The organism is uncultured Psychrobacter sp. (assembly GCF_947500265.1).
Classification (GTDB): domain Bacteria; phylum Pseudomonadota; class Gammaproteobacteria; order Pseudomonadales; family Moraxellaceae; genus Psychrobacter.
The window spans coordinates 57,672-115,342 of sequence record NZ_CANMRN010000002.1 but is presented as its reverse complement, the minus strand read 5'-3'; the positions used below and the strand labels follow the sequence as shown (position 1 = coordinate 115,342).

The window sequence follows — 57,671 nt, the reverse complement described above, 5'->3', positions numbered from 1 at the left end:
ATCACGCTCAAGCGGCATGCCAGTTGCACGTTCAAACTTAGCTAATACACGAGCCGCTTTAAAGCGCCAAAGGTTGCCGCGGCAGCTGGCGACCACTTTGCCATCGTTATCTTTTTCTGCCAGTTCAAAGTAGTAATGACCACCTTTACTCGACAGATTACGAATTTCAGCTTTTACCCAGACACGGTGGTCAAAAGTTTGTTTGATGACCATTTCAACCGCTGATAAGTAATCACTCAGGCGTAGGACCGTATCCTCTAAATGATCTTCCTGCTCAGCGAGTTCCGCCTCTAGAGTGGCCAAATCTTTGGCAGGTGCTAATACTTTGGCCTGTTTAATATTTGAAAGATTGGGTTTGCGCATAATATTAGACCAAAGATAATGAAAATATAAAGACTGACGAGGATGTGCTGAATACGATAGCGGATAGTTTAACTTAAAAAGGAGAGCACAAAAAGCGAAGCCAACAAGCTTTGATTGATATATTATCTATATCGCAGTTTGTTGGCTGTTTAATCAGAGAACAATTGTATGTCACTTCATGTTAGCGGTTAGATCGTAAACCTGTTTGCGTCTAAAAGAGATTGTCGTGTAGAGAAAAGTAGATATATATTTTTAGCTAGATATAGTCGGTTCGAGATAATTTAGATACAAGGAAGGCAAGCGAAAGTGATACAAATAATAGACTGAGTGAGCCTGACACTGTATCTGATTTATATGGTATTGACGATATTTATTGGCAACGGAAGTTAATGGTGTATTCATAATCATCGCTACGTGACAAATCTGGTGTACCTGTGCCAAATATCGAGCCAACGACAGCACCTACTTGACCAACCATACGGCCAGTACGCTCGTTTAAGATGCCATTATATTTTACATTATCATCAACGATAATTACTTGCTTGCTTCGACAGGTTTTTTGAGCACTATCAATTGCGTTTTGCTGTGCCTTGACTTTGGTATCAGCGATACCTGTTGTCTCATAGATAGAGTTGGCACGCTGAATCACGGGTGAAGAAGGCGTACTTTGACAGGCGCTCAAAGCAAGTACAGCCGCTAACGTTGCCGTCAAGCTGGCAGTTTTATTAAAAGTATTCATAAGTAATTCCTGATTTATATAAACAGAACGTCTTAGCTATAGGCAAAGCTTTATGAATGTAGCTTATCTAGATATTACCTGTCTAGACAGTTATTGTGTGCTGTATTACGGGTATATTGCCGATGAACCATGCACTAGATATAAACCAGTTTAAAACTTCAAGAACAGCAATATTGCGAAACTGTAGACAACCGTTATTGACAAAAAATAAAACAAGTCGCATCCGTACACAGCAAATCACTTGAAATATAAATTGTATCTAGGATAATTGAGCCATTCATTTTTTATTAATAAGTAATACTATGCAATTGATTCCTGCTCCTGCTGGCGTGCTCGAGGTTGACGCACTGTGGCAAAATGACAATCCTAATGATCCAACTACAGACATGGTGGCGCTGCTGTGTCATCCTAATCCGTTGTTTGATGGTACGATGAATAACAAGGTGGTCACCACCATGTATCGCTTTGCCCGTGATAATGGTATGCATGTGGTGCGCTTTAACTTTCGCGGCGTTGGCCAATCGACAGGCGAGCATGATTATGCGGAAGGTGAAGTGGTCGATGCAATGACCGTGCTACAATGGATTGCTGAACAAACCAATGCTCGAAAGCTATGGCTGGGTGGCTTTTCTTTTGGTGGTTATGTCACGGCACGCGTGGCTGAGCAAGTGCTTGAAGCCGCGCATATATGGGGATTGGGTGACTTTGAAGTAACGAAAATCGCCCTTATCGCACCATCAGTCGAAAAAAACGACAGTACTGATATTAATTTGCCTGCAGATAGAACTTTTGAGATTTATGGTAATGCGGATGAAGTGATTGAACCTGATAATATGCAGGCATTTGCAGACCGATTAGGCATTGAAGTCAGCGTGGTTGATGGCGCGGGTCATTTCTTCCATGGTCGCTTATCAGAGCTCAAAGGTTTATTAGACAAGCATAGCTTTGGGCAGGACAGCTAAGTTTATTCATAGCTAATTCAGCTTAATAGCTTCTGCTTTGATATGGTTTAGCATGGCTTGCTTGGTAGCACCAGCGTTATGCTAAATTAACCTATTATTTTGATATTTATTTAATCCAACGATGAGTCGAATTATGAGTTTATCTCCATTGCAACGTTACGAGAAAGCCGTCAGTACAGATGAGTTTACTCGGGATGAACAGCAATTTCAGGCCATGAGCTATCTTGATGAGATATACCATCAGCTCATCAATAGCGCACCGCAAAAGAAAGGTTTTTTTGGCTTTTTAAAATCCAAGCCTGTCGCGCCAACGGGTCTTTATATGTGGGGCGGTGTTGGCCGTGGTAAAACGTGGATGATGGACATGTTTTATGACTCGTTGACCATCGAGCGCAAGATGCGTCTGCATTTCCATCATTTTATGCAGCGTGTCCATAGAGAGCTTAACAAACTACAAGGTGAGAGTGATCCACTCGAAAAAGTTGCCGATATTATTTATAAAGAAGCGGTCATCATCTGTTTTGATGAGTTTTTTGTTTCTAATGTCTCTGATGCTATGATACTAGGCGATTTGTTCACTATGCTGTTCAATCGTGGCATTACTTTGGTTGCTACTTCAAACATTGAGCCAGCTGGACTGTATAAAGATGGCTTACATCGTGACCGTTTTATGCCTGCCATTGCGGAAGTTGAGCGTCATACGACGGTAATGAATATTGACTCTGGGATTGATTATCGTCTGCGCGTATTGCAACAAGCTGAGCTATACGAAGCGCCGCTTACTAAGGCGAACTATCATTGGTTAGCCAACCGTTTTGCGAGCTTGTCGAATAATCAGAAAATCAGTAAAGAGCCCATTACTATCAATGGACGAGAAGTAAAAATCAACGCTTGTACCGAAGATATCTTATTCTGTGACTTCCGTCATCTCTGTATGGCGCCGCGTTCAGCCGCTGATTTTATCGAGCTTGCCAAACGATTTAGTACCGTCCTAGTTGACTCTGTACCAGCACTAGATGACGACTTGCGTGATCCAACGCGCCGCTTTATTTATCTCGTCGATGAATTTTATGATCGCCGTGTAAAATTATTGGTACGGGCAGAGCAGCCGATTCTAGACTTGTACCAAGGAGAGAAGTTGGCGTTTGAGATTGAGCGTACTCGTTCACGTCTGCTTGAAATGCAGTCGGAGGACTATCTACGCATGGACCACCGAGTCGAAGATGTTGCGTAGTTTATTGCTGAGTTGAGACTGCCTATGTGTAGCTCTCAACTGCTCTATAGCTGTTAAAAAATAAGAAAATGATATTATAAATAATAAGTAGTGATAGATAATAATAAATTAAGGATAAAACAATGACTACAACTGACAATGCTGATAATGAAAGCCAAGAAATAGAAGACAAAAAACTGTCTGTGAAGAACGTAGCAGCGAATGATATCTCATCTACCAGTGACGAGCTGATAGGTTGGATCAATTCAAGACGCAGTATGGGCAATCTAGATGAGCCAGCCCCGACGCGTGCGCAGATTGAGTCTGCCATTGAGTGTGCGGCAACTGCGCCAGATCATAAAAAATTGCGTCCGTGGCGCTTTATCGTGACGCAAGGTGAGGCGCGCCATGAATTAGGCCGTGCCTTGCTCGAAGCTGCCCAAGCAAAAGCGCTACAAGATGGCGAAGAGTTGTCTGAAAAAACCATCACTAAAACTAAAAATATGCCGCTGCGAGCGCCGCTAATCATAACGGCCGTGACTCAAATGCAAGAACACAAAAAAGTGCCACCTTTTGAGCAGATGCTCAGTGCGGGTGCTGCTGTACAAAATCTAATTTTGGCATTAAAAGCCCAAGGATTTAGTACCGTTTGGCGCACTGGGCTGCTGTGCAATGAGCCTGCAGTAAAAGCGTATTTTAGCGTCGGTCCAGATGATTATGTGACCGCTTTTGTTTATACTGGCACAAGTCCCAAGGATGAGTCCAAACGCAAACCTATTGATATCGAGCCGCTAGTTCGCTTCGAGTCGTAATGTAGCTCAGTGCTGTCTATTAATAAGATTATAATTTCACAAAGTTATAATTCAAAGATAATAAGGCCAGTAGCTGAGCACGATAGATTCTATTGATAATACGTTAGTCAACACGGATAAAAGAACATGACAAGCCCTAACAATAGTAATAAAAACAACACCAGTGCTAATAATGAAACGGACAAAGAATCGTCTGAAAAGCAGAACGGTATGCTTGCAGGTATTCTTGAGCGAGCAACCAAGTCAGGTCTCGGCCGTAAAAAGTCAAATCCTAGTCCTGTTGAATCAGCTGTGGCAAAGGATATGGCCGACATTCATAGCAATCCAACCAAGCTGCGTTTGGCGTTTTTAGGTGGTGGTAGCTTCGGTACGGCAATGGCAAATTTAGCCGCACGTAATGGCTGTGATACCACGCTGTGGGTACGTAACAAACGTACCGTAAAAGCGATGGCCAAAACACAGACCAATAAAAAGTATCTACCAGGCTATAAGCTTGATGATCGATTGAAATACAGCCATGATTTGGCGGCAAGCGTCAAAGACAAAGACATTATTTTTATTGCTGTGCCAGGTTTAGCCTTTCGCGAAACGCTAAAAAACATCGCGCCTTTTATCAGCGGTCAGTCTATTGTATCGTTGACCAAAGGTATGGAAAAAGACACCTTTGCGATGATGAGTGATATCATTAAAGAAGTGCTGCCAGAAGTGAATTTTGGCGTTATGTCAGGGCCGAACCTCGCTATAGAAATCATGAAAAACATGCCGTCTGCTACGGTTATCGCAAGTGAGTCGGAACCGTTGCGTCATGCCGTGCAAGCAGCATTGCACAGTGCCTTCTTTAGAGTGTTTGCTAGTGATGATGTACGCGGCGTCGAGCTTGGCGGTGCGCTTAAAAACATCTACGCAATTGCTATGGGTATGGCGGCCGCTTATGAAGTAGGTGAGAATACTAAAGCGATGATTCTTACTCGCGCTTTGGCAGAAATGAGTCGTTTTGGTGTTGAGGAAGGCGCCAATCCGCTCACTTTCTTGGGTTTATCTGGTGTAGGCGACTTATACGCCACTTGTAGCTCAGAGCTAAGTCGTAACTATCGTATCGGTAATATGCTCGGTCGCGGTATGAGTATTGATGCCGCGGTCAAAAAGCTTGGACAGACTGCTGAAGGGGTAAATACCATTCAGCAAGTACATGAAAAGGCGACCAAAGCGGGTATCTATATGCCAATTACCCATGCGCTCTATGCAGTCATTTATGAAGACAAAGCTGCTTTAGGCGTTGCGCTACATCTAATGGAAGCTGGGTTCCGTAGCGATGTTGAGTTTGTCATGGCGCATGATCATAGCAATGCAGCACTTACCGCTCATATGAAAACCTCTGGTAGCAATACTAAAAGCAAAGACAGCGATGCTGATAAGTAAGACACACCATTAAAAATCAGTATCAAGAGAGTCGAACTTAGCGCTCCAAGGAAGGTTATGAAAATTATATTAGTACGTCATGGTCAAGCAGAAGACGAAACACGTCCAGATAGCGCGCGTCAGCTGACGGACTTTGGTCAGCAGCAGGCAGCGCAAACGGCAGAGTATGTGACCATTCACTATAGCCCAGATCGTTTTGTGGTTAGCCCTTATATTAGAGCGCAGCAAACTTTATCTGCGTTCCAGTCGCGAGCGCCGCAAGTAGTCTCATCTGTACAGGACAATATCACGCCCTCGGATGATGCACGCCAAGCTCTGATAGATATTGCCAATATTGAAGCCGAGTGTTTGGTCGTTGTTTGTCATATGTCTATCGTCGCCTATATCGCTGGATTGCTGACAGGCGATTATCCAGAATCGTTCTCTTTAGCGGAAGCCAGAGTGTTTGATATGGAATTTGTGATGACTGGCATGGCAACGGAAGTTGATCGTTTTGTTCCTGACCAACCATACTAGGCTGACCTAGCCATTTCTTAGATAGGATGAATTCAGAGTGAGGCCATCATGCCAATTAAGCGACTGGCTCAGCAGATAAAATGACTCAATCCTTTCTAAATAGTATCACTGCTTCATCACAGTACTTTTATAACCGCAGCAATAATTGAGGACACGTTTAGTGTTACATGTTTGGTTACGAGCGCAGCATAGCCCGCTAGCTGTCTGGCATGAAGATGTACAGCAATGGCAAATGGTTGACGGTTGGCAACAGCTGCAAACAGTCTATGGTAACTATAAGTCCAATAGCCAAAAGGCGCTTTGTCTATATTTTCCCTCAAGTCATGCATTGCAAGTGGACACGTCGCTCAATGCTACTCAGCTCAAACAGCTTGGTAATAGCGGCAAGCAGTACTTATTTGAAGAAACCTCATTAACGCCTATTGAGCAATTAAACATCCGTCAATTGAGCCATGCTGATACGACGCAATTGTATGCACTGGCACAAAACGATATTGAGTCGTGGCAACAAAGCGCGCAGCTAGCCGATATGAATATAGTAGCGTTACTGCCAGATTTTTTATTGTTACCACCGCCAGATGAGGGCGCAGGTCAACAAGTAACCCTTTATCAAGATTCGCAGACTATGCTGCTGCGCCAATCATTGCGTCAGGGTATGGCCGTCAGCTATTTACCGCTAATGTTTGAGCGTTTCCCGCATTTGAGTGAGGTAATGGTACTGCCGTCTATTGAGGCACCTATTGACGCATCACTTGACTCACTAGATTCATCATCACCCATGGATTTAGCGGCGCAAACTAAAGCGCTGATCACCGATCATCAGCTGCTACTGACGACCCTGCCTACAGTACCTAAGCCAATTGACAGTCCCGAACGTCACGCGCTCAATTTCTTTATGAAATCTACTGACTCACAGCTATCACCATATTTGCGAGTGGCAATGATGGTTGCGCTATCAGCGTTAGTGCTGCAAATGGCAACCGATGGTGTGCAGTGGTATAAGTATAATGAAGCAACCGCAGCAACCAAGACTACAATTGCGGCACAATATCAGTCTTGGTTCGCCGATGAGCCACTGAGTATGCGCACCAAACTGCAAGTACAGCTGCAACCAAAACTGCGTAGCGATAGCCAAGCGCCTGCATCGCATATGGCCGCACTGTCACGCATATCACCATTGATTAAACAGTCCTCATTGCATGCACAGTCACTGGTCATGCAGCCATCAGCGCTCAGCTTTACCTTGATTGCCCCAGATCGGAGTAGTCTTGATAAATTTACGAGCACACTGGTAGCACAAGGCTTAAATGCCAAACTTGCGCAAGTGAATAGTAATGAGCAAGGTCAATTTAGTGGTCAAGTCACCGTCAATGTGATAGAAAACAATCTTGCAGACAACAGCGACATGGCAAATAATGCGGCAGCGTCGTAACTCATCAAGGTATTGGTAATAAAGGTCAAAACATGAAACGATTACAACGCCGTACCAAACGTAATGCAGCTGTTTCTGCAACCAGTACTAAGGCTCATGTATTCTCAGAGCGTATGAACAATTATCAAAATGTACTCACGACGCGCTGGCAAGCATTACCTCCCCGTGATCAACTAGCATTGGCTATATTGTCTGTATTTCTGCTGTTGTTTATTGGCGGCTATGGTGGCTATAGCGTTCATCAAGCAGCGAGCGATAGTAAAAACGACTATCAGGAACAAGTGGCGGATTATTTTTGGTTGCGTGCTCAAGCAGGTAATATTGATAGTAGTGCATTGAATACTGGTAATAATGCTACTGGAGAGGCTGATATGCCACCTGCTAGTCGTGTCAATGCGCTGCTCAATAACTCAGGTATAGCAGGTGCTCAGGTGGTTTCGACGGGCGATGCAGTGCGATTGAGCTTTACGCATCCTAGTCAAGCAGTCGTCAGTACTGCACTAGGTAAGCTTGAACAGCAAGGTTGGCAGTTTACACAGCTGTCCATGCAGCAAGACCTGACCAATAAATCTATTCAGGTACAAGCAACGGTCACTTCTTAAAACGCATCATTTTGTGATAAATATTTTAGATACTTATATCACTGTGTGCTTTTTACTCGACACTCGATATTAGACAGCAGAATACTGCTTTATCGTTGGTATCATTGAAAAGCCATTTATCCGGCTCCATTAAATAGTTAATCATATGACTATTGAACAAAAATATTACCAGTAAGGAAAACCTCACATAATGCGGGACAGTATGAGCAACGATAAGCGCCGTTCGTTAATTACTTATAACCACATCACTTATTTCTTATATGTGATCAGCTACTTTACTGCGGGTTTACTGTGGATTGTGCCGATTGTCATGAACTATGCTAAGCGCCATGATGCTAGTGGGTCATGGTTGGCCACGCATTTTGACTGGCAAATCAAGACCTTTTGGTACAGTATCGTTTGGTTCGTCATTGGCATTATTTTGATTACCTTTGCATTAGGCGGCTTTGGCGTTAGCGTATTGGCGGATAGTGGCAATATCGCTATTGGCTCAATATTATTGGCTGGGCTTGGTTTGCTGATTATGACCTTTACCTTTATCTGGCATTTATATCGCATTATACGTGGTTGGATTGCGTTGACTGATGGACGTCCAGTACCGTAGATGTTTAAGAGTACCTTTGTGCTATGTCTTTAGCTTAGAAAACGGCAATTTATTGTTATTTAGTAGAGATTCATCAGTATTGGTTACTGCTTAAATGTAGAAATTTAGCGACTGAAACTTTGCTCTTATTTCTGTTAAGCTGATATAATCGCTGCGCCCGATTTCATTCGCATTTTTTATTCACTATTTCTTCCAAGCAGGGTCTGCCATCACTATGTCTTATGCCTTACTTCGTCCTTTTTTGTTTAATATGGATCCCGAACACGCCCATGAGATGACGCTATTTTTATTGGATAAAGCGCATAAAGCGCGTGTTTTAGGCTTGGCGTACGGTCAGTCAATGCAACCAACAGACTGTATGGGTTTGCAGTTTTCTAACCCAGTTGGTCTGGCAGCAGGCTTGGACAAAAACGGCGATTATATTGACGCGCTGGCTGAGTTAGGGTTTGGTTTTATAGAGGTAGGAACCGTCACGCCAAGACCGCAAGTAGGCAACGACAAGCCAAGACTGTTTAGAATCAAGCAAGCAGACGCGATTATCAATCGTATGGGCTTTAACAATGAAGGCGTTGATTATCTAATCGACAATGTTAAACGTTGCAAATATAAAGGCAATATCGGTATCAATATTGGTAAAAATGCCGATACGCCGGTAGAGCAAGCCGCCGATGATTATGTGTATTGCTTAGAGCGTGTGTATCCGCATGCCTCATATATTACGGTCAACATCTCATCGCCAAACACCAAAAACTTACGTGATTTGCAAAGTGGTGAAGCGCTGACTCAGCTGATGGATACGATTAAAAACCGTCACAGTCAGTTGGCTACTGAATATGGTTTCTATGTCCCATTAGTGCTTAAGGTTGCTCCAGATTTAGAGCCATTACAAGTTGATTATATCTCGCAGCAATTAATAGACTTTGAGATTGATGGTTTGATTGCGACCAATACGACATTGAGCCGCGTCGGTGTCGAAGACTTGCGTGATGGCGACCAAATGGGCGGCTTATCTGGTCGTCCTGTGAGTCATATTAGTACTCAGATTTTGCAACAGTTCTCTGATCAGTTAGATGGTAAAGTCGCTTTGATAGGCGTAGGCGGTATCGATAGTGGTGCTAAAGCCGTCAAAAAAATCGAAGCAGGCGCAGACATGGTACAGCTCTATACGGGGCTTATTTATCGTGGTCCTGGGCTGGTGCAGTCTTGCATTCAGGCAATCGGTGGCTATTACGATGCCATGGAAAGCTAATCCAATAAATAAGGTAATAAGGCGTAAAGCATGAGTGGTTTAGATATTGTGATTGCTATTGTTGTCTTGATTGGCTTATGGCGCGGCTTTCAAGTAGGACTGATTAAAACAGCAATAGGCTTGGTAGGTTGGTTTATCGCCCTTATCGCTGCTACTAGGCTGGCAGGAGTAGTGTCGCCCCAATTGACGGGTATCGTACAAAACCCTGTGTTACAGATGGCTATGGCTTTTTTATTGGTAGTGATTGCGATATTAGCAGTCATGCATCTGATGGCGTTTGTGTTCTCAGGCGTACTCAAAACCTTACGTTTGGGCGTCTTGGACAAAATGGCAGGCGGCGTACTGGGTGCTGCCAAAAACGTATTAATGGTTTTGGTTGTACTGAGCGTCAGTGCGCCATTGCTAGTACAGATGCCGCAGTGGCAAACCTCCGTACTAGCGCCTGAGCTAATGCCATATGCACCGATGGGCAAGGCGTTGGTATCAGACGTATTGGGCATGGCGTGGGATCAGGTCAATCAGTCGTAATTGTTGAATTGCCTATTATTTTATCTAACTGTCCATTATTTTACTTCTTTTTATACTTCTAAATGTTTGCACGTGTCACTGATAATCAAACATAGATTATCGAAAAATCTCGTTAAGTTTCTTACAATATCATCAGGTTAGCGGCGTGCGACAGTGAATGATTTTAGCAATATACTGTCGTTAATTTTGCCGTTATTGTCGTACTAATGTATGAGTCAAAATAGGATATAGCTATTATGTGTGGAGTCATTGGAGTTGCAGCTCACGAACCAGTCAATCAGATTCTTTATGACGGTTTGACGATGCTACAGCATCGCGGGCAAGATGCAGCAGGTATTGTCACTTTGCAAGATGGGCGACTCTATCTACGTAAAGAAAATGGCATGGTACGTGACGTATTTATGAATCGTCATATGATGAAACTGGTTGGTAAGTTCGGTATCGGTCACGTTCGTTACCCGACAGCTGGTACTTCTAGCAGCGCTGAAGCTCAGCCATTTTATGTCAACTCACCATATGGTATTACCCTTGCGCACAATGGTAACTTGACCAATGCTGAGAGTTTGGCCAAATCTTTGTACATCGAAGATCGTCGCCACCTTAATACTGACTCAGATTCTGAAGTACTGTTAAACGTACTGGCACATGAGATGCAGAATCTAGGTAAAACACATCCAACGGCTGATGATATCTTTGAAGCAGTAAAAGCCGTCTATAAACGCTGTGAAGGCGCTTATGGCGTTGTCGCTCTGATCACTGGTCATGGCTTACTTGCATTCCGTGATCCAAACGGTATCCGTCCACTTATCTTTGGTAAGCGTATGGCACCGAATGGCGGCACTGAGTATATGGTTGCCTCTGAATCAGTTGCATTGACAGGTTCTGGCTTTACTATCGTTCGTGATGTAAAACCAGGCGAAGCAATTTTCATTGATTTGAACCATAAGCTGCATACGCATCAGTGCGTCGAGCAAAAAGAATACACGCCTTGTATCTTTGAATATGTTTACTTTGCTCGTCCAGATTCAATTATGGACAATATCTCAGTTTATAAATCGCGTCTACGTATGGGTGAAAAACTGGCAGACAAAATCCTTGCTGAATGGGGTGAGGACCACGATATCGATGTGGTCATTCCAATTCCAGATACATCGCGTACTTCAGCGATGGAGCTAGCGCTAAAAATGAACGTCAAGTACCGTGAAGGGTTTATGAAAAACCGATACATCGGTCGTACGTTTATTATGCCAGGTCAGCAGCAGCGCAAAAAATCAGTTCGCCAAAAGCTGAGCGCTGTGCCGCTAGAGTTCAAAGGCAAAAACGTACTGTTGGTTGATGACTCTATCGTTCGTGGTACGACTTGTCATGAAATCATTCAAATGGCACGAGATGCTGGTGCTAACAAGGTGTTTTTTGCCAGTGCTGCGCCACCAGTGAAATTTCCAAACGTATACGGCATTGATATGCCAGTACGTAGCGAGCTTATTGCTTCGGGTAATAGCGTTGAAGAAGTACGTGATATCATTGGCGCCGATCGCTTAATTTTCCAAGATTTGGATGATTTGATTGACGCAGTAAAAGATACTAAGCATAGCCGAGTGGAAGGTTTTGATTGTGCGGTATTTAACGGCTGCTACATCACTGGTCAGATCAATGAAGCGTATCTTGATCACCTGCAAGAGCAGCGTAATGATACTGCCAAAACTGGTAAAAAAGGCGTACAAATAGTAGCTGATACTCCAGTTGATATGATGGGTGTGGAAGAGCTTTAAGCTAAGCTAAAGCCATTGTTTCCAGATAACAAAAAGCTAGATTCTAAATAGAATCTAGCTTTTTTATGTTTAAAATATAGCTAAGGGTACTGACGTTTACGTAAATGGGCGAAACAGTTTTAGCCTAAAAAACTGTTAAATAACCAAAATAGACCATTAATTGCTGCGATACCGACAACCATACTGACCAAAAGTTGACGGCTGATATGATAAATAAACAATACCAAAATAAGTGCGCCGATTTGTGCCATTAATAGATGTAATTCGGTATCGCTGAAAGCAACAGTCGTCGATAGGTCTTGATAGGAGAGGCTAGTCAAAATAAGCAGCACCATCACTGATAATGGCAAACTCTCATTTAATCGATGTAGCCAAGGTGTATCGAGCAGCTTTCTAGGTATCAGTGCGGGTAGCGCACGAGTGATAAAGGTCACTGCTGCCATAGCAAGCGTAGCAAAAATAAGATAACTACTGGTCATAAGAGTCTCCCGTCTTTTGACGCTCTATCCAAAACCCACGTACCAAGATCATAAACATACAGATAGTGATGGCTACTAGTAGCAACCAGTCACTGGTAAATAGCGAAGCAATGATTAAGCCAAGGACGGCAATACCAATCGGGAAGTAGCGTTTGATACTTTGAAATTGCTCATACGCGAGAATTGCAAACAGACAAACCAACGCAAAATCTAAATTTGGCACTAAGTCACTGAGCGTACTGCCAATCATTACGCCAACCGTACTCGCGAGTACCCACCAGCTTTGGTTAAATAGGCTGATAGGAAGTATCAGCGCTCGTCGCGACTCATTTGGCAAGCTGGTCATGATTGAAAAAGTCTCGTCGGTCAAGGCAAACAGACAATACGTCTTGGCCAGCTTATTTTTTGGTAGATACTGTAATAACGGCATACCGTAGAATACATGACGTAGATTAATCGCGGCAATATTGGTGGCGATATTGCCAATCGGTAGGCCCGCGCTCAGCATTGGCAGACAAGCGTACTGAGCTGCACCAGCATAGAGAACGATACTGAGCATAATCGTTCCCCATATCGGGATACCTGCTACCTGTGCGAGTACACCAAAGGCAATACCGGCAGGCAGATATCCCATAGCAACTGGCAAGCTTTTCTTAAAGCCCTCAGCCCATTGATAGCGGTTTTCATGTTGATGGCTTAATTCATTTGAATGAGTATTCACACGATATCCTAAATTTTTCTTATGATATTTTTATAAATCTATCGATATAAAAATTATTAATTCAAACTGTATTGCTGCAAAATTAAAAAATGAAAAACGAGCTTAATAAAAATGATTTATCGAAAATTGATAGAGTAAACATAGTATAAAATTAACTAAGCTTCAGGTTGTAGTTTTTCATAACTGCCAGTCTGATTGGCACGGTATAAAAACCCACCTAGAATAACTAGTCTCAATAATAATAGACACCACACGCTAAGCCAAATACCAGTCATATCCCATTGCTGATAGAGCAACCAGCTTAACGGGAAGAAAATAGCAGCCAGTATCAGCGCCGCATTACGGATCACGCTACCAGCCGTTAAACCAAAAAATATCCCATCTAGCCAGTAGGCACCAACACCGACAAGAGGCAATAATACAGCATATAAATGGTAGTTATAGGCGAGGGCAAACACCGACTCAATATTTGTCATAAATACTAAATACGTAGGCATCGCAAGCCACCAGATGGCGCTCAACATGATAGCAAGACCATAACTAACTATGCCTGTACGCTTCACAATAATACGAAAACGTGGCCAGTCACGTCGCCCTGCAGCTTGCCCACTCAGCGTTTCAGCAGAGACAGCAACGCCATCTAAAGCGAAGGCAGATATGCTTAATACTTGCAATAAAATAGCGTTAGCAGCCAGTATGACGTCACCGCTTTGGGCAGATAGTCGAGTAATCCAAGCAAAGCTCAGCGTTAAAATAAGAGTACGTACAAAAATATCTTTGTTTAAAGAAAATAGCCTAAGCATCTTTTCTTTCGTAAAATACTGACGATCCGCTTTGAATAATACAGGCCACGATATTTTTAAATGTTTGAGGCTCAACCATAATGCCATCAGTATTCCAAACCAAAATGCAATAGTCGTTCCTAGTGCGACACCAGCTAATCCCATCTGCATTGCAAATACAAAAAACAGAGTCAGTACGATATTAAGTACGGCAATAAAACCCTGCTGGTAAAGCATATAACGTGTCTTACCTTGTCCTGCAAACCAACCAATAAATGCAAAATTCATCAGCTCCGCGATCACGCCCCAAAAGCGTACGTCTAAGTAGGTTTTTGCTGCGCGTCCACTTTCAGGATTGGCTGACAGTGCTTTTAAGCCAAAATCAATCAGCCATGGTTTTGCGAGTAGCAATATTGCTCCAATAACAAACGCCAATAGTAACGCGCGTTGTAAGATAGACAGCAAAGGCATGGGCACTGATAAGGTTGGTGTATTGCTAGTATTATTAGCCAGTTGTCCCAATGCCTGCGCAGCAAGTCCAGATGATGCATACTGCAAAAAGTTAAAGCTAACAAGCAATAGCGATAGCAGCTGTATGGCCAAACCCATGCCAGCAAGTTTCGCTGTGTCATTCATATTGCCGACAATGGCCGTATCAATAACGCTCTGCAATGGCATAGCCAAATTGGCGAGTAGCACAGGCAATGCAATCGCGACAATACGCTTATAGCTTGTGTCAATAGGTGGCATCGCTTGAGAAGTTGCTGAATTAGCTGACATGGGTGACTCGTTTATACGTGAACGATAAAGAGGTGTGTTCGTTAAATGATAATAGACTCGTAAGGCAGTACATTTAATATAAGAGACAAAATAGCTATAAAGACAAAAGCACCTAGACTCATTATTCATGAGTCAGGTGCTCTTATTTAAACGTTGTAGCTGTGCAATCAGTAATTATATAGAATGTGATAACACGCTAGTTCAACGTATTAATTTATCTAATATACCTTACTAAACGTTGTCTTGCTCAAACATTTTTGGATCGTTGAAAGTAACGATTTCTTCTTCAAACTCTGGTTTCACTTTTACGATAAAGTCATCACGCGATAGACCCATGCGCAGCGGAATCGAACTGGCAATATAAGTCGATGAGTAAGTACCCGCAAGCAAACCAATAAACAGAGCTACTGAGAACCAGTATAATCCATCACCGCCCAAGAAGAGCATGGCTAGTACGACCAATAGAACAGTTGAGATGGTCATAATCGTACGGCGTAGCGTCTCGGTCAATGACAAATCAATCGTCTGTTCTGGCGTAATTCCGCGAACACGGCGGAAGTTTTCACGAATACGGTCATAGACAACGATGGTATCGTTCAATGAATAACCAATCAATGCCAATACCGCAGCCAATACCGTTAAGTCAAATGGGAAGCCGAATAGTGCAAATACACCGATGGTTACGACAGCATCATGAAATAGTGACAGTACAGCACCTAGAGACAATTTGAACTGGAAGCGTAGGGCAACATAGCCAAGCATACATACCAGTGCCAATACCAATGCCATGACTGAGTTTAGATAAACCTCATTACCAACTTGGCTACCAATGATATTGACGTTGCTAATCGTAGCGGTATTGCTAGGTAGTGCCAATGCTTGCGTCAGATTTGCGCTTAGCCCATCAACGTTATCAGACTGAGGAGGCAAACGTACTAATAGCTCTTCACGAGTACCTAGATACTGTACAACCGCATCATCAAAGCCATTATCTGCCAGTGCTTGTACAACAGCAACTTGCTCAACAGGCTGCTCATAACGCACGTCTGCTGAGACACCACCAGTAAAATCAAGACCTAAGTTCAGACCATTTACCGCGATAGCAATGATACTACCGATTACCATAAATAAAGATAGTAGTGCCATCGGCTTTTCTATCTTCATAAATGGAATGATACGCTGGTTACCAACCGCTTTGATGCCACCTTCAGCGACAGCTGCGGCATCATCAGCAGCGTCACCTGATATTACGTCAGAATCAACAGCGGTAGACAGTGCTTGACTGTCTTTGGCATTTTGACCTTTACCACCGCGATGACTAGAGCTTTTGCCTGACTTTGCGGTAGTAGGGTTATTGGTTTTAGTATTGCTACCTTTACCATCACGACGCGGTTTGTTACGGCGACGCGTACTTGCATTGGTCATGTCACCGTTTGAGCCATTTCGATCAGGATTATTCTGCTGTTCTAAAGGGTTGTTATTATCGATCGCCATAATATTCTCCTAACCGATGCTCAGACTTTTGATGGATTTACGCTTACCATAAGCAATTTGTACCAGTGCACGTGTCACCAAGATTGCAGTGAATAGCGAGCTGACAATACCAATAGCTAGCGTAATCGCAAAGCCTTTAATCGGACCAGTACCAATCGCAAATAGGATAAACGCGACCAATAAGGTTGTAATGTTGGCATCAAAAATACTGCTAAATGCGCGATCGAAACCTGCCACAATGGCTGATTTTGGCCGGACACCGTTGGTAATCTCTTCTCGTATTCGCTCAAAAATCAGTACGTTGGCATCAACTGCCATACCGATGGTCAAAACGATACCTGCGATACCCGGTAAGGTAAGTGATGAACCCAAAATTGACATAATCGCAATGATAATAATAACGTTAACGGCTAGCGCAACGTTAGCAATCACACCGAACAGACGATAGAAGATAATCATGAACGCGAAGACTAATAGATAGCCGACCTGCGTAGAGAATAACCCTTTATCAATGTTTTCTTGACCGAGTGAAGGACCAATAGTGCGCTCTTCTACGAAGTACATCGGTGCAGCAAGTGCGCCCGAGCGTAGCAATAGCGCAAGCTCAGCTGCTTCAGCACTACTATCTAGACCAGTAATACGGAATGATGAACCCAGTACCGCTTGAATGTTGGCGCGGTTGATGACTTTGGTTTCAGCGTAAGGTGTGCGTACTTCAGTCGTCTCACCAGTGGCTGGATCTTCTTCGTAAGTGATTCTTTGCTTGTTTTCAATGAACAATACAGCCATCTGTTGACCAACCGCTGTACGTGTGGCGTTCTGCATGAGCTTGCCGCCAGCACTGTCCAAGGTAATACTTACTTCAGGTAGACCACTTTCATCCAAGCCAGTTTGCGCATTGGTTACTTTGTCCCCTGTGACGATCGCTTGACGATCTAACAATACAGGCGGGCCATCGAGTGTTTCGAATGGGAATGCTTCTGTGCCTGCTGGTGGTATGCCACCAGTATAGGTATCGGCATCTTCTGCCACCATACGAAACTCAAGGTTTGCAGTACGACCAAGTACACGTTTCGCTTCAGCAGTATCTTGTACACCAGGTAGCTCAACGACGATACGGCTAGCACCTTGCGACTGTACCAAAGCTTCGGTAACACCCAGCTCAGCAATACGGTTACGTAGAGTCGTTAAGTTCTGGTTGACCGCGTAGCTATTGATTTCGTCAAGTGTCGCATCGTTATACGATAAGACCAATGCAGGACCTTGATCATCAATAGAAGACTGCAAGTTAAACGTATTGCTCATTGAGCCTTGTAATACGTTTTGGGCACGGTTACGAGTATCAGTATCAGCAAAATGCAATACCACGCCGCGATCTTCGGTTTTGATACCTTTGATTGCTACTCGCTCAGCACGTAGCTCACGTCGCATATCACGACTGGCACTGGTCAAACGCTGTTCAAGCGCCTTGTCCATATCGACTTCGAGTACAAAGCGTACACCACCACGTAAATCGAGACCAAGCTTCATCGGTCTTGCACCGATATCGCGTAGCCACTGCGGGGTCGTCTGTGCTAGGTTAAGGGCAACAACATAGTCTTCGCCCAAGTTTTGACGTAGCACTTCTTGCGCTTTTAGCTGATCGACTGGGTTGTTGAGGCGTACCAGCGCGCTGTTGCCCTCAAACGTACCATCGTGGTTATCTAGATCTGCCTCTTCGAGTAAGCTTTGAGACTCAGTTAAGATGCCTTCAGATAGCTGAGTTCCTGCGGCTGCGCTCGTAATCTGCACAGCAGGTTCGTCAGGGTAAAGGTTGGGGGCAGCATATAGACCGGCAACGAGTAGCACGACGGCAATTAGTAAGTATTTCCAAGCGGGATATTGCATAATCACTTCTTTAAGTTGATAAACGACTGGCGACGTAGGCCACAAGTTAGCAGATGGGAAGTTAGCGATAGCAACGGTCGAGTGCTATGTTCAGCAGCCGTCATCATGCACCATTGCGATCATCCGCGATGATAGTAACGCATAAAACAGTAAAGCAAATAATACAGATGTCTGTTTATCTGGTCACCAAAAATCATATGGCTAGATTGGATAAAGATAGGACATCTAAACGGTAAGCCTAATTTATATAGCAATTTTACCTTACTGTGTTAATAGCGAAAAATGACCGTAAATCATATACGGTCATTTTTTAGTCATTACATTCGTTAATGTGACGACTATCGAATGTTCACTAATAAATTTTCACTAATAAAAGCTAGTGAACATTCTAATTAGACGCTTTCGATCGTACCAGCAGGCAATACTGAAATAACAGAAGCACGTTGTACTTTTACGTCAGTATTGTTGTTTAGGCTCACAACGGCATAATCGCCTTCGATTGCTTTGATACGACCCATTAAACCACCAGCGAAAATAATTTCACTACCAACGGTCAATGCGTTAACCATGGCACGATGTTCTTTGGTACGCTTAGACTGCGGGCGAATGACCAAGAAGTAAAAAATCGCAAAAAACGCAACAGGCAGTAAAATCTGACCAAATAGACCTGCAGCACCTGCAGTCTCTGGTGCAGCATGGGCAGCTTGAATAAATAAGCTCATAATATCTCTCAGTAAGTCATAGACAATAATAAAATTAGACGCATAGTAACAAAAAATCCCAGACTTGGTAACTGTTAATCATAGGCTGAGCGTGTTTTTCTTAACGTAAGGCATACTACCAGCCAACGGGTAGGACAACAATGTTTTTACTATATTCAGATAATCTATATAAAGCCTCAGGCTAAATAACTGTCATGAATTGGCTGGTAAAGATGTCGTCATACAACTGTTAATAGTAGGGTAATAAAAGTCATCAAAAAACAAAAACTTAAAAATGGTGACTTATTGTGAAATGGTATCATCAATGCTACTATCAAATGGCAATGATTGCCTGTATTTAGTATGCTACATATTGAACCATATTACGGCTTATTGAAGCATAGTATGGCTTTGAAATAGCGATTAAATCAGCTTTGAGTAACTATTTATACGATAGACAGATGTCTTTTATTACTTTATTGATAGCAATCTGAAAATCGATATAAATTACTCATAATATTATCTTCCTTTTTCTCTTTTTAGGTTACCTAACTTGTTCACCACTTTTATGTTTGTACCTCGTTTATGTCGTCCGCGCGCTCATCGTAAAGACGCATCTGCAGAACCTCCCCCGAGAATGACTACTAGTTCTCGATTTGGTTATACTTCTTTTTCGGCACTATCTGTATTAGCAATTCTTATGCTACCGCAGGCAGTGTGGGCAGCTGGTGCTGTATCAACATCCAGCGAGGCGGCAGCACCAACTGCGCTTAGCGTTTCTTTATTGATATTTTTTGTCTTACTCGCTATTGGTGTCTCTTTCGTCTGTTCATTAGCAGAATCTGTTCTGCTGAGCATGACGCCATCGTTTATTGCGGATGTGCAAGAAACCAGTCCAAAAAAAGCAGAAATGCTTAAAAGCCTTAAAGTGGATAATATTGATCAGTCGCTAGCTGCTATTTTAACGTTAAATACCGTTGCCCATACACTTGGCTCTATCGGTGCAGGTGCACAGGCCACGATCGTCTTTGGTAGTGCGTGGTTTGGTCTGTTTTCGGCCCTCATGACGCTTGCCATTTTATTCTTATCTGAAATTATCCCAAAAACACTAGGTACAGTTTACTGGCGTCAGCTAAGTGGCTTGGTTGCTTATTTCGTTCGTGGCATCATCCTGCTGCTATACCCGTTAATCTGGTTCTCAGAGCGTCTGACGAAACTATTGGTACGCGGTAAAGAGCCGCAAACATTTAGTCGCCGTGAGTTTGCTGCTCTTGCTAGTATCGGTGAAGAATCAGGTCAAATTGACCCACTAGAGTCACGTATCATTCGTAACTTGCTCGCGTTTGGCGCGATTAAAGTCGAAGACATCATGACACCGCGCTCAGTGATGCTCGCATTCGAAGAGAATAAAACTGTTGCTGAGCTATTGGTTGATCGTCCAAAGCTGACGTTTTCTCGCTTGCCGATCTACGATGGTGACTTGGATAACATTACTGGCTTTGTCCTAAAAACCGACATGCTACTGGCTAAAGTTAACCATGCTATGCATAAGCCGTTGACGCAATTTCAGCGTGACATCACCTTTGTTTTCTCTAAAATGAAGCTGTTTGACTTGTTAGAGTTGATGCTAAAAAACCGTATTCATATTGCCATTACAGTCGGCGAATATGGTGAAGTTAAAGGCTTGGTCACGTTAGAAGATGTGTTTGAGACATTGTTGGGTCTCGAGATTGTCGATGAGATAGACCGCGTCGAAGACATGCAAGCCTTGGCTCGTCAGATGATGGACAGACGGGTAGAGCGTTTAGGTATGAAGCTCAGCGATGATGAGCAGTATGAAGATAGTAACAGCGAACCTAAGTCCTAACGAAGCCTTAACTATGCCTTAATGAAGCCAAACTCTAACGTTGATAGCTTAACCATAAGTGTTGACGGTTCTAAAGATTGATGGTTTAAAAATGGTCAGCTCATTATGGGCTGACTATCAAACTAGACCTACAAAGCATCTAACTGTTTGGGCTAGGATTTACAGCATAAAATGTTAAGAACATTTGATTTGATAGCTTGGGTTTTTATTCGCAATAATTACACAGGGTGTCACATGGCTGTGAGAATTCGATGATAGGCTCGGCATATGATATGAGTATACTTATATAGATATATCTATACAGATACACTGCCAAGATAAATGATAAAAGAGCGTTAATCGTCACTATATGACACTAACGAAAAAAATATCGCTAAGGATTATCATGAAAAAATTATTGGGAAATAGGCTATTAGCTCTATTGGTGAAAAGCGCCAGCATCACTGCAATCGTAGCAGTAGCCAGCACCATCAGTATCAATGCACAAGCAGCAACTATGACCGAAGATTTGGTACAGAACTATGCCGCCGCAATGAAAGCATCAGCGAATGGCCAAAGTATCAATCAGGTATCGCGCCTTGTGTCAGATGACGCGCTTATTTCTTTATCTAGAAAAGGTAAATCTACCAGTTTAGATAAAGATGCCTACTTAAAGCTGCTTCAAAACAGTTGGAATGATACGTCTAATTATCGCTATGATATTTCGGTAGATAATGTGGTGATTACTGGTTCACAAGCTAAAGCTAATGTGACGACCAATGAGAGTTGGGTAAAAAATGGTCAGCAAGTATCATTTGTCACTACATCTCGTGTGACCTTGACCTTATCTACTGGTAACGCAGTGCTCTTACGTGCAGTATCTCAGGTAGCTATTAATTAAGTCGCCATTGACCAAGCAAGACTCAAAAATACAATAAGCCATATAACCAATAGCTAGTCTAACTGATTGAGATTCTAACTTATAAAGGGTTTTGGTTGGTTCAACAGTTATTACTTAGTTTTATAGGCTACTTGAGCGTCTATTATTATCTTTTATATTAGGCTAGTCTTTGCTTTACATTGCATACTATACTATCCATCAACTTTATCTTATTAATTTCTGTCGTTAGGAAACCTCCAATATCATGTCTACTGTGCTATCACACTCTCGCTCATTTATTGCGTTGCCATTGACGCTTGCGGTATCCACTTTACTGATTAGTGCGTGTAGCAATACATCAGCGGTAAAAAACAAAGGTGCGACCAATAGCTCATCTGTCATCACCAAAAGTCCTGCCAATCAAGGGGCTAATACGGGTAGTGCAGACTACTCAACTGCGTTTTTAGATGCAGAGAGTTTGGATGAGTTGGCTGACTTGTTAGAAGCCACTGACATGACCATGGTAGAAGGTAACCAGCTTGCTATTCAGCAATATGGTGATTTGTGGAATCGTCTACGCGCAGGCTACCGCATGAATGGTGGTAAGCCAATCTATAATCAGCGTATTGAAGGTCAAAAAAGCTGGTTTACCAGTAGACAGGATTATCTAAATCGTCTAACTGCACGTGCCAGTCGTTATATCTATCATACGGTACGAGAGGCAGAGCGTCGCAATATCCCAACAGAGCTTGCCTTGTTACCAGTTATCGAAAGCTCTTATGATCCAAGTGGTACGAGTAGTGCGGCAGCCGCGGGTTTGTGGCAGTTTATCCCGAGTACAGGCCGTATTTATGGCTTGAATCAAAGCAGTACTTATGATGGTCGCCGTGATGTTATTGAGTCGACACGTGCTGCCTATGACTTTTTGACAGCATTGCACAACCAGTTTGGTAGTTGGGAGCTAGCATTGGCTGCTTACAACGCGGGCCCTGGCCGTGTACAGAAAGCAATCGATGCCAACGCAGCGCGCGGACTACCAACAGACTATTGGTCACTTCAATTACCGACTGAAACGATGAACTATGTGCCGCGTTTCTTGGCTGTAGCCGAAATCGTTGCTAAGCCTGAGCAGTATGGTGTGTATCTACCAGCTATCGCTAATCGTCAGCATTTCCGTAGTGTACCTGTTAACTATGGTGTGAGCTTGGCAGAAGTATCGCAGTTAACTGGCGTTAGCTATGATGAGCTAGAGCGTCTAAACACTGCACTGACATCAGGCCGCGTTGATTCTTCAGGTCCACAGCGTGTCATCATTCCAAACGACGTCAGCCTCAATGCTGATGCCAAACTAAGTGGGCTCAGAGGTAATGGTACAGGCAATGTACTCGCTTCAAGCAACGCAGGTAGCTCAAGCACGACAGCGACTACGCCAAGCTATAATAATAAACCATATACTGCCTCATCACTGCCGTCTACTGGTAGTGCATTGGCTGATTATGCCGCTAGCGCAAGTGTACCGCAGCAGACTACCAGCTATATCTCACCGTCTGCGACACCGACTAGCAGCTCGGTATACAGTGGTAATTCCTCAGCTCGCACTGAGCCACCACTGACCACCGCAGAGACTAACAAGATCAATGCTGAGCTTAAGAGCAGTAACAGCTTACCGACCACCTCAGCTCAGATTACTCAGAATAATACGATTGTCCAAGAGCCACCGCTTAGCAAAGAAGAGCGTGATTTTATTGCTAATCAAATCCGTAGAAACACTTCTGAGACCAATGTTATCAATGCTGACGGCAATATTAATCTATCAGCCGTACAGACACAGCAGTCTATCTTAGAAGCGAGTGGTGCAGAGAAAAAACTTAGCTTTGCCAAAACCTCGGTAAGTAAGCTAAAACCACAAGGCGCACGTACCACTTATACGGTAAAACGTGGCGATACGCTCTCGAACATTGCGAGTCGAGCAGGGCTTAGCTGGCGTGATATCGCAGAATGGAACCAGATAGATGCTAGTGCCAATCTGCTCTCTGGCAGCACATTGTATCTATATGATGCCAAGACTATCGAGCCATTGAGTACTGCTAACAACGCAGCCGCTAGTCAGCCTGACAGTTATGTTGTACAAGGTGGTGATACGCTTATCGGTACGGCCAATCGTTTTGGCTTATCGGTCACTCAGCTAGCCAGCTACAATAATCTGAGCAGCCGTGCTGATCTGCTCAGAGGTCAAAAATTATGGCTCATACCGGGTAAAGTGACTGCACCTGCGACAACACCTGCCGCTCCTTCTACCAAGCCGAGTAAATCAAGCACTGCGACCAAGAATTATAAAGTAAAAGCAGGGGACGGATTAATTGCATTGGCACGTCAATTCAATGTGTCGACAGATACTTTAGCCAGCCTCAACGGCATCAACAGCACAAGTTCGCTATATGTTGGTCAGACACTTAAAGTGCCAGCCAGTGTTGATTTCGATGCTGCAAGCACGACAAGTGCGAGCAGTAGTAACAGCTCAAACTCGGTCACGACCACCAATTACAAAGTAAAATCAGGTGATACGCTGATTGGTATTGCGAACAGCATCGGAGTGAGTGCAACGGAGCTGGCTGCAGTAAATAGCAATTTTGATGCGAAAGCTCGCCTGCAACGTGGTCAAACGATTAAAGTTCCTGCTTCTAAAGAATTGGTCGACCGTCAGTTAAATGACAAAGCGGTCAGCTACAAAGTAAAATCAGGTGATACATTAACGGGTGTCGCTAAACGTTACAATATTGGCTTAAGTGATTTGGCATCAGCGAATAACTTGAATACCAATTCGAATCTGATACTGGGCCGTACTATCACCATCCCTGCGAGCGGCAGTGTGGCAAGTGCATCTAGTAGCAGTCAAAGCAGCAGCTCTGCTAGTAGCAACAGTAGTAGTAGCTTAGCAAGCAGTGGTACGAAATTAGGTAATACTGAAAACTACAAAGTTAAATCTGGTGATGGCCTAATTGCTTTAGCACGTCAGTTTGGCATCTCAGTAGAGGACTTGGCGGCGACCAACGATCTAGCGACCAATGCTCAGCTACAACGCGGCCAAACGCTTAAAGTACCAAAAGCGACAGTAAGCTACACGGTTGGCTCTGGCGATAGCTTGATTGGTCTAGCACGTAAATATGGCGTATCAACCCAAGAGTTGGCTGATATGAACAATATCGCCGCTGATACGATGTTGCAGCGTGGTCAGCGTCTGACTGTACCTAATCGTTAATGAATAAAATATTAATGAATACCGTTTACATAAGACGTCATTAATATTAACTATGAAACGTATCGCACAAAAAAGCTGCTCTTTATAAGAGCAGCTTTTTTATTTAATAAGAATAAATTATTGTGAAAATTTAGCTTGCGAACCGTTTAGTAATAGCTACGAATTAGACCGTCTGAGTTTTGATAGTTTCAAGATAGCTTCTGATATTACTGACATAATGCATGGCTTGACCATAGCGGCTATTCGACGCTCTATTATCTGCTAAATAAGCATAGACGTTCGCCCAACTCTTATCATCGATACCTTGAGCTCGCAGTTCGCGTTGGATTCTTTTTACCGCATTGGGACCCATGTTATAACCTGCAAGGGCAAACCAAATACGGTCAGTTTTTGGCACGTCAGAGAAGTCTGCTTTCACTTGCTCTAGATAGCGTGCACCGCCGCCAATACTTTGGTAAGGATCAACGCGGTCTGAGACGCCCATCGCTTTTGCAGTGTTGTTGGTCAGCATCATTAACCCGCGTACGCCAGTCGGCGAGACAGCGTTGGCATCAAGATGTGACTCTTGGTAACCCATCGCGACCAATAGTTCCCAATCATGATTATAATTACGTGCTTGCTCTTCAAACGAAGATTGATAGTCTGGTAACTTTTCCGTCAACGTTCTCTGGAAATGATCCTGACTATAGGCATCTTTAAGCAAGTTTTGATTGTAGAACGCGGCAAGTTTTTGTGTGTTTTGTAGCTTGATACTATCGCACAAAAAGTAACTGGCCTTTCTTGATAGTGGATCATTGGATGAGCTAAACGTCCAACTTACCTTAGGATGTAGACCGTTCTTAGTCAGGCTAGAATCATAACCACAGCTGACATTGATAGACGATAGATTTAGCTGGCTTTTTAGCTTAGTGCTAGCCGTAGTCAACGCCATGTCAGCGTTGCCGGTTCTTAGTGCTTTTAGTGCCGCTTCTTCACTGGCATAGGCTTTTAGATTGATATCGACACCGAGCTCGTCGGCATAAGTGCGCACCAGATCAAACCCAAAACCATGTTGGAAGCCATCGGTAGCAAAGTAAGTGCTATCGCCTGGTACCGCAGCAATGGTCAAGGTGTTTTCCAGCATGACGTTGTCATAGGCTGGTACCGATGTGTTCATGGTCGTCAAACTCTCAGCGGGCAACGAGAGTAGAGCGATGCTAGAGATTTGTGCCAGCTTCTTGGTTCTGGCAAAACGATTAGACGCAATAGGGGTAACGGATGAAACGATGTTACTTTTGGTGTTTAGTAGGCGTTTAGATGGACGCAGTAAATAAGAAATACGGCGTTTGGCCCCTTGCGCAGATACTTTTACACGATAAGTAATACGCTGCATGGATGTCTCCTGATTTTAGCCATCCTTCTTACCGCAAAAACACGTATAAATATATGTGCATAATATTGACATATATCGATATCGTATCTTAAATAGAGTGTCATTTTTAATAGGATAAATGCCGCTCTATCTTGTTTGACTATAGCGCCACTAGCGTACTCTCTCTAAGAGTTAGTGGGATAGTTTGTCGTCAGCCAGCTATCGATATGTCATAAGAGCGTTCTAAAGCAGTGTTTATAAGTACTGGTTTAAAATACTGAACGCACAACAACGCGAAGGATATAAATCAGATGATTCCTTCATCGATAACTAAATATGGCTAGTGGCCAAACAACTATATATCAAACATAGGTAAGGTCATGATTAAGTTATTGAGACAAAGACATAGCTTGAAACATTGAGGTAAGGTTTTGCCAATGAGGCAAATACATTCATCTGTTTTAACTATGCTAACTTTGATGGCTGGCTATACTTTGAATCACTAATATTAAGTTACTAGTAATAGGATAGCTGGCTACTAAAGCTGTTTGTTCAGCGATGAGGGTAAGCAAAATAACCAGAATTGATAGTTTATAGCTGTCTATCAAACTGACTATGTCATACCGTCATCGCGACACCAAAATAAAAAAATACCATGCCGCTAACATATATAGTGCAAACATAGTATCTCAATGGGTAGCGGTTTAAAATCTTATTGATGATATAGCATCATAAAATCTTAAATAACTACCAGCATTATTTTAGTGCCATAACCGGAAGCTGTAATAATGGGAAGTTTCATGACAAAACGTTCTTTCTTACGGGTAGTAATATGCGGTTACTAATTGCATTATTCAAGTGGATTTAAGAAAAAAGCGATAAAACTTAACAATTGAGATATAAACGGTTAATTTTACAGATATTTGGTACATAATAATCAAAAATAGAATAACAAAGTTTAAATAGTAGTCAAACTAGACTTTATGCATACGGTGTGACTATAGCTGTTAGCAAGTCTAGTTTGGCTTTTGAACTATCATTTTCTTTTTCTCTGCAAATTTTTCTCTATAAATGACAACTGTTTAAACGAAATTTCTAAGTGACTAGTTTATGCTGGGTTTCCGATATCGATAAAAGTAACTGGCAGGCCAAATTTTTGAGCAACTATCTCTCCTAACGCCTGAATACCGCCACGCTCCGTTGCATGATGACCACAAGCAAAATAGTCAATTCCAAGCTCACGCGCGCTATGCGTGGTACGCTCAGATATCTCACCAGAGATAAACGCATCACAGCCTATGCTAGCCGCTTGCTCAATCATATCTTGCGCACCGCCCGTACATATACCCACACGTTTGATCAGCCTACCATTTGTCTGAGCAGAAGCGTCTGCATGATATTCAGCTGAAATATGTAATGGCGCGCGACCTAAGGCTTGAGTAATGGTTGCAATGAGATCGTCAGCAGTTTGCGGTGTGCAAGTGGCGATATTGCCCACAGGGTGGGACTCGGTAGGATAGAGTGCACCAGTAATCGTCAGGCCGAGCATGTCAGCAAGTTTTGCGTTGTTGCCAGAGATTGGGTGTGCATCAAGCGGTAGATGATAGCCAATCATAGAGATACCGTGTTGCATCAGCTTGCGCACGCGTCGACCTTTCATGCCAGTAAGCGTAGCAGGTTCGCCTTTCCAGAAGTATCCATGATGCACCATAATCGCATCGGCATTGTCAGCGATCGCAGCATCTATCAAGGCTTCACAAGCAGTGACACCAGTAACGATACGTTGAATCGGGCGTCCACCATCGACCTGCAGACCATTTGGCGCATAGTCTTTAAACGCACTGGTAGATAAGTAGTCGTCACAGAACTGTGTCAATGCCTGAACGCTAATGCTTTGAGTATTTGATTCAGCTATCGTATGATTTGCAGTCATTATGTTTTCCTGTCATCAATAAAATGTAGGTCGTAAGGTGCTGTAGATTAACTAAGCAAAAATTGTGTATTATCTGTCATGTTTGAGAGTGTTTGGTTTTGCTCTTTTGACTTTATATTCAACTCTCAAGATGCTTAAGTGTCGAGTATCGTAAAAGCTATTTTAACATGCCGTTGTAAGCAAGCAGACAAGCTGGATAACTGAAATGGTACACGATACGTTACTATTTACTGGTATTGCGGTTATAATTTATACACGTGAGTCTGCCTAGCTGTATAGCATTTGACCATTCAATTGATGGGTCAAGAATAGCTAAGCGGTCGCTATTATCTCACATCGTTTTTCACTGTCTGTTTGCAATAAATTTATAGAGGTTTTATATGTCGTCATCCCGGAACACCAATAACAAGGCGTCTTTATTAAAATGGTTACCTTGGGTCTTATTGCTGCTAGTGTTGGCAGCGTTTATCTGGTTGTTCACGAGTATGAAGTCGACGTCGGAGGCCACATGGGAGCCGCCGAGAACCCCGCCTGCGGAGCAGCAAGCAGCAGAGCCAGTGTCGGACACGCCAGCGCCTATTTCTTCTTATCATAATGCAGTTGCGCGTGCATCGCAGTCTGTGGTCAATATCTATACGACACAAACGATGACCGAGCATCCTTATATGGATGATCCCGTACTGCGCCGATTTTTTGAATATCATGGTGGCCCATCACAAGAGCAGGGCAATACCAATTTAGGCTCTGGTGTGATCGTATCAGAAGACGGCTATATCGTGACCAATGCCCACGTAATCGAAAAAGCAGATGAGATCACAGTCGCGTTCAATGATGGTCGTAAGAGTCGTGCTAGAATCATCGGTACAGATCCTGATAGCGACTTAGCAGTGATTAAGGTCGATATGACAGGGCTGACACCACTTGGTTTCCGCGAAGATCCAATTCGTGTAGGGGATTTGGCCTTGGCGATTGGTAATCCATTCGGTGTGGGTCAGACAGTGACGCAGGGGATTATCTCAGCGACTGGTCGTACTGGACTGGGCGTCAATAAGTTTGAAGACTTTATCCAGACTGATGCGGCGATTAATCCAGGTAACTCAGGTGGCGCACTGGTCGATGCTCATGGCGAGCTAGTTGGTATCAACACCGTTATATTCTCGCGCTCTGGTGGCTCGATGGGTATTGGCTTTGCGATTCCGACGGCACTGGTTGAGCAGGTGATGAATGCCTTGATTAAAGATGGCCGTGTCAGTCGTGGTTGGTTAGGTATCGAGATTCAGTCACAGCTACGTGACCCGACGCAGCTAGAGACATCAACAGGCGTAGAAGTGCTAAACGTCATTGATAACAGTCCAGCGGCAAAAAGTGGTCTACGCGTCGGTGATATCGTCCTAACCATCGACGATGTCGAGATGACAGATGCCAATACCTTGATTCAGTATGTTGCCCGTAAGCCACCAAATACTGAACTGGATGCGCAAATATTGCGTCAAGGTAAAAACGCCCAAGTAAAAATCACGCTAGAAGAGCGCCCAGCACAAGAACCACTTGAGCGTCCTGTCGTACTACAAAATGAGAGCATGGGCGGAATGGAGCAACCAAACATTCAAGGCGATGAAGAAACGCCGATGATGTCAAAGGCAGAGCGTGATCGTATGCGCGAAGAGCTAATGAAACTGTTTGAACAAGATGCCGCGTCGCAGTAAGTCGTAGTTACTGTTACCACTATGTGCTGACTCATATATACATTATGAGTCAGCATTTTTATTTGGCTGATAACACAAAAAAGCGCGCTCCTTATCTAAAGGAGCGCGCTTTTTGTGGGAGCTAGTTTTTCTGAAACTAGAAGGTTAGGTTCATTTATACGTAACCCTGCTATAACTTTTCAATAGGGTCATGATTGATATAAATAACACCTTGCACACGGCAACAGCAGGGCAGGATTTCATCTTCTTCAATCATCGCCAATGGGTCAAATGGATAATCAACCGTATGTGAGCTAGCAATACGCTTAACTCGGCAACTACCACAATAGCCTTCGCGGCATTGATAGTTTACGTCGTGTCCGGTGCGTAGCAGTCCATCTAGCAGACTCTCGTCATCATGTAGATAGAACTGCTTTTTACTGGTCATTACCCAAGTCATTGTGAATCCTATTGGGATATGTCTGTGCTACTGCTATCCCTACTATTAACCCATAAGACGATTACAGCGGTAGAAATTTTATAGCTTCAAATTTCTACCGCTCAAGTCTTTATCGTTCAAAGTCTTTCTAGCTCAAAGCTCTTATAGTTCAGACTTTTACAGCTCAAAGCTTTTACAATTCAAAGTCATCAAAATCACTGTCTGATAAGTCAGAGTCAATCTGACCAACCAAGTACGAGCTAATCTCAGTCTCTTGCGGTGCTACTTGCACATTGTCAGATGACAACCACGTGTTGATCCACGGGATTGGGTTTGATTTTGAGTTCGGGAACGCCGCTGGCAAGCCGACAGTTTCCATACGTAAATTGGTGATGTACTCGATATATTGGCAAAGGATGTCTTTGTTTAAACCAATCATCGAGCCATCTTTGAACAGGTAGCCTGCCCATTCTTTTTCTTGTTCAGCAGCTTTGCGGAAAATCTCGATACTTTCTTCATAGCACTCTGCGGCAATCTCGACCATTTCAGGATCGTCACGACCGTTACGCATAAGGTTCAGCATGTGCTGCGTACCTGTCAAATGCAGTGCTTCATCACGAGCGATTAGCTTAATGATTTTGGCATTACCTTCCATCAATTTACGCTCAGCAAAGGCAAACGAGCAAGCAAACGACACATAGAAACGAATGGCTTCTAGTACGTTGACTGCCATGATGCATAGGTACATCTGCTTTTTCAGTGATCTCAAATCAACGGTCACTTGCCCGCCATTGATGTTATGCGTACCTGGCCCATACAGGCTATATAGCTGTGAGTTGCGGTACAGCTCATCATAGTACTGGGCGATATCAGAGGCACGGCCTAAGATGTGCTCGTTTTGCATAATGTCATCAAAGATAATATTTGGGTCATTGACGATATTACGAATGATATGCGTATAGCTGCGCGAATGAATGGTCTCAGAGAACGACCATGTCTCAATCCACGTCTCAAGCTCAGGGATAGACACCAGCGGCAGTAGCACCACGTTTGGACTACGACCTTGGATAGAGTCGAGTAGGGTCTGGTATTTGAGGTTGCTCAAAAATATGTGCTGCTCATGCGAGGACAGATTGCTAAAGTCGATACGATCGCGTGATACATCGACTTCTTCTGGACGCCAAAAGAACGATAGCTGCTTTTCAATCAATTGCTCAAAGATAGGGTGCTTTTGTTGGTCATAGCGTGCCACGTTGACAGGCTGACCAAAGAACATCGGCTCTTTTAGCGCATTGTTTGGCGTTTGAGAAAAAATCGAGTAAGTCATGGGACTGCCTTTATAATTGATACGGTTATTAATTTATAGGGGTGTGACTGGTTTTGATCTGATGTTATGACACGTTTTTGGATTATAGCGTTTTAGCTTAGAGGTTCTCTAGTGATATCTGCGACGACTCTTGTCCATCGTTCATATAGGCTTTGAATATCTCGCTAAGTTCACTATCATCGAGTGCTTCTAATTCATCAAGTGCGCTTTTGCGTAGGGTACTCACATCAGACTCTTCTGCTGCTATTTTTAAGTCTTTTTTAGCCGCGCGCGATACTGGTTTTTTGGCTGCTTTTGACACGCTTTTTTTGGCGACAGTTGTCTTTGGTGCTTCATCCACACCTAACTGCTGACGCACCTCTGCAATATCAACCTCGACTTGTACGATATGCGAGCCACCATCGTTTAGGTCTGAAAATACGTTTGGGATAAACAAACCACCGTCTTTGATGATTGCGGTATATTGCACATGACCTCCGTCGTTTTATTCTGTCTGTATGTTTTAATTATAACAGTAGCCAATCCCGCCTACCGCTTGTATCTGCCTTGCCGCTGGCGTGCAGTCTATCGTGTCTGACCGCATTCCTATTGTCTCGATACTACGTTCAGCCACCGACTGCATCGCCATCGTCGTCAGCAGGATACCACTATAGTCGGGGCTAAACGACCGTGTTAAGGCATCTTTCTTTCTTCTTAACGACTCTTCTGTTTGGGCTCACCCTACAACTTTCTATGCTTTAGAGTAGGTTGGTGTCGAGGCACGAGACCCAACAAAGACTCAAACCGTTGGGTTTCCTTCGTCAACCCAACCTACGTGCTATATAAATTGGCCAGATCTATGCTTGTTTATTTTCAATTTTCTGTCTATCTGCAATCTCTTTAATGGCTTTATCAGTAGAGAATAACTCTTCATTTTCTTCATCTAATATAACGGCAGCACAAATTGTATTGTAGCTTTCAATATTTCGCACACCTTTAAAAGCCTTTATTTCGCTAGGGATCTTATAATTGGTATATTCACAGTATAAAAAATATATTTCTTTCAAATCTTCGAAATCTTCACCATCGCAAAGGAGGTCTTTACCTTCATAAAGTTCTTTTATGATCTTTGAATAATATCTTTGAGCTTCTCCTTGAGTTGAAAAGGTAAAACCTCTATTTTTCAAAGTTAATGTTTTAGCGACCATTTTAAACCTCAAATAGTTAGGTGATATATAAAATATAGTCAATCATGAGCTACAAATTTAGTCATATCATAGGCTATGGTATTGGCTCACAAGGTTTCTCAAAGCAAGGTAAAAAACCTAGCTAATAGCACTTGCTCCAATTCTCAAAGTAGAAACGCTTAGTCTATGATAGTTCTTTATTTATTAGCCTTTCATATTCTTTTGTTCTTATCCTTCGACTTATTTCCCGCTTGATTAGGTCACAAGCGTAGCCTTTGTCTCCGCCTTCTATAGATGTAATAATCGTATTGCTACAGTTTTCACACATAAAATCTGTCTTATTTGCTTCCATACGATTATACACAGAGCACGAACTATCATCATAAATCAGCGTAGCATCGCAGTGTGGGCAGTAACACCATAGATTAGAAATTTTGCTATCAGCCCAGCTCCATCTCCATAGGGCGCTACGGATAAAATCTTCAGTGTATAACTTAAATAGCGGTTCTCTAGGTTTAAAGCGGATATACGAGAAAATTAAAATCATGCCAATAAGCGTAATGAAGCAAACTACTAATAAAAGCCAGCCTGATACTAAATATGTTGCTGTTAATGCTGTCCAAATCCAAGTTGCTATATACCCAATCCAAAGTCTAAGTTGCGGGATAGTTAAAAGAATTATTCCTGCTATGACACTTGCAGTTGTTCCAATTGCAATTAACTTAATAGAATTCTCGCTCATAACAACTCTTATGTTAGGTATATCAACAGGTTTCTTTAAAAGAGGAATAAGTTTTAGATTAGGGTAGCTGCCTGAGAACGGAACGTTATTCTATTTTCTTACCATTTTTGAAAGTATATAGTCTCAACTCTCTGATATTAAATACGCCAATATTTAGTATCTCCAATGGCAAAGATGAGAAATCATCTTTGCCATTTTTATTGCCTGATACCTGTAGTACCAAACAAATTTTGAAACCTTTCAACTGTATATTAGTGGTAGATGACGAGCTTAACCCAAAAGCCAAACCCGCCACCCGTCAGAAATTCTATTTAAAGAGCTTCTTTTTCAAACTTAAATCTTACATGCACCGCCAGCACAATCATCTTCCATATCCGCTTGGGCATCGTTCGCACCATCACGAGTGTTATGGTAGTACAACGTCTTCACACCCATTTTATAAGCGTTTAGCAAGTCTTTTAGCAATATCTTCATTGGTACACGGCCACCAGCATAACGAACTGGATCGTAGTTGGTATTGGCAGAGATACTTTGATCGACGAATTTTTGCATGATAGCGACCAGCTTTAGGTAACCGTCATTGTTTGGCATTTGCCATAGTAGCTCGTACTGATCTTTTAGCTTATCAATCTCAGGGACGACTTGCTTTAAGATGCCATCTTTTGACGCTTTGATAGAGACCAGACCACGTGGTGGCTCGATACCGTTGGTCGCGTTGGCGATCTGACTTGAGGTCTCAGACGGCATCAAGGCGGTTAGGGTAGAGTTGCGTAGACCATGCTCAGTGATCTCGCCACGTAGCGTTTCCCAATCGAGATGTAGCGGCTCTTGGCAGATTTTGTCCAAGTCGGCTTTGTACGTATCAATCGGCAAGATGCCTTGCGAGTACGTAGTCTCATTGAACGCAGGGCACGCGCCTTGCTCTTTTGCCAATTTGTTTGACGCTTTCAAGAGATAGAACTGCAAGGCTTCAAATGTCTGATGGGTCAGACCCAATGCTGAGTCGTCTGAGTAGCGTGCGCCATTCTTAGCTAAGTAGTAAGCATAGTTGATTACGCCCACACCAAGCGTGCGACGACGCATGCTGCCGTTTTGAGCGGCTTTTACTGGATAGTCTTGATAGTCGAGCAGGGCATCAAGCGCACGAACGATTAGCTCGGCTGGCTCTTCGATGTCGCTGACGTTTTCGACTTTACCCAAGTTGACCGCTGATAGCGTACAAAGGGCGATTTCGCCTTCTTCGTCATTGATGTTATCCAGTGGCTTGGTTGGTAGTGCAATTTCCATACATAGGTTTGACTGGCGAATCGGGGCAACCGTCGCGTCAAATGGGCTATGGGTGTTGCAATGATCGACGTTTTGGATATAGATACGACCCGTACTGGCGCGCTCTTGCATCATTAGGCTGAACAAATCTGCTGCTGGGATTTGACGGCTACGTACGTTAGGATCATTTTCGTACTTGGTGTATAACTCTTCGAACTTGTCTTGATCTTCAAAGAACGCATCATACAAGCCCGGCGTGTCACCTGGTGAGAATAGTGAGATGTCTTGGCCTTTGATTAGGCGAGTGTACATCGTTTTGTTTAACTGTACGCCGTAATCCATATGACGGACACGGTTGTCTTCGACACCGCGGTTGTTTTTCAGTACCAGTAATGATTCAACTTCTAAATGCCATAGTGGGTAGAACAACGTCGCAGCACCGCCACGGACGCCGCCTTGTGAGCAGCATTTAACAGCTGTCTGGAACAATTTGTAGAACGGGATACAGCCAGTATGCTGTGCTTCACCGCCACGGATAGGGCTACCAAGGGCGCGGATACGACCTGCGTTGATACCGATACCAGCACGCTGTGACACATAGCGTACGATGGCGCTAGTGGTGGCGTTGATAGAGTCTAGGCTATCACCACATTCGATCAGTACGCACGAGCTAAACTGACGCGATGGGGTACGTACGCCTGACATGATCGGCGTCGGTAGTGAGATTTTGAATTCTGAAGTCGCATCATAGAAGCGTTTGACGAAATCAAGACGGTCTGACTTGTCGTATTGGCTAAACAGACACATACCGACCAGCATGTACAAGAACTGCGGGCTCTCATAAACGGTCTTGCTCACGCGGTCTTGCACGAGATATTTGCCTGCCATTTGCTCAACAGCGGCATAAGCAAGATTCATATCGCGCCAGTGATCAAGGTACTCTTCTAACTCATCAAATTCAGCACGGCTATAGTCAGCTAAAATATGTTGATCGTATTTGCCAGCGTCAGTCAAAGTTTTGACATGATCATATAGGTGCGGCGGGGTGAATTTGTTATAAGCAATCTTACGTAGATGGAAGATAGCCAAACGCGCAGCCAGATATTGATAGTCAGGCGTGGTTTCAGAGATTAGGTCGGCGGCAGATTTGATGATGGTTTCGTGAATGTCACGAGTTTTGATACCTTCATAAAACTGGATGTGCGACTTTAGCTCAACTTGAGACACAGACACGTTGTCCAAGCCGTGAGCTGCCCACGCTATTACCTTGTGAATTTTGTCTAAATCAATAGGCTCTAAACGTCCATCACGTTTGGTTACTTGGATTTTGTCAATATGTGTCATGCTGGCCTCTATTTTGATTGCTTATTGTGATGCTGCGCGCCGAGTGGGCGGCAGACATTCTTTATAACGCTATTATGCGGGGTTGTGCTAGCTGGTTTTTTTGGGCAAAAAGCTACCACTACTCATAGTGACGGTTAAAATCACTGAGTACTACATATAGCGTGTTTGTTAATTGGTAGGCACAATATAGCGGGAAAATTTTGAAAATACTATATTGATTTTAGAATAAAACTATGTTGCTACAAGGTTGTAGGCAGTCCAAATTTTGGCAAAGGACGATGGGATAAGGGTTAGACGCAAATGCGGTCAGTAATAAAATTTTTGTAAAAATATCGTGAGATTTACTTTTCATTCTCTCGGTTATTGTCGACTGATAATAGGAGTCATGGCGGCAATAATGCGGGCGCAGATTGTACATCAAACCACAAAAAATCGCCACCCATAACTTATTACTAGCGAGTGACGATTTGGACTAAAAAGGCGTTAAAGTTTTTTATGCGACTTATAAAACAATACGAACCGTTTTTGCATTATCAAGTGAGGCATAAAGCGCATTCACTTGCTCAGCAGCCGTTAGGTACAAATTGACCCGTGCCGAGTGAAAACGACCTGTTTTAGATGGTTTGACTTCGATAGACGCCAAATCAAAATCAGGGAACTGACTACCCAAAATTAGCTTTACTTCATTAAGCAAACTCTCACGCTCGCCTTCATGACCGATGATGCTCAGTGGGTAGTTCATCGGGAACTCCCAAAGCTCTGGGTTTTGGATATCAGTCTTTTTGCCTACCAATGCGCCTTTATTTGGCGTCAGGTCAGTGACTTTAACTGATGGCTGATTGCTGGTTGGGTTATTTGCATTGTTATCATTGTTATCATTGTTATCTTTTGAATCATCACTCATGATATGAGCCTCGCTTATATAGGTAAATAAAAGAATAGGTAAATAATTAAGTAATCGCTGCTATAGACATTTAGTTAGTTAAACATCTGCTCAAATCATGCCAAAATCATAACGCCAAAATCTGAGACAGGCTCAGTGTAGACATTAGTGGCATTTAAATCAGTCAAGCTATAGTCGATTCAATTTAAAAGTAGTACAAGGCAACCGAGTGTAGATGTACATGTGATACTTCAAGCGAGGTTAACGCTGTCATACTTTTATAGTGGAATGGCTATATTAGGCAAAGAATATATGCACTGTTTATAGTGGTCTATGGGTGATTATTCAAGTGAAGTCTGTATTTAGTCCGTTCCATCTTGAAGTAGTAAGCCAAATGGCTTTTATTGAAACTATTATAAAAGCTACTGTAAATAACCATTAATAGGAGTGATATCAGGCGGAATATCCGTCTCTCCCAATGCTTCTCGTAAATTAATCTCTATAGTGCGTGACAAGGCAGTTAGAGGTAACTGGTTAGCCGCCAAGCCAAAAGGCTCTTCTAACTCTTCACTAAGCGCGTCCAAACCAAAAAAGGTATAAGCAATCACCGCACAAATTAATGGGGTCGCCCAACCGAGTGATGCCACCAAGCCAAAAGGCAACATAATGCAATACAAATAGGTCGTGCGATGTACCAGCAGCATGTAAGCAAAGGGCAGTGGTGTGTTATGTATGCGCTCGCACGCTGCCAGTACAATTGTCATAGAGGTCAGGCGCTCGTCCATATTTTGTATGACTTGCTCCGATACCAGTCCTTGACGCCGAATATCGCCAAGCTGCTTACCCATTAGGCGCATTATATAATCAGGTACGTTTTTTGCTTGGCGCATACGGTCATGATGTATCGCTGCGACAAGAGGCTCGATATCCGCCCAAGGTGGCGTACCACGCAATCTGTGGCGCACCGCATGGGCAAACGCAATGGTCAGATATACCATCGTTCGCTGAGTATCGCGTGCAGTTGCATTGTTATCCTCGCTATCATCTATGGCAGTCGCATCGTCCTCATCTATAAAAGACAGTACTTGGCGCGTTAAGCTACGAGAGTCATATACTAGCTGACCCCACAGTCCGCGCGCTTCCCACCAACGCTGATAACTGGCATTGTTCCGAAACCCAAGAAACAACGATAACGCAATCCCGAGCAGGGTAAACGTTGCCATACCATAATAGGGAAACGAGTCAGGAAGCCAGTGCTGGATAATCGTGATAAGCGTACTAAGAATAGTAATCAGCAAAATTTGCGGATAGATTTTTGGAATGATTGATCCACGCAGGGTGAAAAATATCTTAAGGGCATTGGGCGTTTGCCGGACAATCATGTCAGTTTCCTAGCGATGGGGTATATGGAGACACTATTAAATGTCTCGTGTGATTCTAATATAGAATCGAGTTCTGTAAAGCCCAAAAGGCTATAAATTTATTCAAACAGAAGCGTAGGGTAATTACTTAAGCTCGGTAATTGGGATAGCCAAAAAGTTAAATCCTCGCCAAAAGGGCGATGTTTTTATTAATCCACTTTATGTATGTTAAAATGACGCGAAATATTACTCCTTAACTCTATAAAAGCTGCAACTCTATAAAAGCTGCCACCACAAAGATGAATACGCCACCCTAGCTGACCCTCTCCTCAATAATGATTGCTTCCTATAGCAATTACTCTCATAAAGCGTCTAACGCTTTTTCTTGTGCGCACGCACTGCTTTAACGTTTGTACCACTATTCGATATATCTAGTGGATCGTAAAGATTACCCCACTAAAAGTAAGTTATGACGATAACTCGCTAACTATGATCATTCATATTTTTATATTTATCATTTGATAAGCACTGGGCAATGTACCTAGATAGAGATGTGTCAGACTTTTCATGTGAGCTGATTTTTAACTGCTTTTTAGATGCTTTCCAATTAGATGCTTTCCTAAGTAACTATTAGATATTTCGTTTATTGACAGACTAAAGCAGTTCCCCAAAACTGAGTTAAATATGTTAAATACAATTAAAGAGCATTGGCTATCCAATGCGCGCGGCGATGTCTTGGCTGGCATGGTTGTCGCTTTAGCGCTTATCCCTGAAGCGATTGCATTTTCTATCATTGCCGGTGTCGATCCCCAAGTAGGGCTTTATGCCTCGTTTTGTATCGCGGTAGTGATTGCGTTTGTCGGTGGTCGTCCAGCGATGATTTCGGCGGCGACAGGTGCGATGGCGCTACTAATGGTGACGCTGGTCAAGGATTATGGCTTGCAGTATTTGTTAGCAGCCAGTGTGCTGACAGGTGTTATACAGATTATTTTTGGCTTCTTAAAGCTAGGTAATCTGATGAAATATGTATCGCAATCCGTAGTGCTCGGCTTTATCAATGCCTTGGCTATTTTAATTTTTATGTCGCAGGTTCCTGAGCTGTTGCCGCAGGCAGGTTCAAACCTAGTACACGTATACGGTCTTGTAGTGCTAGGTCTCGTCGTTATCTATGGTTATCCATATATTCCAAAGATCGGTAAAGTGATTCCATCGCCATTGGTTAGTATTGTACTAGTTACGGCTATAGCTATCTTATTAGGTACAGAGGCGCGAACCATAAATGATATGGGGCAGCTGCCTGACACTCTGCCGATGTTTTTGATACCTGATATCCCGTTGAACTTAGATACGTTGATTATTATTTTCCCGTATTCTATTAGTCTGGCGATAGTTGGCTTACTTGAGTCTATGATGACCATGACTATCGTAGATGATTTGACTGATACCAAAGGCGACCGTATGCAAGAGTGCAAAGGCCAAGGTATTACCAATGTGGTTAGTAGCTTTTTTGGCGGGATGGCAGGCTGTGCGATGATTGGCCAGTCGATCATCAATGTCAAATCAGGTGGTTATACACGTCTTTCTACCTTAGTTGCAGGCATATTTTTATTACTGATGGTGGTGTTTTTAAGTGATTGGTTAAAGATTATTCCAATGGCCGCATTGGTCGCTGTAATGATTATGGTGTCTATCGGTACTTTTAACTGGGGTTCCTTTAAAGAGCTAAAAACCAAGCCGCTGCAAAGTAATGTGGTCATGATTACGACCGTTGCTGTGGTGGTCGCAACGCATAACTTGGCCTATGGCGTATTGATTGGCGTGCTGCTGTCAGCATTGTTCTTTGCCAATAAGATTGAGCGCTATATGAGTGTGCATAGTCACATGAATGAAGCAGCGCAAACGCGTTATTATCGAGTGGACGGACAAGTGTTTTTTTCATCAGCAGAGCGTATGATTGACTCCTTTGATATTAAAGAATCTGTCTCTAACGTGGTCATTGACGTGTCGCGCGCGCATTTTTGGGACGTGACAGCAGTCGCCGCCATAGATAAAGTGATTATTAAATTTCGCCGTGAAGGCACTGAGGTAGAGCTCATCGGTTTGAACGAGGCGAGCCAGGCGATGATAGACAATTTCGGTGTGCATGATAAGCCAGATGCTGAGCAAAGCTTAGGCGCGCATTAAATTAGCTATGTATCAATAGTGTCATATTGATAAATACAAAAAAGCTGAGTATATCTCGGCTTTTTTTATGCAGATTAAAACCTGATTAGAAGACTATATTCTTTTATGGATAAAGTTTTTACAAGCTAATAGGATGGCAGAAGAGAAGGAATAGCTAGAAGGGAGGAAGTACTGGTTTGGATGATGCGGTATGAAGATAGTTAATCGTTATATTGAAATATCTAGATGTTTTTTAACAAAGAAAAATAGCTCTAAAGATTATGAGAGATTTTTAAAGCTTCAACAGCTCTTTTTCAACTTCATTGAGAAATGCTTCGATGTTAGCTTCATGACGCTGATACAACGTCCATTGCCCATGGCGTTCGGACGTAACCAATCCTGCTTTTTTTAACACACCCATATAGTTTGAAATGGTTGATTGCGACAATCCAGCTTTTTCTTGGATGTAACTGACGCATACACCATCCAGATTAGCATGCTCTGGTAATGACGCTGGGAAATTTGATCTGTCTTTCAACCACTTTATGATTTGGCGACGCATGGGGTTGTTAAGTGCAGATATTATGTTTTCTGTATTCATAAAATGTGTGATATCGATACCTAATTAATAATCAACAACTGTCAGAGTGGAACATTAGATTTTTAGTTTACTCATTATGGGTCTAGACACCAAAGCGGTGTAGAATCTATCTACCGCCAATGTGCCAACCATATACAAATAAACGGCTACTAGTAGGATACTGCTTATAACTAGCGTTTATATTCTGACTATACGTTTCTATAACAGTAGAGTATACAGCCAAAACTAGATTAATTATGACAGTTGTACTGTCTAGTCATCGGAATATTGTCGAATAGTAACAATATATTATGGGCAAGAAAAGTCTGTTTCAAACCGTATTTAACACTAACGTTGTTACGACTGACTTATTAAATACACGTTAGTTCTTTGCCAAACCAGCAGTAAAATAGTATTAGAAAGCTTCTGACATGACAAGGGCGTGTTGAACATTCAACACGCCCTTGATGCTTTATGTTCTTAAATTTTATTAAGCTTTTTTATTAATTTGGTTAGCATCGCGGTAGAGTACCGAAAAACCTAATAAGCATAGTTGTGATATCTTAGCTTTTTAGAAATGCCTCAATTTTTGGTTTAATAGTCATAGAAACAATGACCATTAATGTCAATCCTACTGGTAATGCAACTAGAAATCCTTCTAACCAGCCATTCAAAAATGCTGTCTGATTAGCAAAACCGATCGTCTTTGAGGCAGTACTAAAGGCCAGCATAGACTCCATTATGCAAGCCATCACTACACCTGTGATGAGATTGCGTTTGTACGCTTTGGTATTAGGTAGCTTGTGATTAATAAATTTTGTGACTAGACCCATCAGTAAGAAGCCAATCGGCATAATCGCATACGCTGCAAGTAGCGCTCTAGACCAGTCTATAAAAAATGTATCGGAATATCCGACATTCATATAGGTCATCACACCTGTTAAGAGACCACCTATGACAGTCATTAAGGCAAGTATTAATAACACTTTGTAGAGCAACGGTGTTTTTTTAGTGCCATCATTCTTAGCGCTACCACTTTTAGAACCATCAATGAGCAGGGTCTCGGTATTTACTGGCATAGTATTTGGAGCCATCGTTATTTTCCTCTCATAAAGAGCGTTTAATTAGTCAGTGTTTTTTTCTGCCTGTCGATCGCTTACAGATTGGTCTTCTGCAACACCTGCTTTCCAGTAAGAAAAGGCATATAGCTCATCTTTAGACCACTGTTGCTCGACCTTTAGATAATGACGAAGGGCTTTGATAGATGAGAATTCGCTAGCGATATAAGCAAAACGGCTCTGTTCTGCAGTTGGCAAATCGAGAGATTTCACTATGTCGATTAATTGGCTACCTTGCGTTGGATCTGGGTTGTGTAACCATGTCATGGTGATATTGGCCGCTGTCGGCAATTCTTGCTCATCTTCTGTACCGTGCACTTCGATGATGCATTGACCAGTCGCACTGGCAGGCAAGCTTTCTAATATTGAGCCGAGCACTGGTATCGCTGTGGCATCGCCAATCAGTAGAAAATTATCTGCATCAGGACAAAGCGCTTTGGTTTTAGGCTTCATTAAGATACCAATCTCGTCGCCAACCTCAGCATGAGTGGCCCAGCCTGAAGCGGGTGCCTCGTCACCATGAGCGACAAAATCAATCCAAATCTGTTGTTTTGCTACATCGGCGCCGCGATGAGTATAAGTGCGAACAACGAATGTAGTATTGTCATTTAGGTCAATTGGCTGAGCTTTATCGACAGGAATAAGTACTTTATTGTTTGCGCCCACTGTCATGGTCGCGATATTGGCAATAGTATCTGCTTGGCCTGTGAGGTATATACGGATGTAGTGCGGAGTAATCATTTGCTTGTGAGCAACGGTCATGATTTCGCGTACGGGTTTCTGATTTATTGTGTTATTCATACGGATCTGTCCTTACTTATTTATCGGTAGTCTTGCTAGTGCCAACGTTGTCTATCATGGTGCGACTGACACGGAAAAATAACGCAAGCTCTACGAGGCTTAAATCTTTCGTTAATTGCTGTCTTGTCCATTCTTCTGCTGCATCAAGCTTTGTCATAACCTCTTCGCCTTTAGGGGTCAGCTGTAGTAATTGGCTGCGACCATCAAGCGGGTTATCTGTCTTTAATATTAGCTCAGCCGCCAATAGGTCATTTAAGGCACGGGTGATTTGCGCTTTGTCTCGCTGCATATGCTTAGAGATAGATAGCGCAGTGCTATTCGGGTTATAACAAACGCCTTTTAAGGTTCTAATATTGGTCACGGACAACTCGACACCTTGCTGACGAATGCCTTCTAGCAGCAGGTTGGTATAGGTATGCATCAATTGATGTAGTGTTTCGCTCAATGAATTGTTAGACATAAAAACTCTTTGATATAGTTGATAGAAGCAACTATATAGAATAAGGTTGATAGTGTCAACTATAAAATGGTTTTTGAAGGAGCGTCTGTATCTATAGTTAGATAATTTTCAATGAAATAAGTTATTAGGAAGTAAGAAAAATAAGGGTATATCTTGAAGGAGGAGCTCTTGGATTAAAGGGATTTATGACTAGGACGCTATGCAATTAATAAGCTTTGTAATTAACAAATGCTGTGATTAATAAGTTCTAGAATTAAAAAGCAGGCATAAAAAAAGCTGAGATATACTCAGCTTTTTTATTTTTAACGATTATCAAAAGCCTATTAGCTAGGCTCAATATTTTTCTGAAAATTTAGTCATTTTCAAGGAAAGAGCGCAAGTGTTCAGAACGTGATGGATGACGCAATTTACGCAATGCTTTCGCCTCAATCTGACGAATACGCTCACGCGTTACATCGAACTGTTTACCGACTTCTTCTAGAGTATGATCGGTTGGCATATCGATACCGAAACGCATTTTTAGGACACGCGCTTCACGCTCAGTCAGGTTGCCGAGTACATCACGAGTCGCTTCTTGCAGACCAGCAGCAGTCGCATCATCGACAGGGCTTGAGATCGTACCATCTTCGATAAAATCACCTAGGTGCGAATCTTCATCATCACCGATCGGAGTTTCCATAGAGATAGGTTCTTTGGCAATTTTCAGTACTTTACGGACTTTAACTTCGTCCATCTCTAAGCGTTCGCCTAATTCCTCAGGTGTTGGCTCGCGCCCCATTTCTTGTAGCAATTGACGTGAGACACGGTTGATTTTGTTGATGGTCTCAATCATATGCACAGGAATACGAATGGTGCGCGCTTGGTCAGCAATAGAGCGGGTAATCGCCTGACGAATCCACCATGTGGCATAGGTCGAGAACTTATAACCACGGCGATATTCAAACTTATCAACGGCTTTCATCAGACCGATGTTACCTTCTTGGATAAGATCCAAGAACTGTAGGCCACGGTTGGTATATTTTTTGGCGATAGAGATAACCAGACGTAGGTTAGCTTCAACCATTTCTTTTTTCGCGCGGCGAGCTTTTGCTTCACCAACCGCCATACGACGTGCCACATCTTTCATATCGTGGATTTTCATGTCGAGCTGTTGCTCGTAATCACGGATACGACGTTGTAGTAAAATAACGTCATCAGTAACTTTTTCTAGCGTACCAGCAAATGCAGGCTTACCTTTGATACGTTCAATCAACCAATCAACATTGGTTTCATTGCTAGGGAAGGTCTTACGGAACTCTTCACGCGGCATACGACCACGGCGAATCACCAAACGCATGATTTGACGTTCTTGCTTACGTACGTCGTCATAGACGTCATGCATGATAGCCATGACTTGGTCTGACAAGCGATTATTTAGCTTTAGCATCATAAAGCGTTCAGCAAGTAGGGCATACGCTGTATCAGCCTGTACGCTACCACGGCCATAATCTAGCAATGCTTGCTTGGCTTTGATAAATAGATGCTCGATCTCTTCTAGACGTAAACGAACTTCTTCTGGATCAAGACCGCTGGTTTCTTCCTCAGCTTCGTCTTCAACGTCATCTTCGTCTTCGTCATCATCATCAAGCGCAGCTGCTTTCGCATTGACCTTGGCTTTGATAACCGGTGGGTTTTCTTTTTCTTCTTTGATGCGTTCACGCTCTTCTTTCGCCGCTTCCTTTGCTTCTTGGGCAGCGATTTTGTCTTCTTCGGTTTCAGGGTCTAAGAAACCAGTGATAACGTCAGATAGTTTCTTTTCGCCGTCTTGTACTCTTTGATACTCGTCAAGGACAAACTGTACGGTACCAGGCCAGTAAGACATGGCATGCTGCACATCACGAATACCTTCTTCGATACGCTTAGCAATGGCAATTTCGCCTTCGCGAGTCAGTAGGTCAACCGTACCCATTTCACGCATATACATACGTACAGGGTCAGTGGTACGACCAGGCTCAGTTTCAACAGAGGCGAGTACTGCCGCTGCCTCATCTGCTGCCATATCGTCATCACTTGAATCATCGTTCATCAAGATGTCATCGGCATCAGGAGCTGATTCAAAGATTTTGATACCGACATCGGTCAGCATTTGCACAATGTCTTCGATCTGATCGCTTTCGGTAATAGAGTCGGGCAGCTGGTCATTCACCTCAGCGTAGGTAAGATACCCTTGCTCTTTGCCCATTTGGATTAAGGTGGCCAGTTGAGATGTGGACTTAGAAACTGACTTATCGTTCATAAATACTCGCTTACTTGCATCGGACATTTTTATATTGTGACTCGCTATCGCTCGCTCTTTGCGTTGATCTTATCAATTGATCGATCAAAATATGGCGTAGAGGTTGTCAATAATATCAAAAATGAGTTGATATGAATAAAGGCTCAAAACACTACAATAACAATGCTGATAAACAGCTAAAAATTAGAAAAGCTAAAAAGACTTCAATATGGTACTTAAAAAATACAGTACTTAAAAAACAGTATCTAAAAGCTGATACGTAAAAATAATACCTAAAATTTGTGCTTAACGATGCATGCTCACAATCATTCACCAAGCAGTGCTGTCAATATACAGCGACACAGTTTAACACAGACCACAGTCGTCAAGCACGAGCTAGTGATAGCTACCGACCATTTTTTACTGATTATTTGCCATAAGCTAAATGATTTAGAAGCGACTCATGCTACTGGGCATAATCATTAGTAGTGGGGGCAGCTGCTAGACTTTTAAAGGGTCAACATTTGAAATTAAAAATTAAGACTGCACCGTGACCATCTGTGCCGATTGCTCTGCCTGCTGTGCGCGTAGCCAATCATTTAATAATTGGGTTTGTTTACGGACGATCGCAAGCTTAATATGATCAGGGTTCTGTATCAGCTCTTGTATTTTTTTCTTCATGTTGCGCTCAAGCAGCTGACTGACTAGCTCTTCGATTAGGCCATCAAGCCCCAAAATATTACGTGCGGTTAGCGCTTTATAGAAGCCGCCCCAGTTACGGCTCAGCATGTCTTGGGTCGCAGGCTTTACGTTCGATAAAATAAAATGCGCCGCTGCATTGACATCTTTTGGTAGGTAATTAAGACAGCGCTTGATAGTGCTTACGATGTCTAGCAGGGCAGCATCTTGCAAGTCTTCCCACGCGAGAGGACGCAGGGTATCAGATGATGCTTTTTGTTTTATATGCGCAGGTAGGTGTAAGCCATTAATCCCTGACTGTTGCCAAATCGACTCAATAGGGTCGTCGAGTAACGCGCGCGGCTGAAACAAAAAGCACAGCTGCAATTGCTGACTGATGGTCATATCACCATCGAAATCTAGCAGCGCATCTTTGGCCTCGACATTCTGACTGCGTTTACCGCCAAGCTTTTGATAAACGTCATTGTTAAGCAAATAGCGAAAGCTACTGCCTTTGGGTAAGGCGGTCGTCAACGAGCGTACTTGGGACATGAGCTTGGCTTTGCCTTCAGCCAGACTCATGTCATAACGTTCACTCAAATACGCAAAAATATACTGTGATAGCGGCATGGCACTAGCGATTTGCTCACGCATGGCATCGCTGCCCTGACTCTTAATAAAAGTATCAGGATCATGATTGTTAGGCAGGGTTAAAAACCGCAGTTCTTTATCATCGGCCAATACAGGCAGGGCAACTTCAAGTGTACGCCAAGCGGCTTTTTGTCCTGCACTATCTCCATCAAAGCTTAAAGTAAGCGTTGGATTTAGTGTCAGTAGACGCGATATTTGGCTTTCATTAATCGCTGTACCCATCGAGGCGATTGCCCCATAGATACCCGCTTGATAAAGAGCGATCACATCCATATAGCCTTCGACCACCAGCCAGCTGTCTGCGCGCTGCTGACGTGATTCATAATAGCCGTATAGTACATGCTGCTTATGAAAGACGGGCGAGTCTGAGGAGTTGATATATTTAGGCTTTACTTCGTCATCAAGCGCTCGACCGCCAAAACCAATAGTACGGCCTTGGTTATCACGAATTGGGAAGATGACTCGGTCGCGCAATAGATCGTAGTCGCGGCCAGACTCTGACTGACGTACCAATCCTAAGGCTTTTAGTCCCTCAATATCCTGCGGAAATTGATGCTCAAGATGTTGCCAACCAAATGGTGCATAGCCCAGACCGAAGGTCTCAAAGATGTCTTCAGTGATACCGCGCGATAAAAAGTAGTGCTTGGCATGGGGATGCGTGGTTAGGTTGTGCTGATAGAATTGTTGGATTTGCTCTAGTAGCTCATATAGATTGCCATCTTTATCATCGTTTTGGCCAATGTCATGAGCGCCCTGCATACCAGCGCTAGTATCGGTATCTGTCAGCCATGCTGGCGGATAGCCACTGTCAGCTGAATGGTTTGGCAAATACGGCTCTGAGGAATAGGAGTCCATCGAATATGACGCTGAATCATACGCCTCTAACGGCGGGAAATTCTCATAGCCCTGATTGTCATCATAAATGGGCTGGTCGATGTAGTTTTGGTCACTTTGGACGACATTGTTTTGATGACTGTCTTGATAAATGTCTTGACGATTATTTTGATGGTTGTCTTTGTTTATAACGTCTTGGCTTACTTTGCTATGTTCTACAGTTGGGCTAGGCACATTGTGCACAGGCGGCGGTGCAATAGGTTTGGGTGCGCGACGTTGATAACTAACGTTTTGCTGTTCTTCTTTTGGTACTTCAATGCCTGTTTGCTTTGATAGTTCATTGACCGCTTCAATAAATGTCAAATTTTCATAATCACGCAAAAAACTGATGGCATTGCCACCGACGCTACAGCCAAAGCAGTGATAGATGTTTTTTTGTGGATTGACATAAAAGGAAGGCGATTTTTCACCGTGAAAAGGGCAACAGCCTTTATATTCACTACCAGCGCGTTTGAGCGTGGTGTGTTTGCCAATGATGCTGATCAGGTCAGCTTGGCTATTTAGTTGTTCAAGAATATGGTTAGGAATGCTCATACAAAAAACAGTTTACCATAGGTCGATTATGTTGGGGCAGAGGTAATAAGGTACTGCTAGAAAAATAAGGCCAACATAATGTTGACCTTATTATCAATGAATACAGACTGTGTTAGTTAGGCTAAGCTAAGAAGAGACTCCACGTAATCAATTATTATCCATATCACTCACACTGTCGTCATTTAGCGTAGTGCGACGTGTTGGATTGGTATTTAGTGGATCGACGTTGGCTTCTCGTGCAGTCGAGCCAGTACTTGATTGACTGGTTACGCGTTCAGCTGACGCTTCAGGCAGACCTAAGCCTACGCTAATACCATTACGTGCAGCAGCATTATTGGCGATTGGAGTATTGGCAGGCGTCGTGTTAGTCCCTGCTAGTCTCAACTGGGCTGCATTACGAATCATTTGTGTCTTGGTGGCGCCGTTATACTCGCCAGACGCGACTGATTTGTCAGTCGTGTTCGAACGACCAAGCTTGCCAAAGGTGATCTTGTTGAGCCAAGTACGGTCACGTTTGGTGCTTAATTTCACACTACCGTTGCTGGTTAGCATTTCTGGATAGTTGATCTGCAACAGCGTTTTGTACTCATTGGCCAAATCGGTTAGACCCAGTTTTTCATGGCTATAGGCTAGTACTGCAAGAGCATCTGGCGTTGACTCGCTTAGCGGGTAGTACTGGAATACCCATTTGGCACGGTTAACCGCTGCTACATAAGCTTCACGCTCGATGTACCAATTGGCTGCGCTCATTTCGCTCTCAGCAAACTGATTGTAGATGAACGTCATACGTTGAGCGGCATCTGGTGCATACGGGCTGTTTGGATATTTATTGATAAGCTCTTGGAAATTGGCAAAGGCAATACGCAAATACGCGGTATCACGCTCAGCTTGGTTCAGCTTAAATAACTTTAGGCTCTCAGATGAACCTTCCATATTGGCAACGCCGCGCACATAGTAGGCATAGCTGACTTGTGGGTTAGACGGATACAGACGGATAAACTGCTCAGCACTTGCTGCCGCCATCTCATACTTATCGCCTTCGTATTGTGCATACATCATGTCAAGCAAAGCTTGTTCAGCGTACTGTCCGGTTGGGTAGAATGTGCGCAGATTGGTCAGCTCTTCGATACCTTGGATATAGTGACCTTTGTCAATCTGATTGACGGCCTCGTTATAATACCCTTGCTCTGATTTTTCAGCTGTTTCTACTGCCTCACCATCTTTGGCGCCAGTTAGATTTTTGAAAGTCTGGCAACCCACTAGATTGACGCTAAGCGCCAGTAGGGTTATTGAGGACAGTTTGATAAACGTATTGCCAACAGCTTGCATACTTCTTCTCCGACACAAGACGCATAATAGCAGCGGCGCTATCATGCTATATAAAAGGTTAGTGATAAAAAACGACGCTAAATAGTCAGCGATCCACCAGCAAAAATTTTTTATCGAATGCAGTTTTTGTTATGACGTATTGTACTGATAGATTGGGTTTGATACATAGTGCTTGTATAATAAGCCAGTCATAGACCACATGCATTTAACCATAATTAAACGGCTTAAATGGCAAACACGGTCAACAAAGCCCAATGCTATTTTTATACTGTATCTAAGTACGGCATTCGCATACAGTGCCATAGCATACAGCAAAACATGACTATACTTTATAGAATAACATTTGCTACGTCTATTTTTTCGCCATCTATATTGTATAGGCAGTTTAACATGAGCGGCTGTCACGAGCGATATCGAATGTCGCTAGCATGAGTAAATATACAGTAAATTACAGCAATGTCATGTTCTAGAGAGTTAAGCGATGCATCTTACAGCCCAAAGGTATGCTCAAAAATTAACAGATAGCATGCAGCTTCTATAGGGCTTATGCGTGCAACATGATACACTAGAGCGGTGTTGTCTTTGCTTTTTTGTACCTTGAAGGTGGTTATCTGCTACTTATAGGCAAAAAACGATAATCAAAAAACGACAATTTTTTATACTGCTATTTATAATACTATCTTCGAAGTCACCTCACAAAACACTGTCAGGGGCTTTGCCACGTATCAATGTATCAATCCGCTATGAATAATGATGCCATGACTACCAATTTATCACCGAATCAATCGCTAGATACTGATTCATCAGCACAAGAGTCACCAATGCCAAATGAAGTTTTGAACAATAATGAGCTACCTGATAATCAACCAATTACAAACGAGCAAATGCATGATGATGCGCTTGATAATGAAGAGTTGCTCATCGATGATGGTAATGATCTGAACGATAGCGACATTGATGATAATGATATTGATGACAGCGACATGGACGGTGACGACGATGAAGCCCCAGTAGCGGGTCAAGCTGTACCAGTGATTGTAGATATGACGCATGTGGTCACAGAAGATCAGGCTGGTCTGCGTATTGATAAGGTCGCCTCACAAGCGTTTTCAGACTTTTCGCGTGTGCAATTACAGAACTGGATTACTGATGGTAGTCTGCTCTATAACGGCAGTGTTCAAAAACCGAAAGTCCGTGTCAAAGCAGATGACGTATTGCATCTATCAACGACGTTACAGCAGCATGGCGAAGACCAACCAGAAAACATAGATATCGATGTTGTCTATGAAGATGATGACGTACTGGTAATCAATAAACCTGTCGGTATGGTGGTTCACCCAGGCGCGGGTAACCAAAACGGCACTTTGGTCAATGCATTGCTATATCACTATCCTCAGCAGCATCATTTACCGCGTGCAGGTCTCGTGCACCGTATTGATAAAGACACCTCTGGATTGCTATTGATTGGCAAAACCAAACCTGCTCAGATGGCACTGATGGAACAGCTAAAAGACAAGTCTGTTTATCGTCACTATAAGTGTGTGGTAGCAGGGGATCAAGCAAGCTTATCTCGCCATCGTCGTATCGATGCGCCGATTGGTCGACATCGCAACCAGCGTACTAAGATGACGGTGATGACTGCTGGTCGCGAAGCAGTAACGCATCTACTAAATGTCACACCATTGAACGAAAACTACTGTCTGCTAGATGTCGGGCTTGAGACTGGACGTACGCATCAAATTCGTGTGCATCTAAGTCACATTACTTATCCACTAGTCGGTGACCGTGTCTATGGTGGCCGTCGTCAGTTGCGTTCTGGATTGACAGAAGCTCAGCGCCAAGCTATTAATAATTTTCCGCGCCAAGCATTGCATGCCTATACGCTAGGGTTTGTGCATCCGACGACAGGTGAGGACATTGAGGTGACGACGCCGCTACCTGAAGATATGCAAAAACTGATGGCCGTACTCAGCGACGGTTATTATGAAGAGTAAACGCTAATGTTTACTAGATGAGAGGTGAGAGCGAGCAGCCATGACGAACACGTTACCGATGACAATGATTGCGCAAATTGATAATGTGACCGTTTTTCAGACGGCTGCTTTTGCATTTGATAATATTGATGACTCTGCTGCTAAAAACCAGCGTACAGGTTGTGAAGGCCAGTCAAATTACGGCGAGCTGAATTTAGGTCTGCATGTCAATGATAATGCACTGCAAGTATTAGATAACCGCATGAATCTATTGGCTGCTATCAATGAGCAGCTGACAGATAAGTCTGCACAAAATGAGCAGCATGCGGCTATTAATCGCTTACATTGGGTCAGTCAGGTTCATGGTAAACATATTCATGATGTCGATGCTACTACGCTGAATATGGCGCCACTGTCTGCTGATGCGATGGTCAGTCAACAAAGTGGTCGCGGTCTGGCAATCATGACGGCGGACTGTGTACCGATTGTCTTATATCAGCCCACCAGTGGCAAAATCGCAGCGATTCATGCAGGCTGGCAAGGACTGGCCTGTGGTGTGATACAAGAGACTGTCAACCGCTTTACCGATTCAGGCCCTATACAAGCTTGGATAGGAGTGTGTATCAGTCAGGAAAATTATGAAGTAAATACAGACGTTCGCGATAAGCTATTGGCTGGGTGTATAGCCAATCAGACGTTGCCAGAGACGCATATCGATAACTTTGTTTCGCTATTTTCTATATCGTCTCATAATGACAAAATAAAGTTGGATTTACCGAAGCTTGCTGCCATGCAGTTAGAAGCTGCTGGTGCTACAGTTGTGAATGATTTACCTGTTGACTGTAGTTACGCAGATACTCACTATTACTCGTATCGCCGCCAGACTCATATGCAGCAACCTGCCACAGGTCGGATGGCACTAGTCATCGTCCGTCGTTAGCAGCTTTATAGTCAGCGAACTACTAAACCGCTACGGTGTTACCCTCCCTAGATGTACTATATGTACAATCTACGGTCGGCTGCCTTGTAGCTGTTTTAGATTTCTTTGACTATATAATAATGAGTAGTGGCAAGGAAGTGATAAACAAAAAAAACAGCAGATTATTCTGCTGTTTTTTTTGTTTGAGTACCGATTAAGTACCGAATCTGCATTATTACAACATATGTATTAGCAAACGGAGTCGCTAGATTTTGGTACTGATAAGCCAAATAGAGGACGTAAATACAGTGCCAAAAACGTACCTGCCATTGCCAGTATGCCCCAGATATAACCATGCAAGCTAAAAGAGGCGATACCACCAAAGTAAGCGCCGATATTACAACCGAACGCGAGACGTGCGCCATATCCCATCATTAGTCCGCCAATGACCGATGCTGCAAAATTACCGGCAGTAATCTTAGTAAACTTGAACAAGCCACCCGCAGCAGAGGCGATAAACGCGCCAATGATAATGCCGATATTTAATACAGTGGTTGAATCTGCAAAGATAGAGGCTTCAAGCGCTGCTGCATTAGCCCCTTGCCAATAGCCCCAGCTAGCCACATCCATGCCAAAGCCGCTTGCAATTTTAGAGCCCCATAATGTAAATGCTGACGTAATGCCCCACGGTTGACCACGTGTGAGTAATGTCAGACCGTTGAGTAAAGCTAAGACGATTGCGGCAGCAAATAGCGGCCAAGAACCACGAAAGATTCGTTTCCAACCAGACTCAGAAGGTACGGGCGCCATCTTCGGTGCGTTTCTTTTTTTCTCAACGACTAATGTTACCCATGCGATAATGCCGAATATGGCCAGCGACACCAGCCATGCACCTGTATAACCAAGACCTGTAGAAGTTGCTAAAGAGAAAGGCGCATAAGCGGGCATCTCTTCTGTCCAAAATGGTAAGTGATAGGCCCCAATCGTGGCACCTACTATGAAGAAAATAAAGGTGATGAACATAACAGAGCGTCCACCGCCTACCGCATAGAGCGTACCAGAGGCACAGCCGCCACCAAGTTGCATGCCGATACCAAATACAAATGCGCCTACGACTAGACTGACCCCTAATGGCGCGACATAACCTGCGACAGGACCGCCAAATAGCGTCGTGCCATAAGCAAGGATTGGCGCAAATAGCGTAACAGCAACTGCCAGCATTAGCATGTGTGAGCGCATCGCCTGACCGTTGCCCACTGCCATCATACGTCTAAAAGCAGAGGTAAAGCCAAAGCGGGCATGAAAAAGGGTATAGCCTAACAAAAGACCTATCCCAAGTAGCAATGATTGAGAGATATGTTGAGTGGCTAATAGATACGCGAGCACTATCAATCCTACGATGCCACCACCCATAATTAAGGGTTTTTGTGGTGCGTTTAGGGCCAGATCATCTCTGACGATAGGATCTTTCGTATCGTTTACAGGTTGAACGAGAGTAGTCAAGGTAATAGCTTCCTTATCCGATGATGTTATCAGATATCATTTTTATAAGAATTTATATGAGTATAGTTACGCAGGTTTGCAGAATTGGAAACTGTATTTCTGTTAATTTGGTTTAGCAGTAATAAGCGTTACATCATAATCCTATTGTCATTAATGTAAATACGGAGAGATTAGAAAAAATAGAATTAGTATATGATGATATGGAATAAATAAACTGCTGTATATATTATTTGATATTAATAGTTGCCTATAGTTCTGATAATTATAGGTTTATCAGGTATCAGGAAGTTGTTTGTGTCATATTATCAGTTAACGCGACTTACTCATTTATATAAAATATATTAAAAGTATATATGATCTGATTAGTCAGACTTTAATAAATAACTTAAAAACGAAAATACGTCTGATACAATGGGCTTGAATTCAATGAAGTTCATCGCATATATACTGGTATGTATATGCTGACGTATAGAGACTATGTAATTAAAGATAGTGCAGTTAAAGACTGTGCAATTAAAGACTATGCGATTGCTCCATCACCATTGATATTTCTGCTAGCTAAATTGACTCAAAGAAGCGTTGCTTGATTCTGTTATATCGCCTGATAGTTCGAAAGTTTGAGCTATCGATAAGTACTTATCAGTGAAAGTGAAGTCGCTAGCTATCGATTGTGGCTAAGTATCCAATATTTTGTAAGTTTTATATTCAACCAATTATTTATTATTAGAGTACGTATGAATACACCTGCTAAATCGTCTAACACCTCTACATCTACTGATAACGCGCCTAATGTCTCAATCGCTGTTATCTTCCATAGTAATTATGGTCATACCAAGCGTGTCGCTGAGGCGATAGTACAAGGTGCGCATCAGCAATTGCCAGAAGCGCAAGCCAAGGCTGTCGATGTTTATGATGTTGATTGGGATTATTTAGATCAGGCAGACTTGCTGGTTTTTGGTAGTGCAGTGTATATGGGCAGTGTGACGGCTGAATTTAAGACCTTTATGGATGAGACATCTAAGCGTTGGTATCATCGTAAATGGGAAGGTAAATGGGCAGCAGCGTTTGCCAATTCGGGTGGTCTGAGCGGTGATAAACTTGCTGTATTGCAGCAGATTTCTCTATATGCGATGCAACATGGTATGAATTGGATTGGTCTGCCATTGATGCCGACAGGTCATGAGGCTCACGACTTAAACCGTTTGTCTAGCTTTTTGGGATTGATGACTCAGTCGCTTGATGGGCCACCTGAAGAGACACCAGGTTCGGGTGATATTGATACTGCTATTTGGTTTGGTGATCATCTGGCCAAAACGATTATTAAGCATCAACCAGCTGGCACTAAGCGTTAAAAAAAGCTAGAACCGACAGAGCGATCGAATAAAAAAGCAGACATTATTGATGTCTGCTTTTTTTGTGCCCAATTTTTATTGAGCGATAAGTGCGATTAAGCGCTAGGCTTTTTATGGAGCAACGAGCTTAGTAGGGGCGGGCTTCACGGGGATAGGACTGTCAACGAATTGAAATGATTGACAACCTCCTAACAGCATCGTTGCTATTAGCAAATAGGTAAAGGCAAATGACTTCATAGTAATATCTCAAAAACGATTTTAGCCCAACGATATGTCACGATTACTTATCATTAGAAGTCACAACAGTGAAGAGTCGGGCTTATTTGCAGACATTATATATAAAAATCGGCGGTTCATAGCAGTTTAAAGGCGATATATGTATTCGGTACTGTTTTTATGCAAGCTATCTCACTGTTTGGAGTACGGCTTATCTAACGCTTCGTTTGATTTGTCATGTATAAAATTAGAAATATTTATAAAAACAGCGTCTGGTGTTGAGTTGCTGAGCAGTGAATAAAATCTACAAAACGTATAGGTGTTTACTTAGATTTAAGTTATCTACCAATTATTTGCCAACTGTTTGATAGTATCTATAGGCATTTTAACGGGTTGTGTTATAAATAAGAATAGTGATAATATGTTGAAAGCTGACCAAATAGTCAAGTATCCTATAGTACGAGTTTTCTAACAAATTTGTTCGATGAATGCTGATATTTGCAACCAGCTTACCTGATATTAAAAAGCGCGATGTCCTGATTTTTTTATCTCTTAAGAATGTATTAGCAAATAAAACATAATAACCGTACTTGAGCGGTTGCAGCATGATGTAAACCAAATGCTTACGTTCAGCATTTAAGCCGTCAAATTCCTTAAGCCCTATGCTTATCTTCATTATTTTATTTTAGCCGAGTCTTGCTATGATTAGTTTTTACTTAAATGGGAAACGCCATGAGCTAACCCAGCTTAACCCTAATACGACGGTGCTTGAGTATCTACGATTGCATGAAGGCCAAACCGATACCAAGGAAGGCTGTGGTAGTGGTGATTGCGGTGCCTGTACTGTGATGGTTCAGCGCCTGCCTAACGCTAGCCAGCCAGCGCTTAATGATGAAAATGGTGACGAAAAAAATGTGACGCCACCGTTCTATACAGTCAACTCCTGCATTACGCTAGTGTCGCTTATGGATGGCCATCATCTGATGACGGCTTCTTATTTGGCAGATAATCCTGAGCATCATCCAGAACGTGCTCTGCTGCATCCAGCGCAGCAAGCCATGGTTGAATGTCACGGATCACAGTGCGGTTTTTGCACGCCTGGGTTTGTGATGTCGCTGGCTTGTGTTTACGAAAACAATCGTATGCAGACAAGTCAAGAGACAGCAAGTCAGAACGATGCCAAGCAACTAAGCTATGATGAAGTGGTTGCTTCAATCTCTGGCAACCTATGTCGCTGTACAGGTTATCGACCGATTATCGAGGCGGGCCTACTGATGAGTGATATCGGTCAGCAGAGAGAAGCAGAGCAGTCAGCAGTGAAAGACCTGACTATCAGTCTAGCGACAGATGCGATGGGCAGTACAAAGGAGTCAGTAGTGTCTGAGCATGTGCCAGCCAAAGACAAATTAAAAAATGCAGAGTCGAATGATATTGCACCTGCACTTAATGATGCTGGGCGACAGTTATTTATACCTAGAACACTAGATGAACTCAATCAGGTATTAGCTGCCAATCCACAGGCAACGATTTGGGCAGGTGGTACGGACTTGGGATTGAGTGTAACCCAGCATTTGGTTGATCACGAGGTCATTATCCAGCTTTCAGCTGTCGAGGCATTAAAATCATGGTCATTATTTGACGCAAAGTATGACTCAAGCAATGAAGAGTCGGATGACAAGCAAGCTCCTAGCCAATCACTAGTATTAGGT

The 57,671-nt window shown here is 43.1% G+C and carries 46 protein-coding genes (2 of these 46 cut by a window edge); 20 read left to right on the top strand and 26 right to left on the bottom strand.

Translation table 11 applies throughout. The features are described from left to right. Positions 1-363: the start of an exodeoxyribonuclease VII large subunit gene (xseA, locus tag Q0788_RS03110; RefSeq protein ID WP_298807782.1), read on the bottom strand. Its footprint begins 1,170 nt before the window's first position; only the first 363 of its 1,533 coding nucleotides appear in the window; its start codon is at positions 361-363; its stop codon lies beyond the left edge, outside the window. 370 nt (positions 364-733) lie between these two features. Further along, complete coding sequence (locus tag Q0788_RS03105) at positions 734-1,102, bottom strand: hypothetical protein (protein WP_165597309.1); 369 nt, start codon at positions 1,100-1,102, stop codon at positions 734-736. Positions 1,103-1,404: 302 nt separating this feature from the next. Between Q0788_RS03105 and Q0788_RS03100 the strand changes: the two genes are divergently transcribed. The 11 genes from Q0788_RS03100 (at position 1,405) to purF (ending at position 12,211) form a co-directional block, all read left to right on the top strand. Then, on the top strand, positions 1,405-2,064 hold the full coding sequence (locus Q0788_RS03100; protein WP_298807779.1) for an alpha/beta fold hydrolase: 660 nt from the start codon (positions 1,405-1,407) through the stop codon (positions 2,062-2,064). A gap of 133 nt (positions 2,065-2,197) precedes the next feature. Further along, on the top strand, positions 2,198-3,298 hold the full coding sequence (gene zapE / locus Q0788_RS03095) for a cell division protein ZapE (RefSeq protein ID WP_057759500.1): 1,101 nt from the start codon (positions 2,198-2,200) through the stop codon (positions 3,296-3,298). Positions 3,299-3,420: 122 nt separating this feature from the next. Beyond that, entirely contained in the window at positions 3,421-4,089 is a 669-nt protein-coding gene (locus Q0788_RS03090; protein WP_298807778.1) for a nitroreductase family protein, read from the top strand. A gap of 126 nt (positions 4,090-4,215) precedes the next feature. Continuing rightward, the gene (locus Q0788_RS03085; RefSeq protein WP_298807777.1) at positions 4,216-5,508 is read left to right on the top strand and encodes an NAD(P)H-dependent glycerol-3-phosphate dehydrogenase; all 1,293 of its coding nucleotides are present in this window, start codon (positions 4,216-4,218) and stop codon (positions 5,506-5,508) included. Positions 5,509-5,565: 57 nt separating this feature from the next. Further along, positions 5,566-6,024 carry a histidine phosphatase family protein gene (locus tag Q0788_RS03080; RefSeq protein WP_298807776.1) on the top strand — a complete coding sequence of 153 codons (459 nt, stop codon included), beginning with the start codon at positions 5,566-5,568 and terminating at the stop codon, positions 6,022-6,024. Positions 6,025-6,184: 160 nt separating this feature from the next. After that, complete coding sequence (gene gspL / locus Q0788_RS03075) at positions 6,185-7,456, top strand: type II secretion system protein GspL (protein WP_298807775.1); 1,272 nt, start codon at positions 6,185-6,187, stop codon at positions 7,454-7,456. A 32-nt stretch (positions 7,457-7,488) separates the two neighbouring features. Further along, the gene (gspM, locus tag Q0788_RS03070) at positions 7,489-8,058 is read left to right on the top strand and encodes a type II secretion system protein GspM (RefSeq protein WP_298807774.1); all 570 of its coding nucleotides are present in this window, start codon (positions 7,489-7,491) and stop codon (positions 8,056-8,058) included. Between the two features lie 202 nt (positions 8,059-8,260). Then, complete coding sequence (locus Q0788_RS03065; protein WP_228707043.1) at positions 8,261-8,662, top strand: hypothetical protein; 402 nt, start codon at positions 8,261-8,263, stop codon at positions 8,660-8,662. Between the two features lie 214 nt (positions 8,663-8,876). Further along, positions 8,877-9,911 carry a quinone-dependent dihydroorotate dehydrogenase gene (locus tag Q0788_RS03060; RefSeq protein ID WP_298807773.1) on the top strand — a complete coding sequence of 345 codons (1,035 nt, stop codon included), beginning with the start codon at positions 8,877-8,879 and terminating at the stop codon, positions 9,909-9,911. A 30-nt stretch (positions 9,912-9,941) separates the two neighbouring features. Next, positions 9,942-10,439 (top strand): CvpA family protein, encoded by a 498-nt coding sequence (locus tag Q0788_RS03055; RefSeq protein WP_102090972.1) that lies wholly within the window; start codon positions 9,942-9,944, stop codon positions 10,437-10,439. 236 nt (positions 10,440-10,675) lie between these two features. Beyond that, positions 10,676-12,211 carry an amidophosphoribosyltransferase gene (gene purF / locus Q0788_RS03050; RefSeq protein WP_101205374.1) on the top strand — a complete coding sequence of 512 codons (1,536 nt, stop codon included), beginning with the start codon at positions 10,676-10,678 and terminating at the stop codon, positions 12,209-12,211. A gap of 119 nt (positions 12,212-12,330) precedes the next feature. Here purF and Q0788_RS03045 read toward each other — a convergent pair whose 3' ends face one another. The 6 genes from Q0788_RS03045 to yajC all read right to left on the bottom strand — a co-directional run bounded on the left by Q0788_RS03045 (position 12,331) and on the right by yajC (position 19,076). Beyond that, the gene (locus tag Q0788_RS03045; protein ID WP_298807771.1) at positions 12,331-12,690 is read right to left on the bottom strand and encodes an AzlD domain-containing protein; all 360 of its coding nucleotides are present in this window, start codon (positions 12,688-12,690) and stop codon (positions 12,331-12,333) included. After that, positions 12,680-13,411: an AzlC family ABC transporter permease gene (locus tag Q0788_RS03040; protein ID WP_298807770.1), complete on the bottom strand. Its 732-nt coding sequence runs from the start codon at positions 13,409-13,411 to the stop codon at positions 12,680-12,682. The genes Q0788_RS03045 and Q0788_RS03040 overlap by 11 nt, the downstream gene beginning before the upstream one ends. Positions 13,412-13,566: 155 nt before the next feature. Beyond that, positions 13,567-14,973, bottom strand: coding sequence for an MATE family efflux transporter (locus tag Q0788_RS03035; RefSeq protein WP_298807769.1), 1,407 nt, complete (start codon positions 14,971-14,973; stop codon positions 13,567-13,569). A 231-nt stretch (positions 14,974-15,204) separates the two neighbouring features. Further along, on the bottom strand, positions 15,205-16,467 hold the full coding sequence (gene secF / locus Q0788_RS03030; protein ID WP_298807767.1) for a protein translocase subunit SecF: 1,263 nt from the start codon (positions 16,465-16,467) through the stop codon (positions 15,205-15,207). A gap of 9 nt (positions 16,468-16,476) precedes the next feature. Beyond that, positions 16,477-18,354 carry a protein translocase subunit SecD gene (gene secD / locus Q0788_RS03025; RefSeq protein WP_298807766.1) on the bottom strand — a complete coding sequence of 626 codons (1,878 nt, stop codon included), beginning with the start codon at positions 18,352-18,354 and terminating at the stop codon, positions 16,477-16,479. A 392-nt stretch (positions 18,355-18,746) separates the two neighbouring features. After that, a complete protein-coding gene (yajC, locus tag Q0788_RS03020) occupies positions 18,747-19,076 on the bottom strand; it encodes a preprotein translocase subunit YajC (protein ID WP_057759529.1) in 330 nt (109 codons plus the stop codon). A gap of 547 nt (positions 19,077-19,623) precedes the next feature. On the opposite strand from yajC, the gene Q0788_RS03015 reads away from it, so the two are divergent. The 3 genes from Q0788_RS03015 to Q0788_RS03005 all read left to right on the top strand — a co-directional run bounded on the left by Q0788_RS03015 (position 19,624) and on the right by Q0788_RS03005 (position 25,040). Beyond that, positions 19,624-20,922 (top strand): CNNM domain-containing protein, encoded by a 1,299-nt coding sequence (locus Q0788_RS03015; RefSeq protein ID WP_298808350.1) that lies wholly within the window; start codon positions 19,624-19,626, stop codon positions 20,920-20,922. A 385-nt stretch (positions 20,923-21,307) separates the two neighbouring features. Then, positions 21,308-21,802 (top strand): hypothetical protein, encoded by a 495-nt coding sequence (locus Q0788_RS03010; protein WP_298807765.1) that lies wholly within the window; start codon positions 21,308-21,310, stop codon positions 21,800-21,802. 244 nt (positions 21,803-22,046) lie between these two features. Next, complete coding sequence (locus Q0788_RS03005) at positions 22,047-25,040, top strand: LysM peptidoglycan-binding domain-containing protein (protein WP_298807764.1); 2,994 nt, start codon at positions 22,047-22,049, stop codon at positions 25,038-25,040. A 163-nt stretch (positions 25,041-25,203) separates the two neighbouring features. Here the strand turns inward: Q0788_RS03005 and Q0788_RS03000 are convergent, their stop codons facing one another. Together Q0788_RS03000 and Q0788_RS02995 are read right to left on the bottom strand one after the other, a co-directional pair. Further along, complete coding sequence (locus tag Q0788_RS03000; protein ID WP_102077942.1) at positions 25,204-26,412, bottom strand: transglycosylase SLT domain-containing protein; 1,209 nt, start codon at positions 26,410-26,412, stop codon at positions 25,204-25,206. 1,087 nt (positions 26,413-27,499) lie between these two features. Beyond that, complete coding sequence (locus tag Q0788_RS02995) at positions 27,500-28,324, bottom strand: Nif3-like dinuclear metal center hexameric protein (RefSeq protein ID WP_298807763.1); 825 nt, start codon at positions 28,322-28,324, stop codon at positions 27,500-27,502. Positions 28,325-28,704: 380 nt separating this feature from the next. Between Q0788_RS02995 and Q0788_RS02990 the strand changes: the two genes are divergently transcribed. Continuing rightward, the gene (locus Q0788_RS02990; protein ID WP_201566687.1) at positions 28,705-30,030 is read left to right on the top strand and encodes a trypsin-like peptidase domain-containing protein; all 1,326 of its coding nucleotides are present in this window, start codon (positions 28,705-28,707) and stop codon (positions 30,028-30,030) included. Positions 30,031-30,199: 169 nt separating this feature from the next. Here Q0788_RS02990 and yfaE read toward each other — a convergent pair whose 3' ends face one another. The 8 genes from yfaE to Q0788_RS02950 form a co-directional block, all read right to left on the bottom strand. Next, the gene (yfaE, locus tag Q0788_RS02985; protein ID WP_057759542.1) at positions 30,200-30,469 is read right to left on the bottom strand and encodes a class I ribonucleotide reductase maintenance protein YfaE; all 270 of its coding nucleotides are present in this window, start codon (positions 30,467-30,469) and stop codon (positions 30,200-30,202) included. Positions 30,470-30,641: 172 nt separating this feature from the next. Beyond that, on the bottom strand, positions 30,642-31,775 hold the full coding sequence (gene nrdB / locus Q0788_RS02980) for a class Ia ribonucleoside-diphosphate reductase subunit beta (RefSeq protein ID WP_298807762.1): 1,134 nt from the start codon (positions 31,773-31,775) through the stop codon (positions 30,642-30,644). Between the two features lie 97 nt (positions 31,776-31,872). Next, the gene (locus Q0788_RS02975) at positions 31,873-32,244 is read right to left on the bottom strand and encodes a hypothetical protein (protein WP_298807761.1); all 372 of its coding nucleotides are present in this window, start codon (positions 32,242-32,244) and stop codon (positions 31,873-31,875) included. Between the two features lie 367 nt (positions 32,245-32,611). Further along, positions 32,612-32,962 carry a hypothetical protein gene (locus Q0788_RS02970; RefSeq protein WP_298807760.1) on the bottom strand — a complete coding sequence of 117 codons (351 nt, stop codon included), beginning with the start codon at positions 32,960-32,962 and terminating at the stop codon, positions 32,612-32,614. Positions 32,963-33,125: 163 nt separating this feature from the next. Next, positions 33,126-33,683: a hypothetical protein gene (locus Q0788_RS02965; protein ID WP_298807758.1), complete on the bottom strand. Its 558-nt coding sequence runs from the start codon at positions 33,681-33,683 to the stop codon at positions 33,126-33,128. A 333-nt stretch (positions 33,684-34,016) separates the two neighbouring features. Next, on the bottom strand, positions 34,017-36,293 hold the full coding sequence (gene nrdA / locus Q0788_RS02960) for a class 1a ribonucleoside-diphosphate reductase subunit alpha (protein WP_102090443.1): 2,277 nt from the start codon (positions 36,291-36,293) through the stop codon (positions 34,017-34,019). Between the two features lie 502 nt (positions 36,294-36,795). After that, entirely contained in the window at positions 36,796-37,107 is a 312-nt protein-coding gene (locus Q0788_RS02955) for a DUF493 domain-containing protein (RefSeq protein WP_310649256.1), read from the bottom strand. 491 nt (positions 37,108-37,598) lie between these two features. Further along, positions 37,599-38,558 carry a bestrophin family protein gene (locus tag Q0788_RS02950; protein ID WP_298807755.1) on the bottom strand — a complete coding sequence of 320 codons (960 nt, stop codon included), beginning with the start codon at positions 38,556-38,558 and terminating at the stop codon, positions 37,599-37,601. Between the two features lie 663 nt (positions 38,559-39,221). Between Q0788_RS02950 and Q0788_RS02945 the strand changes: the two genes are divergently transcribed. Then, positions 39,222-40,721, top strand: a complete 1,500-nt coding sequence (locus tag Q0788_RS02945) for a SulP family inorganic anion transporter (RefSeq protein ID WP_298807754.1) — start codon at positions 39,222-39,224, stop codon at positions 40,719-40,721. Positions 40,722-40,992: 271 nt separating this feature from the next. Here the strand turns inward: Q0788_RS02945 and Q0788_RS02940 are convergent, their stop codons facing one another. From Q0788_RS02940 to Q0788_RS02910, 7 genes are all read right to left on the bottom strand, one after another. Continuing rightward, positions 40,993-41,301 (bottom strand): helix-turn-helix transcriptional regulator, encoded by a 309-nt coding sequence (locus Q0788_RS02940; RefSeq protein ID WP_160022967.1) that lies wholly within the window; start codon positions 41,299-41,301, stop codon positions 40,993-40,995. A 542-nt stretch (positions 41,302-41,843) separates the two neighbouring features. Beyond that, complete coding sequence (locus Q0788_RS02935; protein WP_298807751.1) at positions 41,844-42,374, bottom strand: DUF2798 domain-containing protein; 531 nt, start codon at positions 42,372-42,374, stop codon at positions 41,844-41,846. Positions 42,375-42,404: 30 nt separating this feature from the next. Further along, a complete protein-coding gene (locus tag Q0788_RS02930; RefSeq protein WP_298807750.1) occupies positions 42,405-43,199 on the bottom strand; it encodes a siderophore-interacting protein in 795 nt (264 codons plus the stop codon). 16 nt (positions 43,200-43,215) lie between these two features. Then, positions 43,216-43,659, bottom strand: coding sequence for a MarR family winged helix-turn-helix transcriptional regulator (locus tag Q0788_RS02925; protein WP_298807749.1), 444 nt, complete (start codon positions 43,657-43,659; stop codon positions 43,216-43,218). Positions 43,660-44,011: 352 nt separating this feature from the next. Continuing rightward, on the bottom strand, positions 44,012-45,934 hold the full coding sequence (gene rpoD / locus Q0788_RS02920) for an RNA polymerase sigma factor RpoD (protein ID WP_298807747.1): 1,923 nt from the start codon (positions 45,932-45,934) through the stop codon (positions 44,012-44,014). Positions 45,935-46,450: 516 nt separating this feature from the next. After that, positions 46,451-48,670, bottom strand: coding sequence for a CHC2 zinc finger domain-containing protein (locus Q0788_RS02915; RefSeq protein ID WP_298807745.1), 2,220 nt, complete (start codon positions 48,668-48,670; stop codon positions 46,451-46,453). Positions 48,671-48,817: 147 nt separating this feature from the next. Then, positions 48,818-49,999 (bottom strand): outer membrane protein assembly factor BamD, encoded by a 1,182-nt coding sequence (locus Q0788_RS02910; protein WP_114701012.1) that lies wholly within the window; start codon positions 49,997-49,999, stop codon positions 48,818-48,820. A 758-nt stretch (positions 50,000-50,757) separates the two neighbouring features. On the opposite strand from Q0788_RS02910, the gene Q0788_RS02905 reads away from it, so the two are divergent. Together Q0788_RS02905 and Q0788_RS02900 are read left to right on the top strand one after the other, a co-directional pair. Beyond that, entirely contained in the window at positions 50,758-51,993 is a 1,236-nt protein-coding gene (locus Q0788_RS02905) for an RluA family pseudouridine synthase (RefSeq protein ID WP_298807743.1), read from the top strand. A 40-nt stretch (positions 51,994-52,033) separates the two neighbouring features. Further along, a complete protein-coding gene (locus Q0788_RS02900) occupies positions 52,034-52,912 on the top strand; it encodes a polyphenol oxidase family protein (RefSeq protein WP_298807742.1) in 879 nt (292 codons plus the stop codon). A 228-nt stretch (positions 52,913-53,140) separates the two neighbouring features. Here the strand turns inward: Q0788_RS02900 and Q0788_RS02895 are convergent, their stop codons facing one another. Then, complete coding sequence (locus tag Q0788_RS02895; protein WP_298807741.1) at positions 53,141-54,394, bottom strand: YeeE/YedE family protein; 1,254 nt, start codon at positions 54,392-54,394, stop codon at positions 53,141-53,143. A 734-nt stretch (positions 54,395-55,128) separates the two neighbouring features. Here Q0788_RS02895 and Q0788_RS02890 point away from each other — a divergent pair. Further along, a complete protein-coding gene (locus Q0788_RS02890) occupies positions 55,129-55,746 on the top strand; it encodes a flavodoxin family protein (RefSeq protein ID WP_298807740.1) in 618 nt (205 codons plus the stop codon). Positions 55,747-56,663: 917 nt separating this feature from the next. Further along, a protein-coding gene (locus tag Q0788_RS02885) for an FAD binding domain-containing protein (RefSeq protein WP_298807739.1) crosses the window boundary here: on the top strand, positions 56,664-57,671 show its 5' portion. The gene runs 711 nt beyond the window's last position; 1,008 of the gene's 1,719 nt are visible here — the first part of the coding sequence; the start codon lies at positions 56,664-56,666; its stop codon lies beyond the right edge, outside the window.

What these genes read in the sequence shown, in the direction of transcription:
- Q0788_RS03105 (WP_165597309.1), bottom strand. Translation starts at nt 1,102, where the DNA reads ATGAATACTTTTAATAAAACTGCCAGCTTGACGGCAACGTTAGCGGCT.
- Q0788_RS03100 (WP_298807779.1), top strand. Translation starts at nt 1,405, where the DNA reads ATGCAATTGATTCCTGCTCCTGCTGGCGTGCTCGAGGTTGACGCACTG.
- zapE (WP_057759500.1), top strand. Translation starts at nt 2,198, where the DNA reads ATGAGTTTATCTCCATTGCAACGTTACGAGAAAGCCGTCAGTACAGAT.
- Q0788_RS03090 (WP_298807778.1), top strand. Translation starts at nt 3,421, where the DNA reads ATGACTACAACTGACAATGCTGATAATGAAAGCCAAGAAATAGAAGAC.
- Q0788_RS03085 (WP_298807777.1), top strand. Translation starts at nt 4,216, where the DNA reads ATGACAAGCCCTAACAATAGTAATAAAAACAACACCAGTGCTAATAAT.
- Q0788_RS03080 (WP_298807776.1), top strand. Translation starts at nt 5,566, where the DNA reads ATGAAAATTATATTAGTACGTCATGGTCAAGCAGAAGACGAAACACGT.
- gspM (WP_298807774.1), top strand. Translation starts at nt 7,489, where the DNA reads ATGAAACGATTACAACGCCGTACCAAACGTAATGCAGCTGTTTCTGCA.
- Q0788_RS03065 (WP_228707043.1), top strand. Translation starts at nt 8,261, where the DNA reads ATGAGCAACGATAAGCGCCGTTCGTTAATTACTTATAACCACATCACT.
- Q0788_RS03060 (WP_298807773.1), top strand. Translation starts at nt 8,877, where the DNA reads ATGTCTTATGCCTTACTTCGTCCTTTTTTGTTTAATATGGATCCCGAA.
- Q0788_RS03055 (WP_102090972.1), top strand. Translation starts at nt 9,942, where the DNA reads ATGAGTGGTTTAGATATTGTGATTGCTATTGTTGTCTTGATTGGCTTA.
- purF (WP_101205374.1), top strand. Translation starts at nt 10,676, where the DNA reads ATGTGTGGAGTCATTGGAGTTGCAGCTCACGAACCAGTCAATCAGATT.
- Q0788_RS03045 (WP_298807771.1), bottom strand. Translation starts at nt 12,690, where the DNA reads ATGACCAGTAGTTATCTTATTTTTGCTACGCTTGCTATGGCAGCAGTG.
- Q0788_RS03035 (WP_298807769.1), bottom strand. Translation starts at nt 14,973, where the DNA reads ATGTCAGCTAATTCAGCAACTTCTCAAGCGATGCCACCTATTGACACA.
- secF (WP_298807767.1), bottom strand. Translation starts at nt 16,467, where the DNA reads ATGGCGATCGATAATAACAACCCTTTAGAACAGCAGAATAATCCTGAT.
- secD (WP_298807766.1), bottom strand. Translation starts at nt 18,354, where the DNA reads ATGCAATATCCCGCTTGGAAATACTTACTAATTGCCGTCGTGCTACTC.
- yajC (WP_057759529.1), bottom strand. Translation starts at nt 19,076, where the DNA reads ATGAGCTTATTTATTCAAGCTGCCCATGCTGCACCAGAGACTGCAGGT.
- Q0788_RS03015 (WP_298808350.1), top strand. Translation starts at nt 19,624, where the DNA reads ATGTTTGTACCTCGTTTATGTCGTCCGCGCGCTCATCGTAAAGACGCA.
- Q0788_RS03010 (WP_298807765.1), top strand. Translation starts at nt 21,308, where the DNA reads ATGAAAAAATTATTGGGAAATAGGCTATTAGCTCTATTGGTGAAAAGC.
- Q0788_RS03005 (WP_298807764.1), top strand. Translation starts at nt 22,047, where the DNA reads ATGTCTACTGTGCTATCACACTCTCGCTCATTTATTGCGTTGCCATTG.
- Q0788_RS03000 (WP_102077942.1), bottom strand. Translation starts at nt 26,412, where the DNA reads ATGCAGCGTATTACTTATCGTGTAAAAGTATCTGCGCAAGGGGCCAAA.
- Q0788_RS02995 (WP_298807763.1), bottom strand. Translation starts at nt 28,324, where the DNA reads ATGACTGCAAATCATACGATAGCTGAATCAAATACTCAAAGCATTAGC.
- Q0788_RS02990 (WP_201566687.1), top strand. Translation starts at nt 28,705, where the DNA reads ATGTCGTCATCCCGGAACACCAATAACAAGGCGTCTTTATTAAAATGG.
- yfaE (WP_057759542.1), bottom strand. Translation starts at nt 30,469, where the DNA reads ATGACTTGGGTAATGACCAGTAAAAAGCAGTTCTATCTACATGATGAC.
- nrdB (WP_298807762.1), bottom strand. Translation starts at nt 31,775, where the DNA reads ATGACTTACTCGATTTTTTCTCAAACGCCAAACAATGCGCTAAAAGAG.
- Q0788_RS02970 (WP_298807760.1), bottom strand. Translation starts at nt 32,962, where the DNA reads ATGGTCGCTAAAACATTAACTTTGAAAAATAGAGGTTTTACCTTTTCA.
- Q0788_RS02965 (WP_298807758.1), bottom strand. Translation starts at nt 33,683, where the DNA reads ATGAGCGAGAATTCTATTAAGTTAATTGCAATTGGAACAACTGCAAGT.
- nrdA (WP_102090443.1), bottom strand. Translation starts at nt 36,293, where the DNA reads ATGACACATATTGACAAAATCCAAGTAACCAAACGTGATGGACGTTTA.
- Q0788_RS02950 (WP_298807755.1), bottom strand. Translation starts at nt 38,558, where the DNA reads ATGATTGTCCGGCAAACGCCCAATGCCCTTAAGATATTTTTCACCCTG.
- Q0788_RS02945 (WP_298807754.1), top strand. Translation starts at nt 39,222, where the DNA reads ATGTTAAATACAATTAAAGAGCATTGGCTATCCAATGCGCGCGGCGAT.
- Q0788_RS02940 (WP_160022967.1), bottom strand. Translation starts at nt 41,301, where the DNA reads ATGAATACAGAAAACATAATATCTGCACTTAACAACCCCATGCGTCGC.
- Q0788_RS02935 (WP_298807751.1), bottom strand. Translation starts at nt 42,374, where the DNA reads ATGGCTCCAAATACTATGCCAGTAAATACCGAGACCCTGCTCATTGAT.
- Q0788_RS02930 (WP_298807750.1), bottom strand. Translation starts at nt 43,199, where the DNA reads ATGAATAACACAATAAATCAGAAACCCGTACGCGAAATCATGACCGTT.
- Q0788_RS02925 (WP_298807749.1), bottom strand. Translation starts at nt 43,659, where the DNA reads ATGTCTAACAATTCATTGAGCGAAACACTACATCAATTGATGCATACC.
- rpoD (WP_298807747.1), bottom strand. Translation starts at nt 45,934, where the DNA reads ATGAACGATAAGTCAGTTTCTAAGTCCACATCTCAACTGGCCACCTTA.
- Q0788_RS02915 (WP_298807745.1), bottom strand. Translation starts at nt 48,670, where the DNA reads ATGAGCATTCCTAACCATATTCTTGAACAACTAAATAGCCAAGCTGAC.
- Q0788_RS02910 (WP_114701012.1), bottom strand. Translation starts at nt 49,999, where the DNA reads ATGCAAGCTGTTGGCAATACGTTTATCAAACTGTCCTCAATAACCCTA.
- Q0788_RS02905 (WP_298807743.1), top strand. Translation starts at nt 50,758, where the DNA reads ATGACTACCAATTTATCACCGAATCAATCGCTAGATACTGATTCATCA.
- Q0788_RS02900 (WP_298807742.1), top strand. Translation starts at nt 52,034, where the DNA reads ATGACGAACACGTTACCGATGACAATGATTGCGCAAATTGATAATGTG.
- Q0788_RS02890 (WP_298807740.1), top strand. Translation starts at nt 55,129, where the DNA reads ATGAATACACCTGCTAAATCGTCTAACACCTCTACATCTACTGATAAC.